This window comes from Pseudomonas guariconensis (assembly GCF_024127895.1).
GTDB lineage: Bacteria > Pseudomonadota > Gammaproteobacteria > Pseudomonadales > Pseudomonadaceae > Aquipseudomonas > Aquipseudomonas guariconensis_B.
Map to the genome: position 1 here is coordinate 1 of NZ_JAMYBK010000034.1, position 46466 is coordinate 46466.

The window sequence follows — 46466 nt, forward strand, 5'->3', positions numbered from 1 at the left end:
CAACACCGCCAACGCCCAGCAAGTGTTCAGCACCTGCGTCGCCCTCGGCGGCGGCAACTGGGACCACTCGGCGCTGATCAAAGGCCTGGAGCACATGGCCAACTTCTCGATCCGCGACGACAAGTGAGCTTCAAGCGGCAAGCTTCAAGCGGCAAGTAGAAGCAGCCCTGCGTTCTCTTGCGGCTTGTAGCTCGAAGCTTGCAGCTGGAAGACCGCCCCTGGTTCGGCCTGCACGGAGGCAGATCCGGGGGCGTTTTCGATTCTGCAGAACAACAATAATTTGGGAGCCTGCCATGTCGGTCGATCCGCAAAAACTACTCCGCGAGCTGTTCGACACAGCCATCGCCGCCGCCCACCCCCGCCAGGTCCTCGAACCCCACCTGCCCACCGACCGCACCGGCCGGGTCATCGTCATCGGTGCCGGCAAGGCCGCCGCGGCCATGGCCGAAGTAGTCGAGAAGAGCTGGCAAGGCGAAGTCTCCGGTCTGGTGGTGACCCGCTACGGCCATGGCGCCAACTGCCAGAAGATCGAGGTGGTCGAAGCCGCCCACCCCGTCCCCGATGCCGCCGGCCTGGCCGTGGCCAAGCGCGTGCTCGAACTGGTCAGCGACCTGAGCGAAGACGACCGGGTGATCTTCCTGCTCTCCGGCGGTGGCTCGGCCCTGCTGGCACTGCCCGCCGAAGGCCTGACCCTGGCCGACAAGCAACAGATCAACAAGGCCCTGCTCAAGTCCGGCGCCACCATCGGCGAGATGAACTGCGTGCGCAAGCACCTCTCGGCGATCAAGGGCGGGCGCCTGGCCAAGGCCTGCTGGCCGGCCACGGTCTACACCTATGCGATTTCCGATGTACCGGGCGACCTGGCCACGGTCATCGCCTCCGGCCCCACCGTGGCCGACCCGAGCACCCGCGCCGATGCCCTGGCCATCCTCAAGCGCTACGCCATCGACGCGCCCAAGGCGGTCATCGACTGGCTCAACGACCCGGCCTCGGAAACCGTCAAGGCCGACGACCCGGCCCTGGCGCGCAGCCACTTCCAACTGATCGCCAAGCCCCAGCAGTCGCTGGAGGCCGCGGCGGTCAAGGCGCGCCAGGCAGGTTTCAGCCCGCTGATCCTCGGCGACCTGGAAGGCGAGTCGCGCGAGGTGGCCAAGGTCCATGCCGGTATCGCCCGTCAGATCGTGCTGCATGGGCAGCCGCTCAAGGCACCGTGCATCATCCTCTCCGGCGGCGAGACCACCGTCACCGTGCGCGGCAACGGCCGCGGCGGGCGCAACGCCGAGTTCCTGCTCAGCCTGACCGAAAGCCTCAAGGGCCTGCCCGGCGTGTACGCCCTGGCCGGTGACACCGACGGCATCGACGGCTCCGAGGAGAACGCCGGCGCCATCATGACCCCGGACAGCTACGCCCGCGCCGAGGCCCTGGGCCTGTCGGCCGCCGACGAGCTGGACAACAACAACGGCTATGGCTACTTCGCGGCGCTGGAGGCGTTGATCGTCACCGAGCCGACCCGCACCAACGTCAACGACTTCCGCGCCATCCTGATCCTCGAGAGCCCGCAATCATGACGCCTGATAAGAAAGTCAAAATCCTCGCCACCCTCGGCCCTGCGATCAAAGGCGTCGACGACATCCGTCAACTGGTCGAGGCCGGGGTGAACATCTTCCGCCTCAACTTCAGCCACGGCGAACACGCCGACCATGCCCTGCGCTACCAGTGGATCCGCGAGGTGGAGCAGCAGCTGAACTACCCGTTGGGCATCCTCATGGACCTGCAAGGGCCGAAACTGCGCGTGGGCCGTTTCGCCGACGGCAAGGTCCAGCTGCAGCGTGGCCAGGCCCTGCGCCTGGACCTGGACACCACCCCGGGCGACAGCCGTCGGGTCAACCTGCCCCACCCGGAGATCATCGCGGCCCTGGAGCCGGGCATGGACCTGCTGCTCGACGACGGCAAGCTGCGCCTGCGGGTGACCGCCAAGCACCCTGATGCCATCGACACCGAGGTGCTGGCCGGCGGCGAGCTGTCCGATCGCAAGGGCGTCAACGTGCCCCAGGCGGTGCTCGACCTCTCCCCGCTGACCGAGAAGGACCGCCGCGACCTGGCCTTCGGCCTGGAGCTGGGTGTGGATTGGGTGGCGCTGTCGTTCGTGCAGCGCCCCGAGGACATCTCCGAGGCGCGCCAGTTGATCGGCGACCGTGCCTATCTGATGGCCAAGATCGAGAAGCCTTCGGCGGTGGCCCAATTGCAAGCGATCGCCGAGCGCTCCGACGCGATCATGGTGGCCCGTGGCGACCTGGGCGTGGAAGTGCCGGCCGAAAGCGTGCCGCAGATCCAGAAGCAGATCATCGGCACCTGCCGCCAGCTCGGCCGGCCGGTGGTGGTGGCCACGCAGATGCTCGAGTCCATGCGTTTCTCGCCGGCGCCGACCCGCGCCGAGGTCACCGACGTGGCCAACGCCGTGGCCGAGGGTGCCGACGCGGTGATGCTGTCGGCCGAGACCGCCTCGGGTGACTACCCGCTGGAAGCCGTGCAGATGATGAGCAAGATCATCCGCCAGGTGGAGAACGGCCCGGACTACCAGGCCCAGCTCGACGTCGGCCGTCCCAAGGCCGAGGCCACGGTGTCGGATGCCATCAGCTGCGCGATCCGCCGTATCAGCAGCATCCTGCCAGTGGCGGTGCTGGTCAACTACAGCGAGTCGGGCGCCTCGACCCTGCGCGCCGCCCGCGAGCGACCACGGGCGCCGATCCTCAACCTGACACCGAACCTGACCACCGCCCGCCGCCTGAGCGTGACCTGGGGCGTGCACTCGGTGGTCAACGATCGCCTGCGCCAGGTCGACGAGATCTGCTCGACCGCGCTGGAGATCGCCCAGGCGCAAGGCATGGCCAGCCGTGGCGACACGCTGCTGATCACCGCCGGTGTGCCGTTCGGCAAGCCGGGGACGACCAATACCCTGCGGATCGAAACCTTGGTCTGAGCCGGTCAGTACGTTCATCTGGGGCCGCTTCGCGCCCCATCGCCGGCAAGCCCGCTCCCACACGGCCCTGCAAGCCACATCATGTGTGATCGACTCGGACCCTGGGAGCCGGCTTGCCGGCGATGGGCTGCCAAGCAGCCCCAATGCGAGGACCTGGCAGCAACCACGAACAATGCGGAAAACCCGAGGCCCGACAGAGGCCCACCGCTTCCCATCCACCTCATCGACTGCCCATGTACACCAAGAATTTCGTCAACCCGTGCCCCGACTGGGCCACGGCCCTGCTCAATGGCTTCAGCCAGGTGCTGTTGCTACGTAACCCGCTGTGCGGCCTGTGCTGCCTGTTGGCGCTGCTGCTGACCGCCCCCGCGCTGGTCGGCGGTGCCCTGCTCGGCGCCCTGGCCGGCCTGCTCACCGCCCAACGCCGCGGCTACGACCGCACCGACCGTCAGGCTGGCCTGTACTGCTACAACGGCGTGCTGATCGGCATCCTGATCAGCGCGGTGCTGCCCTGGTCGGCTATCCTGCCGCCACTGATCATCGCCGCCGGTGGCCTGTCCAGTATCCTCACCCACCAGTGGCGCAAGCGCGGAGGCAAGCTGCTGATCGCCTATACCGCCCCCTTCGTGCTGCTGGGCTGGGGCACCCTGCTGCTGGCCAGCCCCTTGCTCAGTACCTACGTCGAGGCCAATCCGCTGTATGCCCTGCTCCGTGGCCTGGGCCAGATCTTCCTGCTGGACAACCCACTGGCCGGCCTGCTGATCGCCATCGGCCTGTTCATCGCCAACCCCTATGCGGCCGTCTGGGCCCTGCTCGGCTCGGCCATCGGCGGTGGCGCGGCATTGCTGGCCGGCGAAGCGCAATCCGCCTGGCAGGGGTTGTTCGGCTTCAATGCCGCGCTGGCTGCGCTGGCCTTCGGACGGGAGCGCACACCTCCCTGGCGACCACTGATGGCAATCATGCTGGCGATTGCGCTGCAGTACATCATGGTGATGTGCTCCATCCCTGGCCTCACCGCACCGTTCGTACTCGCCTGCTGGTGTTTGCATGGCGCGCGACTGGATGCCCGTGCCAACGAAACCTTGCCCGATGGCGGATCCTGATCGCCTGTACTTCCACAAGGTACATGCGCTGCCCTTGTGAGTATGCTCCCTGCACGACAGCATGGCGCCAGGGCGGGCGTGGGTGTCATACGAACGACCGAAGATGCCTGACCTCGGGAGGGCATCATTCGTCATGACTGACGTATGTTGGAAACAAGAGAATGTGCGCTTTCAATGATTGCGTTCTTACCCATGCCAGCAACGTCCCACCAACCTAGCGTCACTTCTGCTCCGGTGAAACTGAGCTTCGTCGTTCTCGCCCTTATGTGCTCATAGGAAAGGTCAAACTTCAATCCACTGGACGACCTGCCAGTGGCTGAATCAACTCCCACGTTCATGGCGTCCCTGAGAGTGTGTCTCCAGACGACTCCATCTTTATTGATCGTCATCGTAGAGCTCTGGATATTCTCAAACCCCACGTTCAGCGGAATGCTCACCCCCTCGCTCGATCGTTCAGCATTGACCACCATTCTTCCAACATCTCTAGCCTTCAGTTTTACCTGGATGCCAGTGCGCGTCATGCGAATCGTTGATTGAGGCCTGCTGACGGCGATCGGGTTTGGAGCCACGGATACCCGATTGCCCACTCTGTCCCTGAACATTAACCAAAAGGCGCTTCTACCCGTTGGATCCGTTCGATTCAAAGGATCTCCCTGACAGTAGGCATAGGCATTTCTTCCCCCACTACCGAAGGGGCTCAGGCTGTCCGGGCTGACGAAACGCATCAAGGCAGGCTTGTACAGGCGATGACCATTGCCCAGCAGGTAACCTGCCGTCGGGCAGTCGAGCCACTGTCCGTTGAACCCCATATGGCTCGCCTCGAACCTGCCGCGATGGCCGTAAGGGGTGTAGCGGGTCCAGAGAAGTTGCGAGGATCGCCAAAGGCCCAGTAACGACCGAGATGCATCGATGGCCAGCAATACTCGGTCCGAGTCTTTCGACTCCAGCGCCAACAACGCCTCGCCTGCCCATACCACCCGTACTGTGCCCTGCTCCCCCCACTCAACGGCCCTACCGTCTTTTTCGTAGAAGTATCGTGTTGACTCAGGAAATGATCGATCAGGCTGCTGGCTCCGAAGATGCATGACTTCTCTCCCTATCGTCGCTTCCAGGATTCTCCTGCCCCTTTTCAACACCTACAACTGGCATTTTTATCAGCCGTGCCGGTCCTTCACCCTTGCATACGGCCAGGCCTGGCTTCTAGTCTTGTACCGTTCCCATCAGCCCCCATCGACCTCATGTCTACCCCGCAAGCCTCGCAACCCTTACGAGAACGCCTCTACATCATCGTCTTCCAGACCGACACCGTCGCCGGCCGACGTTTCGACAAGATCCTTCTGTTGATCATCCTCGCCAGCCTGGTGACGGTGATCCTCGACAGTATCGACGAAGTCCACCGTGACTACGCAGGCCTGCTGGCCGGTATCGAATGGGCCTTCACCGGGATTTTCCTGATCGAGTACCTAACGCGCTTGCACTGCTCGCCCAAGCCCTTACGTTACGCCTTCAGCTTCTACGGCCTGGTCGATTTGCTGGCGATCGTCCCAGGGGTCATCGCACTTTATTACAGCGATGCCCAGTATCTGCTGATCGTTCGAGTCATCCGCATGCTGCGGATCTTCCGTGTGCTCAAGCTCAGCCCCTACCTGAAACAAGCTCACTATCTGCTGGCCGCGTTGCAGGGCAGCAAGCAGAAGATCATCGTGTTCTTGGTCAGCGTGTCGACCCTAGTGACTGTGTTCGGCACCCTGATGTATGTGATTGAAGGCCCTGAACACGGCTTCACCAGCATTCCCACGGGTATCTACTGGGCTATTGTCACCCTCACCACGGTAGGCTTCGGCGACATCGTGCCGAAGACACCATTGGGCCAGGTGCTGTCATCGCTGGTAATGATCACCGGTTACTCGATCATCGCCGTGCCGACTGGGATCTTCACTGCCGAGCTGGCCAACGCCCTGCGTGGCGAACATCTGCAGCACGACTGCCCTACTTGCACCAAGACGCACCATGAACATGGCGCCGCGTTCTGCTCGCGGTGCGGCAATGCGCTGTTCCCCAAACAATGACGGGCGAGGTGAACAGATCTAGGCCAGGAATGTATAAGCAAAGACCTTTTTAGTCTTTAAGCGCCAATCAACCACCCGCTATAGTCGCGGGCATATCGCCAACTCGTTGAACTAGAACAAGGAATGCCCTGTGAAAAAACTCTTCAGTGCCTCACTGCTCGCCGCAGGCCTGGCCCTCGGTAACCTGGCCCATGCCGCGCCGACACTGCTCAACGTGTCCTATGACGTGATGCGCGACTTCTACAAGGACTACAACCCGGCGTTCCAGAAGCACTGGGAGGCCGAGCACAACGAGAAGGTCAACGTGCAGATGTCCTTCGGCGGCTCGAGCAAGCAGGCACGGGCGGTGATCGATGGCCTGCCAGCCGATGTCATCACCATGAACATGGCCACCGACATCAACGCCCTGGCCGACAACGGCAAACTGGTACCGGACGACTGGGTGACCCGCCTGCCGAACAACAGCGCGCCGTTCACCTCGGCCACCGTGTTCATCGTGCGCAAGGGCAACCCCAAGGCGCTGAAGGACTGGCCCGACCTGCTCAAGGACGGCGTGCAGGTGATCGTGCCCAACCCCAAGACCTCGGGCAATGGCCGCTACACCTACCTCTCGGCCTGGGGCTATGTGCTCAAGCAAGGCGGTGACGAGAACAAGGCCCGCGAGTTCGTCGGCAAGCTGTTCAAGCAGGCGCCGGTACTCGACACCGGCGGCCGCGCCGCCACCACCACCTTCATGACCAACCAGATCGGCGACGTGCTGGTGACCTTCGAGAACGAGGCCGAGATGATCGCCCGTGAGTTCGGCCGCGAACAGTTCGAGGTGGTCTACCCGAGCGTATCGGCCGAGGCCGAGCCGCCGGTGAGCGTGGTCGACAAGGTGGTGGAGCGCAAGAAGTCCCGCGCCGTGGCCGAGGAATACCTCAAGTACCTGTGGTCGCCGGCGGCCCAGGAAATCGCCGCGCAGAACTACCTGCGCCCACGCGATGCCACCGTGCTGGCCAAGTACACCGACCGTTTCCCGAAAGTCGACTTCCTGTCGGTGGAGAAGACCTTCGGCGACTGGCGCACCGTGCAGAAGACCCACTTCAATGATGGTGGGGTGTTCGACCAGATCTATACCAGCAACTAAGGCCTGGCAGGGGCGCTGTGCGCCCCGCTTCAGCCTTGCTGGCGGAACACCAGCGCCTTCAACCCGCCCGCTGGATCCGCATCTGGAAACTCCGGCGGATTCTCCAACCGTTCCACGAACACCAGCGCCGGTGCATGCTCGGCCATGCCCTGGATGAGAAACGCCGGCCCGATGCCAGGGTCGTTCACGCAGGCCAGTACCGTACCACCCTCCGTCAGCAGCTCTGGCAAGCGCCGCAGGATCTTCGCGTAGTCCTGGGTCAGCACGAAGCTGCCTTTCTGGAAGGTCGGTGGGTCGATGATGATCAGGTCGTACGGCCCGTACTTGCGTACCTTGCCCCAGGACTTGAACAGCTCATGGCCCAAGTAGGCGACCCGGGAAGCGTCATGGCCGTTGAGCCGATGGTTTTCACGCCCTCGAGCCAACGCCGCCTTGGCCATGTCCAGGTTGACCACCTGCTCGGCCCCACCGGCAATCGCCGCCACCGAAAAGCCACAGGTGTAGGCGAACAGGTTGAGTACCCGCTTGCCTGCTGCCTGCTCACGCACCCAGCGCCGGCCGTAGCGCATGTCGAGGAACAGGCCGTTGTTCTGCCGCACGCCCAGGTCGAGCAGGTACTTCAGGCCATCTTCGGCCACTTCGTGCTGCTGGCAAGGCTCGCCCAGCAGCCACTGGCCGGGGCTGTCTGGCAGGTAGCGGTGCTGGATGAGGATCGCCTGACCGCTCCACTGCGGGCGCTCGGCGAGGGCGCGCAGCATGTGCTCCAGTTCCGCCAGCTGGCCCTCGGCCGGCTCACGGAACAACGCCACCGACAGCACACCCTGCAGCCAGTCGACGGTGATCTGCTCCAGGCCAGGCCAGCAGCGCCCGCGGCCATGGAACAGACGGCGGGTTTCCTGTGGCGCGGGGTCGAGGGCGGCGAGCAGGTGTTGCTCGAGGGTGTGGATCGGCGAGGTCATGGCAGGGTCGCAAGCAAAGAAAAGCCGGCATTCTAACCGGTTTCACAGGTGCTGACCCTGGAGGGCGCTACGCAGCCTCACTGGCCCTTCACTGCAGCCACCCTTGGCCTGAACCACCACCCCTGCTGCATCCCCGCCGCCGCCAGCAGGATTGCCGCCACACCCAGCCACTGCAACGGCGTCAGACGGTGCCCGAAGGCGAACCAGTCCACCAGGATCGCCGCGACCGGGTAGATGAACGACAGCGCGCCGGTCAACGCCGTGGGCAGGCGCTGGATGGCGCTGTACAACAGCACGTACATCAGACCCGTGTGGACGATACCCAGTGTCACCAGGCTGGCCTGCGCCGGCAACTCGCCCGGCAAACCGCCCAGCCCGACCCAGGGCGCCAGCAGCAACACGCCGGTGATGACCTGGACCAAAGCGATGAGGTGCGGCGGCGTATCGCTCAAGCGCTTGACGATCAGCGCCGCCACGGCATAGAGGAACGCCGCGCCCAAGGCCAGGGCGATGCCCAGCAGGTAGCTGCCGGCCCCGGCCTGGCCACTGCCATGGGCACTGACGATGGCCAGCATGCCGAGAAAGGCCAGGCTCAACCAGGTGACCTTGGGCACGGTGATCTTCTCGCCGAGAAAGATCGCCGCCAGCCCCACCAACATGAATGGCTGGACGTTGTACACCGCCGTGCCGATGGCGATCGACGCCCTCGAATAGGAGGCGAACAGCAATACCCAGTTGCCGACGATCGCCACGCCGCTGGCCAGCGCCATCAGGAAAGTCGCACGGGTCAGGATGCCGGGTTTGAGAAAGCCCATGGCAGCGCAGATCAGCAGCAAGGTGCCGGCACCGAACAGGCAGCGCCAGAACACCACCTCCAGCACCGGTTGCCCCGATACCAGCACGAACCAGCCAATGGTCCCGGAGATCAGCATGGCGACGATCATTTCCAGCGAGCCGCGACGCAATGAATTGTCCATCTCACACCTCCCGTCGAAGATGGCCTTAGTATGCGCAAGGCAAAAGGCGACCTTCCAGCGGATAACGAAGGTGTTAGCGCTGCCTCACCTTTACTATCAAGGTACATTCAACGAATCACCTGACGAGGCACTCATGACCGACGCCATCGACCAACTGTTGATCCATGCCCTGATGGAAGACTCCCGACGTTCGCTCAAGGCGCTGGCACAGATCAGCGGCCTGTCCGCGCCCAGCGTCAGCGAACGCCTGCGCCGCCTGGAAGAACGCGGCGTGCTGCGCGGCTACACCGTGGACGTGGACCCACGCAGCTTCGGCTACCAGCTCCAGGCCATCGTGCGCATCCACCCGCTGCCCGGCCAGTTGCAGGAGGTCGAACGGCAGATCATCGCGATCCCGGAGTTCACCGAATGCGACAAGGTGACTGGCGAAGATTGCTTCATCGCGCGTATGCATGTGCGCTCCATGGAGCAACTCGACACCCTGCTCGACCGCCTCAACCTGCTGGCCGAGACCAATACCGCGATCGTCAAGAAGACACCGGTGAAACGGCGGCTGCCGCCGATGGATTGAGCACGGCGATAGCCTCAGCAGCCCCATTCAAAGGATGAAACGGTCGGCGATTTTTTGTACACAACATTGTCACCATAAGTGCCATTTTTGTGTGCACTTTCTACGGTAACGCCCTATTAAGTTACACACTTCCCGCCTAAAAATTTGACCAAATGATCAAGTAATCATCTACATCAAAAATAAAACCTGTTCATTTGGTCAATTTATATTCCCCTTAATTCATCTACTTATCTTTCAACAAGATAGATTCAAAATAATGGCCACCGGACTGTTTGTTGTTCGCCTGGCATGGAACTCGCTTTTGTGTGTTCATGTTTTGTATACAACTTAAACAAAACATAAATACACAAGAACCCGCAGCGCCTGCCCTCACACAGGCCGTTGCGCCCAGAACCCAGTGATGCCAACGCTGCACCGACGAGATGGCGAGCCCGTGCGCATGCCCGCTCATCGCAGTCCACGCGCATCAGGAGCCTGCCGGAATGAGTACCAGCCTCGACCTTGCCCCTGAACTATCCGTTGCCAGCACCCACCCCACCCCACTCGCCGAGCGACTGCCAGAAGTTGAACTAAGCCCTCGCCTGCACAACCACGACCTCGCCCCGACCCGCCTCGAAGGCCGGCGCTGGGGGCGCTACAGCATCTTCGCCCTGTGGACCAACGATGTGCACAACATCGCCAACTATTCCTTCGCCATGGGGTTGTTCGCCCTCGGCCTGGGGGGCTGGCAGATCCTCCTGTCGCTGGCGATCGGCGCGGCGCTGGTGTACTTCTTCATGAACCTGTCCGGCTACATGGGGCAGAAGACCGGCGTGCCCTTCCCGGTCATCAGCCGTATCGCCTTCGGCATCCACGGCGCGCAGATCCCGGCGCTGATCCGTGCAGTGATCGCCATCGCCTGGTTCGGCATCCAGACCTACCTGGCCTCGGTGGTGCTGCGGGTCCTGCTCACTGCGGTCTGGCCACAGGTGGCCGCCTATGACCAGGACAGCCTGCTGGGGCTGTCGACCCTGGGCTGGGTGTGCTTCGTGGCGATCTGGATGGTCCAGCTGGTGATCCTCGCCTACGGCATGGAAATGGTGCGCCGCTACGAAGCCTTCGCCGGCCCGGTGATCCTGCTGACCGTGGCCAGCCTGGCGGTGTGGATGTACTTCCAGGCCGACGCGCGCATCGCCTGGTCGGTGGCCGACCCCCTGACCGGCTACGAGATGTGGCGCAACATCTTCGCCGGTGGCGCCCTGTGGCTGGCGATCTACGGCACCCTGGTGCTGAACTTCTGCGACTTCGCCCGCTCCTCGCCATGCCGCAAGACCATCCGCGTCGGCAACTTCTGGGGCCTGCCGGTGAACATCCTGGTCTTCGCCACCATCACCGTGGTGCTGTGCGGTGCGCAGTTCCAGATCAACGGCCAGGTGATCGACAGCCCGACCCAGATCGTCGCCACCATTCCCAACACGCCGTTCCTGGTGCTCGGCTGCCTGGCCTTCCTGATCGTCACCGTGGCGGTGAACATCATGGCCAACTTCGTCGCCCCGGCCTTCGTGCTCAGCAACCTGGCGCCACGCCATCTCAACTTCCGCCGCGCCGGGCTCATCAGCGCGACCCTGGCGGTGCTGATCCTGCCGTGGAACCTGTACAACAGCCCGCTGGTGATCGTGTACTTCCTCTCCGGCCTGGGCGCCCTGCTCGGCCCGCTGTACGGGGTGATCATGGCCGACTACTGGCTGCTGCGCAAAGGCCGCATCAACGTGCCGGAGCTGTACAGCGAGAACCCGGCCGGGGCCTATTTCTACAGCCGTGGCATCAACCTGCGGGCAGTGGCCGCCTTCATTCCCACCGCGCTGCTGGCCATCGTCCTGGCCCTGGTGCCCAACTTCCAGAGCGTCGCGCCGTTCTCCTGGCTGATCGGCGCCGGCACCGCCGCCGCCCTCTACCTGCTGCTCGCCCCACGCAACCGCCAATACCACGACGTCAGCGGCGAATGCATCGCCGTCGACTCCAGCAGCCACTGATCAAGGAGGACTGTCCATGCGTATTCTGATCGCCAACGTCAACACCACCGAAGCCATCACCGCAGCCATCGCCGAGCAGGCACGCAGCGTCGCGGCGCCCGGCACCGAGATCGTCGGCCTGACCCCCTGGTTCGGCGCCGAGTCGGTGGAGGGCAATTTCGAGAGCTACCTGGCAGCCATCGCCGTGATGGACCGGGTGCTGGCCTACGAGGAACCGTTCGATGCGGTGATCCAGGCCGGCTATGGCGAGCATGGCCGCGAAGGCCTGCAGGAGCTGCTCGACGTACCAGTGGTGGACATCACCGACGCCGCCGCCAGCACGGCCATGTACCTGGGCCACGCCTACTCGGTGGTGACCACCCTGGACCGCACGGTGCCGCTGATCGAGGACCGCCTCAAGCTCTCCGGCCTGTACGAGCGCTGCGCCTCGGTGCGCGCCAGCGGCCTGGCCGTGCTCGAGCTGGAGGCCGACCCGCGGCGTGCGGTGGAGGCCATCGTCGACCAGGCCGAACGGGCGGTGCGTGACGACAAGGCCGAGGTGATCTGCCTCGGCTGCGGCGGCATGGCCGGGCTCGACGAACAGATCCGCCAGCGCACCGGGGTACCGGTGGTGGATGGGGTGAGCGCGGCGGTGACCATCGCCGAGTCGCTGGTGCGGATGGGCTTGAGCACTTCCAAGGTGCGTACCTATGCCACGCCACGGGCGAAGAAGGTGGTGGGCTGGCCGATGCGCTTCGGGCGGTAGATCACACTGGGAGCCACGCCCACAGGCACGACGCTGAACGTCGGCATTGCGCGGTGTCTGTGGGAGCGGCCTTGCCAGGGCGCCGGACCGGTCGGAAAGGGCTGCAAAGCAGCCCCAATCGGCTCGATCACCCCAACATCCTGGCCAACCGCTCCCCACTGCCACAGGCCAGGGTGAAGCCCAGGGCCCCATGCCCCAGGTTCAGCCACACATTGCGATACGGCGTACCACCGATGATCGGCACCCCCGTAGGCGTCGCCGGTCGCATCCCCGCCCACTCCACCGCCCGCTCATAGTCCGCCGCCCTCGGCAAGGTCTCGCCTGCCAGCCGGTGCATGCTGCGCAACCGCCGCGCGTCTACCGACTCGTCGAAACCGATGATGTCCACCATCGCCGCCACCCGCAGTTGCTGGTCCAGGCGCGCATAGACGATCTTGCGTTCGTAGTCGGTGATGCTCACCTGCGGCGCCAGATGCTCCGCCGTGATCGGCGCGGTCAGGCTGTAGCCCTTCAGCGGATAGATCGGCAGCTTCATCCCCGGCAACGCCAGGCCTGGGCTGCGATAGCCGGCACACAGCACCACCCGCTCCACGTCCAGTTGCTCGCTACCCAGCTCCAGCGCGAGCACTTCGTCATCACGCCGTACCCAGCCCGTCACCGGCCGCCCCAGAAGCAACCGGCACAGCCCCGAGGCCTGCAACCGCTCGGCCAATCGCTGGCAGAAGCGGTGGCAGTCGGCGACCTCCTCATCCGGCGTGAACACGCCTCCAATGAAAGGCGCATCGGCCAATGCCGGTTCCAGCGCCTGCAACTCGGCCGCACCGAGCACCTGCTGGCTGTCCGGTTCGAGCAGATGCTCCCGCCCATGGGCAAAGGCCCGCGCCGTGCGAAAGGCGACCAGCTTGCCGTTACGCCGCCAGGCGAAGCCCTGCAGGCCATCGTCCTCGCGCCAGCGCGCCAGGGTGGCCTGGCTGTGCAAGGCCAGCTCCAACAGCCAAGCGGCATTGCGGCGGTTGACCGTGTGCCGGCACGCCATCACGAAGGCCGCCAGCCAGCGCCACTGGGCTGGGTCCAGGCGCATGCGCAAGCGCAGGGGCGACTCGCCCTGGAGCAACCAGCCAAGCGCCTGCCATGGCACGCCGGCATCGGCCAACGGCGCCACGTAGCGATACGAAAGCTGCCCGCCATTGGCGAAGCTGGTGGCGCTGGCCAAACTGCCGCGCGCCTCGACCAGGTCGACCGCCAGCCCCTCGCGCACCAGCGCGTAGGCCGTCGCCAGCCCGATCACCCCGCCACCGATCACCGTCACCCGCCGATTCATGCGCGCCTCCTGCGTCAGGCCTTGCAGCCTAGCAGGAAACCGTACGGATCAGCTCGGGCAGGTATGCACCCCATCGTCCAGCCCCTGGCGTACGTTACGGCTGAGCAGGCTCGCCTTGCCGTCGCGCCAGGTCAGGGTCAGCACGTACAGGGTGTCGAAATCATCACCGCTCCAGTCTTCGGTGATCACCCGCTCCTCGCCCAAGGCCTTGCCAGCCACGGCGTTGATCAGGTCGGGCAGGTAGCCATGCGACCAGGCGGTATAGACGGTGGCGTTGCGGTACTTGTCACGCATCAGCTCCTCGGCCAGGTCATCGGTGTCATTGGCACCGAAGTCGATGTTCACCGGCAGGCCCAGGCGGATGGCGCTGGGCGAGATGGTCATCAGCGGGCGAATGTAGCTGTAGCTGCGGTCTTGGCTGCCTTCCTCGACATGCCGCGAGGGGTTGGCGGCAAACACGTAGTCGGCCTCGCCGAAACGCTCAGGCAGCAGCGTGGCCAGGTCCAAAGCACGGTTCAGGCCCTGGCAGTTCAGTTGCCCCAGGCCTTCGCCGGGCTTTTCGGCATGGCGCAGGAACACCAGCGTCTGGGTACCGTCGACCGGTTCGGCCCGGCCTTCGATCGCTTCCAGCGCCAGCGGCACTCCAATGGCGGTGAGCATCACGCCCAGCAACAGGTGACGGCGGCGTCGTAGAAAGAGGGGCAACTTCATCAAAAAGGCAGGCTCTCGTGGCAGAAAGAATGGGGGTTTACCCGCCACGTCGCCCTGCGGCCGAAGCCGCAGGGCATCCCTGTCATGACATCCTTCCGTGGATAGCGGGTGAGGGTCAGAGCGCCCTCGGCCCGTTTGGTTCCTCCCTGGATGCACGTGCCGTTCCGTCGACAAGGCCCAGGTTAAAGGCTGCATGTTGCCGAATCATGTCCACGGACGGCGAATCTCAGTCGTCGCGGGTCAGCACTTCCAGCAACTCGATCTCGAACGTCAGGTCCGAGTTGGGCGGGATCGAACCCATGCTGCGCTCGCCGTACCCCAAGTGCGCCGGCACCTGCAGCCGACGCTTGCCGCCGACACGCATGCCCGTCAGGCCCTGGTCCCACCCCTTGATGACCCGCCCGGTACCGATCACGCACTGGAATGGCTTGCCACGCGACCAGGACGAGTCGAACTCGCTGCCGTCGGCCAGCCAGCCGGTGTACTGGGTGGTGATCAGGGCGCCCTTGACCACGGCCTTGCCGTCGCCTTCCTGGATATCGATGACCTGCAGTTCGCTGCTCATGCCTGTTTCCTCGAAGCGGTTTGCGTGGCCGCCCTTTTCTCAGGAATGCACGGGTTTGGCAAGTTCGCGCGGCGCTTCGTGCTGGCGCATCGACCAGAGCACGCCACCGATCACCAGGACGATCGCCGCGGCCTCCAGCACGCTCGGCCCGGTCTGCCGCCAGAGGAAGGCGTAGAGCAGCGCGAACAAGGTCTCGAAGACGATCAACTGCCCACTCAGGGTCAGCGGCAGGCGCTTGGACGCCGCATTCCACAAGGCCATGGCCAACCACGAACCGAGCACCGCGCAGCCCAGGCTGCACGCCCAGAACAACCACCAGCGCGACATCGGCGCCTCTACCTGCAATGACTGCGGCTGCCACAACGCCAGCGCCGCGACCATCACCAGGCTGGCCAGCCCTGTCACCACCCCGCACAGCACCGACCACTGGTGGCTGTCGAAATGCCCGCACTGCTTGAGATAGCGGCTGTTCTGCGCGGCGTACCAGGTCCAGCAGGCCAGCGCGGCCAGGGCGTAGAACAGGCCCATGAGCTTGTCGCCCACGTCGCCCGGGGCGAAGGCGAATGTCTCCAGGTTGATGCACAGCATGCCGGCAAGGATCAGCGCCAGTGGGCCGACCAGCCGTGCCAGCGGCACCGCGCCGCTGTCGTTGCGCCCGTACAGGGTGATGGTCAGGGGCAGCACGCCGACGATCAGCGAGGCCGGTGCCACGCCCAGGCGCTGGATCGCCGCCACCAGGCAGATGAAGTACACCAGGTTGCCGATCACCGCCAGGCGCAACAGCATCCATGCATCGCCCAGGGTCAGCTGGCGCAGTTGCCGGGCCATGGGCAGCGCCAGCAACAGCGAGATCACGCCCACCATCAGGTAGCGCACACTGCTCAGCAGCATCGGGTTGAACTCCGGCAACAGCTCCGGAACCATCAGCACCATGCCCCACAACGCGCCGGCCATGCCGGCATACATCACACCGCGTCTCACCTGTCTGCTCCTGTTCGAAGATGCGCGCAGGCTACCTGCCAGGCCGGCACCGGGCAAAAGATCATTCCTCATGCAGCCATTCCCTGGAGGAATGGCTCGCGGCGCCCTATGCTGAGCGCACCCTTTCGCCACGCGACTCCGACATGAGCCGATACAGCCGTCACCTGCCCCCGCTGGATACCTTGATCGCCTTCGAGGCCGTGGCCCGCACCGGCAGCTTCACCCGTGCCGCCGGCGAGCTGTACCTGACCCAGAGCGCGGTGAGCAAGCAGATCCGCCTGCTGGAGGATCACCTCGCCACCCAGCTGTTCGAACGGCGTGCCCGCGGTATCAGCCTGACCAGCGCCGGCGAGCATTTCCATGGCTTCGTCGAGCCCATGCTCGACAAGCTGCTGGCCAACGTGCAGCGCCTCAAGAGCGGCCATGGCGACCGCCATGTCAGTGTCATCTGCACCCATGCCGTGGCGCAGTACTGGTTGTTTCCACGGCTGCTGCGCTTCAACGAGCAGCATCCGGGGCTGACGGTGAACATCCATGCCAGCAACGACATCAACGAGAGCCTGATCGCCGACTACGACTTCGGCATTCTCTATGGGCATGGCCGCTGGCGCTCGTTGCAGGCGAGCAAGCTGTTCGACGAGGTGATCTTCCCCATCGCCAGCACCCGCCAGGACCTGGGCAGCATCGACAGCCTCGCCGACCTGCAGGCGCTGCCACTGATCCAGCTCGACGCCTCGGCCTGGAACTGCCTGGACTGGCACGACTGGTTCGGCCATTTCGGCGTGCGCTACCAGGCACCGGCCGATGCCCTGACCTTCAACCAGGTCAACCTGGTGTTCGATGCGGTGATGCAGGGCATGGGCGTGGGGCTGGGCTGGGAGTCGATGGCTCGCGAGCGCATCAACGCCGGCCTGATCCGGCCGGTGTCGGACTTCGTGGTGCGCACGGGCCAGGCCGACTACCTGGTGCACGACCGCCAGACACTGCCCTCGCCCGCCGCCCAGGTGTTCGCCGAATGGCTGCTGCAGGCCTGAAGCAGAACGCCTAGCCGAGCTGGTCGAAGGCTTGCTGCCCGGTCAGCTCCTGGGTCTGGTTGGCGAAGCAGTACCAGGCGGGTTTCTCCTCGACGAAGATCTGCAGGTCGAAGTCCCAGGCTTGCTCGCCGTCCAGCAAGCCGACCGGGACGGCATAGAAGTCGTTGGCCTTGAGGCGGTAGTACAGGTGCGTGCCGCACTGGCCGCAGAAGCCGCGCTGGGCCCAGTCGGAGGAGTCGTAGACGCTCGGGGCACGGCCTTGGATCGTCGGCGGCTGGCTGCAGTGCACCACCAGCAGGGGGCCGCCGGTCCACTTGCGGCACATGCTGCAGTGGCAGGCGCTGATGTGGGTGTTGTCCACGGTGACGCTCAGTTGGGTGGCGCCGCAAAGGCAGGTGCCTTGTTTTTCCAGAGGCATGGCGTGGGCTCCTGTGCGAGGGGTCAGGGATTGGCAAGTATAGCGGTGGCGGTGCCGCCCCCTTCGCGGCGGTCAGAGAAACACGGTCCCCCGCAGGTACAGCGCCCCACGCCCGCTGATGATCACCCGCCCATTGCCCGGCACCTCGCACTGCAACTGCCCCTTGCGTGCCCCGCCCTGCTCGCAGCTCAGGCTGCGCTTGCCCAGACGCTCGGCCCAGTAGGGCGCCAGCGAGGTGTGCGCCGATCCCGTCACCGGGTCTTCGTTCACGCCCACGCGCGGCCCGAACCAGCGGGTGACGAAGTCGAAGCCACGGCCCGGCGCGGTCACGGCGATGCCACGCACATCGAAGGCCGCCAGCGCGGCGAAGTCCGGCGCCAGGGTCTCGATCAACGCGGCGTCGTCGATCACCAGCACATAGTCGTCCGTACGGTACAGCGCGCGCGCCTCGCTCAGGCCCAGCGCCTCCAGCAGCTGGGCGGGGATGTCCACCGCCTGCGGTTGCTTGGCCGGGAAATCCATGGCCAGCAGGCCATCGGCACCACGGCTCACACGCAGCTCGCCACTGCGGGTATTGAAGCGCAGCACCTGGGCCTGCTCGCCCAGTTGCTCGAACAGTACCCAGGCCGCAGCCAGGGTGGCGTGGCCGCACAGGTCCACCTCCACCGCCGGCGTGAACCAGCGCAGGTCGAAGGTTTCACAATTGCGCACGATGTAGGCGGTTTCGGAAAGGTTGTTCTCTTCGGCGATGCGCTGCAGGAGCGCGTCCGGCAGCCAGCTTTGCAGCGGGATCACAGCGGCCGGGTTGCCGCCGAAGGGATTGGCCGAGAAGGCATCGACCTGGAACATCTCGAGTTGCATGCAAAAGCTCCTGATGCTGAAAGAGGGCTCAGTGACGCACGGGGGTCAAAACCGGCTCGCCGGCGAAGAACGCCTGCAGGTTGCGCAGAACCAAGGTCACGGTGTCGCGTGCCGCTTCTGGCGACTGGCCGGCCACATGCGGCGTGAGCACGGTGTTGCCGAGGGATTTCAACGCGTCGGGAACCGCAGGCTCGTCATCGAACACATCCAGCGCCGCCCCGGCGATCACCCCCTGGCGCAGCGCCTCGACCAAGGCCTGGGTATCGACCACGCTGGCCCGCGCGATATTGACCAGGTAGCCCTCGGCGCCCAGAGCCTCGAGCACCTGCCCATCGACCAGGTGGTGGGTGCCGGCACCGCCTGGCGTGGCCACCACCAGGATGTCCACGGCCTCGGCCAGGTGCAGCGCGGTGTCGTACCAGGTGTACGGGACATCCTGGCGCGGGGTGCGGCTGTGGTAGCTGACGTTCATGTCGAAGCCTTGGGCCGCCCGCTTGGCGATGGCCAGGCCGACCGCACCGAGACCGAGGATGCCCAGGCGCTTGCCGCTCACCGAGGGGCTGATGACCCGGTTCCACTCGCCCCGGCGGGTACTGGCATCGGCCCGCGGGATGTCGCGCAGCAGAGCCAGCAGGATGGCCATGGCGTGGTCGGCCACCGCCGGCGCGTTGGCACCGGCGCCGTTGGTCACCGTGATGCCACGGGCAGCGGCGGCAGCCAGGTCGACCTGCTCGTAGCCAGCACCGATCACGCAGATGATCTGCAACTTCGGCAAGGCCTCGATCTCGGCAGCGGTCAGGCCCAGCGGCCCACGGGTGAGCACGGCGTCGATCTCGCCGGCGTGGCGGACGATGGCGTCGGCGCGCAGTTGCGGTGAGGGTGCGCGGATCAGGCGATAACCGGCCTGCTCCAGCAGCGGTAGGTAGTCGTCGACGGTTTCCACCAGCACCAGGACGGTCTTGCTCATGCCACCTCCGGATCAATACGAAGGGGCATTATGCGCGGGCGCTGTGTTGGGGGCTAGTTGATCTGGGGCCGCTTCGCGGCCCCTGCGAAAGTGAAGCTGACGAGCCCTATTGCGCAAACGCTCGCCCAAGGCCGCCCGGCACGCCACTGCTGTCGGTCTCCTGCCAGGGCCCGTCCGGGCTCAGCGACCAGCTCCAGCCGTCGTTCCAGCGGTAGTAGGTACGCTGGCGGTAGAAGGTGTTGGGCTTCTTCTCCAGCACATAGACCCCCAGCCTTGGATCCCAGTGGCTGGCACCGCCCGGTGGCGGGGCGAAGCTGGCGGAGGTGCGCGGCATGGGCTTGGGAATGGCCGCCGGCTTGTCCGGCTGGGGCGCCGGTTGCCCGCCCGGCAGCGGCTTGACCACCGGCCCCTGGCGCGGCGGCACGGTCTCGATCGGGGGCGCCGGTCGCTCGACAGGCTCGCGCACCGTACACGCGGACAGCCCCAGGGCCAGGGTGATCAGGGTCAGGCGGACGGTGCTGTTCATGGATCGCTCTCTTACGAATCAGGGCTGTCGATGGTCAGGTGCTGGGCGGCCTGGGTACGGGTAGACAACGGCGCGCTCTGGCCGATCCACTCGCCCCGGGTCGGTTGGCCGGCGCGCGAGACGCGCGCCACCAGTTGGACTTCGGCGAAGTCCGACAGTTTCATCTGCGGCATCATCGCATCGGCATCGGAGAGTTCCACCTCGATCGGCAACTGGGCCACGGTCACCCGCTTGGCCGCCACCGGCATGGGCGGGCCGTTGCTGGCCCGCGCGAAGATGAACACCGTGTCGTCAGGCTTGACCTTGTCCTTGAGGGCCGCCGCCAGTTCCACCCGCACCTTCAGGCGTGCGACCACTGGCGCGGCGGAGGGCTTGCCAGCGGCGGCCTCGAGCCTCTCGGCGGCGCGGTCGATGCCCCCCTGCAGGGCGGCGCGCGAGGCATCGCCCTCGGGCAACTGGGCCAGCAGGCGCTGCCAGAAGTCGATCGCTTCCTGGTAGCGCTCCCCCTCGAAGGCAGCGATGCCGCGCAGGCCGAGGCTGGTGACCTCCTTGGGGTCGGCTGCGAGGGCTTCGTCGGTCAGCGCCTGCAACTGCGGGCTCCACTGCTTGCCGGCGGCGAAATACAGGGCCTGGGCCCACTGCCCGAGCAACTCGGGCTGGCGCCCGGCCAGGGCCACCGCACGCTCGAAGGCCTTGGCCGCGTCCGCCGGGCGCTGCTCGGACATATAGGCACGGCCTAGGAAGTACAGCCCCTCGGCCGAGTCCGGTTGGGCCTGGACGGCGCGCTCCAGGCGCGTGGTCATTTCTTCCATCGACTGCGGCGCCTGGGCGAACTCGCGGGTGAGCTCGACCTTGTCGGCGGCACCGAAGTGCAGGTACAGCCCCAGGGCCATGACTGGCACCAGCACCGCCGCCAGCAGCGGCAGGGTCTTGCCCAGGTGCCCCTGGCGCGGCGCCTCGGCACCCTCGGTATCGGCCAGCAGTTCGCGCGCCGCCTCGTCGCGGCCCTTGGCCAATTGCTCGGCATCCAGCACACCCGCTTCCTGCTGGGCGGTGAGCTCGGCGATGCGCTCCTGGTACAGAGCGACGTTGAGGGCGGTGCGGTCTTCTTCCTCCTGCTGGCGACGACGCCCGCGCAGGATAGGGATCAGCAAGAAACCGAGGGCAGCGAGCAGCAGCAGGCCCGCGCTAAGCCAGAAATCAATCATGGGTATTTTCTTTATCCAGCAATTTGGCGAGACGCTCGCGTTCTTCGGCAGACAGCTCCTCGGTGCCGCCCCCCCCCTGGGCGCGACGACGGCGCACGATCAGCGCCAGCACCACGAAACCACCGGCCAGCAGGATGCCCGGTCCGAACCACAGCAACCAGGTGCGCCCGCTGAGCGCCGGCTTGTAGCGCACGAAGTCACCGTAGCGGTCGACCATGAAATCGACGATCTGCTGGTTGCTCTTGCCTTCGCCGAGCATGCGGAAGATCTCCCGGCGCAGGTCGGCGGCGATCGGCGCGTTGGAGTCGGCGATGTCCTGGTTCTGGCACTTCGGGCAGCGCAGCTCCTTGGTCAGTTGCTGGTAGCGCTCGCGCTCGGCGTCGTCGCGGAACTGGTAGGTGTCGATGGCCGCCTGGGCCATGCCGGCCAGGCTCACGCCCAGCACGGCGGCTGCCAGCCAGCGCCTCATGGCCTGGCCTCGTCGACCAGCCCCTGGTACAGCGGCGCCAGTTGCTCGCGCCACACCGTGGCGTCGACGATACCCACGTGCTTGTAGCGGATGATGCCCTTGGCATCGATCAAGAAGGTCTCCGGCGCGCCGTACACGCCCAGGTCCACGCCCAGGGTGCCCTGCTCGTCGCGGATGTCCAACTGGTAGGGGTTGTGGAACTCGGCCAGCCATTTCAGCGCGGCGGCGTTGTCGTCCTTGTAGTTGACCCCATGGATCACCACGCCCTGCTCGGCCAACTGGTTCAGGTACGGGTGCTCGACCTTGCACGAAGGGCACCAGGTGCCCCAGACGTTGACCAGCGCCGGGCGGCCCAGCAGGTCGGCCTGGGTCAGGGTGCGGTCGCCCTGCACCGAAGCCAGGGAGAACGCCGGGAACGGCTTGCCGATCATCGCCGAGGGCAGCTCGTCGGGTTTGAGGAACAAGCCCTTGTAGAGAAACACCGCCACCAGCAGGAACAGCGCCAGCGGCAACACCATGATCCAACGCTTCATGCAGTCGCTCCAGACATGCCCAGGACATCACGTACCCGGGCCTTGACCTTGACGCGATAGCGCCGGTCGAAGGCCGCCAGGAAGCCGCCCAGCGCGGTCAGCAGACCGCCCAGCCAGATCCAGCGGACATAAGGCTTGATATGCACCCGTACCGCCCAGGCGCCGTTCTCCAGGGGCTCGCCCAGGGCGACGTAGAGATCGCGGGTGAAACCGGCATCGATGCCGGCCTCGGTCATCATCGATTGCTGCACGGTGTACAGGCGCTTCTCCGGGTGCAACGTGGTCACCTCGCGCCCCTCGCGGGAGACGACGATGGTGCCTTTGTCGGAGATGAAGTTGGGGCCCTCGAAGTGCTTGGCGCCTTCGAACAGGAAGTGGTACCCGCCCAGCTCCACGCTCTCGCCCGGGGCCATGCGCAGGTCGCGCTCGGCACTGTTGTTGCTCGACAGCACCACGCCCAGGGCGCATACCGCCAGGCCCAGGTGCGCCAGGTGCATGCCCCAGTAGCTGCGCGGCAGGCCATGCAAGCCCTTGGCCAGGCCCTTGTGGCGGGTCTTGTCGAGGATGTCGCGCAGGCCGCCGAACACCACCCAGGCGGCCAGGGCGAAGACCGTCAGGGCCGGCCAGTCGAAGTCGTCGACGATCAGCCCGGCGACTGGCGCCAGGATCGCGCTGCCGATCAGTACCGGGGTCAGCATGCCCAGCAGCCACTTGCCAGGGGTGTCCTTCCAGCGCACCAGCACGCCGATGCCCAGCACCACCATCAGCAGTGCCATCAGCGGCAGGAACAGGGCATCGAAGTAAGGCGGGCCGACCGACAGCTTGGCGCCGGTCAGGGCATCGAGCACCAGCGGGTAGAGGGTGCCCAGCAGGATCATCGAGGCGGCCACCACCAGCACCAGGTTGTTGGCCAGCAGCAGCGTCTCCCGCGACCACAGGGCGAAGCCCACCTGGCTCTTGACCACCGGTGCGCGCAGGGCGAACAGGGTCAGCGAACCGCCGACCACGAACAGCAGGAAGATCAGGATGAACACCCCGCGCGAGGGGTCGGAGGCAAAGGCATGCACCGAGGTCAGCACCCCGGAACGGACCAGGAAGGTGCCCAGCAGGCTCAGGGAGAACGCGGCGATGGCCAGCAGCACCGTCCAGCTCTTGAACACCCCGCGCTTCTCGGTGACCGCCAGCGAGTGGATCAGCGCCGTGCCCACCAGCCAGGGCATGAACGAGGCGTTCTCCACCGGGTCCCAGAACCACCAGCCTCCCCAGCCCAGCTCGTAGTAGGCCCACCAGGAGCCCAGGGTGATGCCCACGCCGAGGAAGGCCCAGGCGACGATGGTCCAGGGCCGCGACCAGCGTGCCCAGGCCGCGTCCAAACGCCCGCCCAGCAGCGCGGCGATGGCGAAGGCGAAGGCCACCGAGAAGCCCACGTAGCCCATGTACAGCATGGGCGGGTGGACGATCAGGCCGAAGTCCTGCAGCAATGGGTTGAGGTCGCGCCCATCGGTGGGCACCTGGGGCAGCAGGCGCGCGAAGGGGTTGGAGGTGATGATCAGGAACGACAGGAAGCCCACGCTGATCATGCCCATCACCGCCAGCACGCGGGCCAGCATCACCTGCGGCAACTGGCGCGAGAACACCGAGACGGCCAGGGTCCAGCCGCCGAGGATCAATGCCCAGAGCAGCAACGAGCCCTCGTGGGCGCCCCATACGGCGCTGAACTTGTAGTACCAGGGCAAGGCACTGTTGGAGTTGCTGGCGACGTAGTCGACCGAGAAGTTGTCGGTCAGGAAGGCGTGGGTCAGGCAGGCGAAGGCGAAGGCGAGGAAGGTGAACTGCCCCCACGCCGCCGGCCGCGCCAGGCCCATCCACAGGCGGTCGCCGCGCCAGGCGCCGAGCAGCGGCACGGACGCCTGGACCACGGCGAAGCAGATCGCCAGGATCAGCGCCAGCTGACCCAGTTCGGGAATCACCAGGGCCGCGTTCATGGCTTGGCCTCCCCACCGGCAGCGGCCTGGCCGCGTTCCTTCAGCGCCTTGGTGACCTCCGGCGGCATGTACTTCTCATCGTGCTTGGCCAGGACCTCATCGGCCACCACCACGCCGTCGGCGTTGAGCTTGCCCAGGGCGACGATGCCCTGCCCTTCGCGGAACAGGTCCGGCAGGATGCCACGGTAGGTGATCGGCACCGACTTGTTGAAGTCGGTGACCACGAAACGCACGTCCAGCGAGTCGGCCGAGCGCTGCACCGAGCCCTGCTCGACCATGCCGCCGGCGCGGATGCGGGTGTCCAGCGGCGCCTCGCCGTTGGCGATCTGGGTCGGGGTGTAGAACAGGTTGATGTTCTGCTGCAGGGCGCTCAGGGCGAAACCGACGGCGACGGCGACACCGACCATCAGGCCGAGGATGAGCAACAGGCGTTTCTTGCGCTGCGGATTCACTGGTTGTTCTCCCGGCGCAGACGGCGCGCCTCTTCTTGCAGGTAGCGACGGCGGGCCAGCAGGGGCGCGGCGACATTGAGCGCCAGCACCGCCAGGCAGATGCCATAGGCCGACCAGACGTACAGGCCATGGTGGCCCATGGCGAGAAAATCCCCGAAGGACGCGAAACTCATTGCGCGGCCCTCCGCCCCAGGCTGTTCAACACTTCCTCCCTGACCCAACTGGCGCGCGCCTCGCGCTTGAGCACCTCGAGGCGCATGCGCAGCAGCAGCACGGCACCGAAGAAGCAGTAGAAACCCAAGACCGTCAGCAACAGCGGCAGCCACATCTCGGCGGGCATGGCCGGCTTCTCGGTGAGGGTGAAGGTGGCACCCTGGTGCAGGGTGTTCCACCACTCCACCGAGTACTTGATGATCGGGATGTTCACCACGCCGACGATCGCCAGCACCGCACAGGCCTTGGCCGCGCTGTCGCGGTTGCTGATCGCCTGGCCCAGGGCGATGATGCCGAAGTACAGGAACAGCAGGATGAGCATGGAGGTCAGGCGGGCATCCCAGACCCACCAGCTGCCCCAGGTCGGCTTGCCCCAGATCGCCCCGGTGACCAGCGCCACCGCGGTCATCCAGGCGCCGATGGGCGCCGCGCATTGCAGGGCGACGTCGGCCAGTTTCATCTTCCACACCAGGCCGACGATGCCGGCCACCGCCAGCAGCACATAGCAGGATTGCGCCAGCATGGCCGCCGGCACATGGATGTAGATGATGCGGAAGCTGTTGCCCTGCTGGTAGTCCTGGGGCGCGAAGGCCAGCCCCCAGGCGATGCCGACCAGCAGCAGGACAATGGCGGAGACGGTCAGCCATGGCAGCATGCGGCCGCTGATGGCATAGAACCATTTGGGGGAACCCAGCTTGTGGAACCACGTCCAGCTTATTTTCATCAGGGTACATCCAGGGTATTTGCCGGGCTTGGAAGCCCGGGACTCGTTATTCGCCGACGCTGATCTTCAGGCCGGCCGCTATCGCAAAAGGTGCCAATGTCACCGCCAGGGCAGCCAGGCTGGCGAGCCAGAGCAGGTGGCCGGTGGCCGGCATATTCTGCAACGCCGCTTGCAAGGCGCCACTGCCCAGGATCAATACCGGGATATACAGCGGCAGGATCAGCAACGCCAGCAACAGGCCACCGCGCTTGAGGCCGACCGTCAGTGCCGCCCCTACCGCGCCCAACAGGCTCAGCACCGGCGTACCCAGCAGCAGCGAGCCCAGCAGCACCGGCAGGCAGTGGGCCGGCAGGCCGAGCATCAGCGCCAGCAGTGGTGCCAACAATACCAGCGCCAGCCCGGAAAAGATCCAGTGCGCCAGCACCTTGGCCAGCACCAGCAACGCCAGCGGGTGCGGCGACAGTACCCACTGCTCCAGCGAGCCGTCCTCGAAATCGCTGCGAAACAGGCCGTCCAGCGAGAGCAGCACGGCCAAGAGCGCCGCGACCCAGACCAGCCCCGGCGACAAGGTTTGCAACAATTGTGTCTCAGGACCGACCGCCAGTGGAAACAAGGCGACGACGATCGCGAAGAACACCAAGGGATTGGCCAGCTCCGCCGGCCGGCGACACAGCAGGCGCGCCTCGCGCCGCACCAACAAGACGAATACGCTCATGCCGCCCACTGCCCCAGGTTCAGTTCACGGTAACCCGATGGCTTGCACTCGAGGTGGTGATGGGTGGTCAGTACCACCGTCCCGCCCTGCTCGCAGTGAGCGGCCAGGTGCGCCTCGAGCTGGGCCACGCCTTGCTTGTCGAGGGCGGTGAAGGGTTCGTCGAGTATCCACAGCGGCGGGCTGTCCAGGTACAACCGGGCCAATGCCACGCGGCGCTGCTGCCCGGCGGACAGGGTATGGCACGGCACATCCTCGAAACCGCGCAAGCCCACGGCGGCGAGTGCCTGCCAGATGGCCCCGGCAGTCGCCGGCCGGTGCAAGGCGCACAGCCAAGCGAGGTTTTCCTCGGCGGTGAGCAGGTCCTTGATGCCGGCGGCGTGGCCGATCCACAGGAGGATGCTGGCCAGGGCATGGCGCTGTTCGGCCAGGGGCTGGCCACCGAGCAGGATCTGCCCGGCGGTGGGCTGCATCAGCCCGGCCAGCAGGCGCAGCAGGCTGGTCTTGCCGCTGCCGTTGGGGCCGCTGACCTGCAGCATGTCGCCGGGGCCCAGCTCGAAGTGCAGGTGCTCGAAGAGCAGGCGCCAGTCGCGCTCGCAGGCCAGGCCCGCGGCTTGGAGGTGAAGGGGCACGGTTTCGCCTTATTCAGTGTGGGGGCCATGATCGGTGTCGTCTGGCTTCGCGGACAAGCCCGCTCCCACAGGGTCTGCACTGTATCCTGTAGGAACGGGCTTGCCCGCCAAGCAGGCGGCACCGGCCGAAGCCTTTGTCTCAAGTCGCTTCTGGCCCTGCCGTTATAGTGGCAATGGCAGGCAGCGTGGCTGGCATTATTACATGCGATGTCCCGCTGCCAAGAGGGCCAGGCCCACAGGTTGTATACAATCATGACTGAAATCAATAGTCTCGGCGCACAAACAGCGGTAGGTCTGCAAGCAGGCAAAGCCGCCATGACCGGCGAACTGCTGCGCCTGCTGCAACCGCAGCCAGGCCTGCTGGCGCCAGGCGAGACCGCCAGGGCCGAGGTGATGGCCCTGCGCCAGGTGGGCCAGGACTTCCAACTGTTGCTGCGCCTGATCCAGGCCAATGGCAGCCAGGTGCAACTGCAAGCCACTGCCAGCCAGCCGCTGCCCCAGGGCAGCCTGGTGACCGTCAGCCAGACCGAGAGCAACCGCCTCGCCGTCATGGTGCAACAGGTCAATGCCAACAACGTCGCCACCCTCACCCGCCTGGATAACACCCAGGTCCCCGTCGGTACCCTGCTGCAAGGCAAGGTCCTGACCAGCCAGGCACTTGCGCAGCTCCCGGGCGAGGCCGCCAGCTTTCGCTCCCTGGTCACGTTGCTCAACAGCAGCCAGGCCGGCGCCACCCTGACCATCGACAGCCCACGCGCGTTGCCGGTGGGCAGCCTGCTTAGCGCCGTGGTACAGGGCGACCAGTCGCTGCGCTTCGTGCCTTTGAGCGGCCGCCAGGAGCAACTGAGCATCGCGCAGCAACTGATCAGCCAACAAGGCCGGCAAGCGTCGTTGCCGGGGCTGCTCAATGCCCTGCAACAGGTCGCCCTCGACCCAGGCGGCGTTGGAACGCTGCGCGCCACTGCCGAACAGCTGCTGGCCAGCCTGCCCGATGCGCGCCAACTCGGTGAAGCCAAGGCCGTTGCCCAGGCACTGAACAACAGTGGCGCCTTTCTCGAGGCCAAGCTGCTCGGCGGCCTCTCCACCGAACTGGCCACGGACCTGAAGGCGCAATTGCTCCGCTTGATGGCTCAAGCATCGGGGAATGGGCCCTTCCTCGCCTCGACGAGTGCCTCGACATTGACCCAAGTCATGCCCGCCATGGCCCGAGGCGCCCTGGGCATGCTCGAACGGGTCGGCCCAAGGCAGCAACCTGGGACGTTTCCGCTCCCTTCCCGGCTGTTGCAGGCCATGGAAAACGAAGGCGACCTGCAGCAGTTGCTGCGCCTGGCCGCCGCCGCTATCGCGCGCCTGCAGAGCCATGCCTTGAGCAGCCTGCAGCAAAGCGCAACCTTGGAAAACGGCAACCTGCAAACCACCTGGCAAACCGAAATCCCCATCCGCCATGGCCAGGAGTTCATCCCCTTGCAGGCCAAGTTGCAGCGCGAGGAAACGCCGCAACAACACGCCGACCGCCAGCGGGAGCCGCAGGATCCGCTGCAAGCGTTGTGGCGTATCGAACTGGCCTTCGACCTTGCCCTCTTGGGGCCCTTGCAGGTCCAGGCGCAACTGAGCCAAGGCCGGCTGTCTGGCCAGTTGTGGGCAGAACGCGAGCAGACCGCGAAGTTGATCGACAGCCAGCTCGGCGGACTGCGCGAACGCCTGCTGGCCCGCGGGCTGGATGTCGGCGACCTGGAATGCCACCCCGGCATCCCACCACAGGGGCCCCGTACACGGGTGGAACAACGCTGGGTGGACGAGACCGCATGAGCAGCACACAACCCCGTCAGGCCATCGCCCTGAGCTACGACGGCCAAGAAGCCCCGACCCTGAGCGCCAAGGGCGAGGACGAACTGGCCGAAGCCATCCTCGCCATCGCCCGCGAGCACGAAGTCCCCATCTACGAAAATGCCGAACTGGTACGCCTGCTGGCACGCCTGGAACTGGGCGAGCAGATCCCCGAGGCGCTGTACCTGACCATCGCCGAGATCATCGCCTTCGCCTGGCAGTTGCGGGGCAAGGTGCCGGACGGTTTCAGCGACCAGGCGCCCTCGCCCCGTGACGTGACGCCGCCAACGCTGACACTGCCAGTTGATTGAAGCTGCATCCGCAAGAACAACCTCGATCACAGGCACTGCCCGTCATCGATCGAACCGGGCGACATAGGTAATTACCGCCCCACCCTCCTGCTACCGGGACATGCTCGCGCCTCCTTGACCCACACAGGTGCTCCCCATGTCCCTACCTTACGTAAATGCCAGCGGCGTCCAGTTCGTGCGCAACCACCTGCAACACATCCCAAGGCCCGATCGGCACGCGGCCGAGGCGATCCGTGACTGGGCATCCCAACAGGGCTTCCCACTCGATCCGGACCAGACAGAGGTGGTAACCCTGCACTACCGTGGCCAGCAGGCCGTGATCATCGACCGTCAGCCCCTCACCCACGCGGTGCTCTCGAACTGGCAGGGCGAAACCAGCAAGGACCTGGTCGGGCAACTGTTGCCAGGGCACTGGGCAGGTACCTTGCCCCAAGGCCCATTGCAACTGGTCGATGAGTTACCCAAGCCTGGCCCGCTGGACAACAGTGCGCCCTACAGCGTGTTCAACGGCTTGTTTCGCGTGACCTCCCCCGCTCGCTATGACGCCACCACCCACCTGCCAGTCGACGTAGAGGCCATGCAGAAGTTCATCTGGTCGTTGGACTTCCATGCTCGCTACAAATCGATGCTGGACGATTACTGGACGCATGCCCTGAAGAGCCACCAGGTCGCGGCACGCATCAACTTCATCGCGGCCTGCAACAAACAGGTGCTGCAGGGCTCCTTGAGCGAAGCCGGGCGCAAGCTGGCCTGGCAGGCGGCCGACCTGATGCCACGCACGCCTGGGTTACGCGTCCGACCGCTGAATGTGTATGGCTACACCGCCACCGACATACTCTGCATCACCGACAGGGCCAGCCCTGAAGCCCTGCTGTACCTGCCAGGCAACGCCTTCCCGCTGCATGAATTCAGCACCCGGGCCGCCCTGCAAGACTGGTTCGGCCGACAATGCCAGAGCGACGAGAAACGCCAGATACTGCGCCAGCACTTCGCCCTGGCCGATACACCAGACGGGTTGGACTTCAGCGGCCTGGACACCGCATTGGCGGGCCTGGGAGCGTACCCCGCGCTTCATTGGCGCTCACCCAATCGTCCAGGCTTCACCACCGATGGCCCCTGGTCGCCTGGTGACTTCGTCAATTACCGAGCGACCAAATACAGCCCTCCGATCAAGGGCGACCTGTTCGAAGCGCTCACTGAACGCCAGCGCCAGCGCAGCTATGCCGATGCCGACTTCATCATCACCAGCGACAGCGAGGTGACCAAGGCCAAGTGGCGAGGCTACCTGACCACCTCGATCAATCTGCTGGCGCCCTTGGCGCTGGTGGTACCGGAACTGGCCCCCCTGTTCGCCTTGGGTGGGGTTGCCCAGTTCGGCCTGGGGCTCGACCAGGCCATCCATGGCAAATCGCTCGCGGACAAGGCCGATGGCGTGCAGAACATCGAGTTTGGCCTGATGAACGCAGCGCCGCTGGTTCTCACTGGCCTTTCCAAGGCCCAGCAGCTCTACCCACCCAAGGGCGACGGTTTTGTATTCCCCACGCGGGTCAACGGGCAACTGGGCTACCCCTTGAGCCCCATGATGCCGCCACACCTGCCCGAACCGTCCCTGCAATTCTTCGAACCGACGGTGGAGCCGCTGCCTGATGGCGATCCGGTCACTGCACGCTGGGTGGTCAGGCTCCCCTTGGCCGAGGACAGCCCGGCACAATTGCAAAGCATGCTCGGCAACTACAACACGAATGTGCTCTACAGCGCCGAGTACGATGCGTTCATTTCCGACATGGATGTCAATGAGGTGGACCCCACCTATTACCAGGTGTCCGATAGCCATCGCGGGTTGGTGCGGATCGACATCGGAGAACGGCCGGTAACCGACCAGATGCGCATGCGCAGCCTGCGGGCCATGGGCGTGGATCTGCAGTTACCGATCGCGCTGCCCCGAGTCGAGGCGCAGATGCTGCAGCCGATCCCGAAACAGATCCTCAGTATCTGGGTGGGCGACAAGGTGATCCCTTCCGATCTGCTCGCTACGCTGGCCAGCAACAGCCGCCGCCTGACATCCAGCCAGTACCAGTTGAAGCTGTTCCTGTCGAACGCAAGCCCGGCCGCCTTCGAGAAGAATCTGCAACTGCTGGGCGCACAGGCACCGAACATCCGTGTCCTGCCCCTGGAGGAGCAGCCGTTCTACCGCGCTTTCAGCGAAGGCCCGAATTTCGCTCAATACCAACACGCGCTCAACGGCAACGGCGCCAACTTCGCCTCGGCCTCGGATGTGTTGCGCTATCCGCTGCTCGAGCATGAAGGCGGCCTGTACCTGGACGTCGACGACCTTCTACTACCAGCACCTGATGTCCCTGAACAAGCCGCCCTCGACAACCTGACATTGGCCACGTCCCCCGACGGCGTGCTGCTCGGCGCACCGGTGAGCAACGAGGCACTGGGTATGCACTGCCAGTACAACACCAACATGCTCGGCAGCCATCCCAACAACCCGACACTGCGCGCCATTTCGCAGGAGATGCACGCACGCTACCAGGCCGATCGAACCTTCTACGACAGCAAGCCCCAGGCAGGCGACGCCGCCTTCGACCGCTATGCCCTGCGCCTGAGCAACCTGACCGGGCCTGGCCTGGTCAACCGCGTGCTCGACCAGCACCTGCCCCGGCTGCGCATGATCCGCCAGATCGCTAACTTGCGTACCCTGCCCCAGAGCGACCCGAACTACCTGCTGCTGAATGTCGATGCCGACCTTCGCCAGGCGATGATCAGCGACCTGCCACTGACCGGTGTCGCGCAGATCGGCAACTATCATTCCTGGAGCCGCCCCTGATACGCCGAGGGCGACTTTCGTCGCCCTCGATCCTCTCATTCGCCGCGATGCAACTTGCTCATCAGCTCCGCCTCGGCCTGGGTCAGGCCGCAGCTCTGGGTCAGCTCCTCGACGCTGGCCCCCATCCCCACCAGCTTGGCCGCCTGGGTGAAGGTCACGCTGCTGGGGTCGCGCTGCTCCAGTTGCTGGAGCCTGTCGGGCAAGGGCGCGACCACCGCGCGCAGCTCATGGATGGCCTCGCCCATGCGCACGCTGCCGTTCTGGTAGTCGTCCAGGCGCTTGGCCAGGTCCTTGATGCGCTGGTCGCGCAGCGCATCGCCCTGGGCCTGCTGGGCGGCCAGCTCGCGCTGGCGCTTGCTGTAGTTGAGGAAGAACCACAGGCTCAGCGCCCAGAGCAGCGCCAGGAAGATGACAGCAACCTCGAAGATCAACTCAGATGTTCTCCAGCTCGGACCACTCTTCCTCGGTCATCATCTTGTCGAGCTCGACCAGGATCAGCAGTTCGCCGTTCTTGTTGCACACGCCCTGGATGAACTTGGCCGATTCCTCGTTGCCAACGTTGGGCGCGGTCTCGATCTCCGACTGACGCAGGTAGACCACCTCGGCCACGCTGTCGACCAGGATGCCGACCACCTGCTTGTCTGCCTCGATGATCACGATGCGGGTGTTGTCGGTGACCTCGGTCGGCATCAGGCCGAAACGCTGGCGGGTGTCGATCACCGTGACCACGTTGCCACGCAGGTTGATGATGCCCAGCACGTAGCTCGGCGCGCCCGGCACCGGGGCGATCTCGGTGTAGCGCAGGACTTCCTGCACCTGCATGACGTTGATGCCATAGGACTCGTTGTCCAGGCGGAAGGTTACCCACTGCAGGATCGGATCTTCGGAACCTTGTGCAGACGACTTTTTCATTCCCCTACCCCTCAAAATCCGCCATCGGCGGTGTGCTCGGTATCGCCGCGGCAGTGGCGGCGTTCATTCATTGCGGTTTGGCATGCAACTGCTTGACGGCGCCGCTGGCGATCAGCTCGGCCAGTTCGGCGACGTCGAGCAAGGCGCACATGTGTTCGATCACCGTGCCGGCCAGCCACGGGCGCTGGCCACGCTGGCTGCGCCACTTGATCTCGGCCGGGTCCAGGCGCAGGGAGCGGCTGACCTGGTGCACGGCCAACCCCCATTCATAGCCCTGGACGGAAATCACGTACTGCAAGCCCTGACGGAAGTCTTCGCGATAGCGCTCGGGCATGACCCAGCGTGCGGTGTCCAGGACCTTGAGGTTGCCCGCCTGGCAACTGAGGATGCCGAGGAACCAGTCCGGCTGGCCGAACAACGGTGTCAGCTCCTGGCCGGCCAGACTGTAGATCGAGCCCAGGCACACCAGCGGCACCGCCAGGGTCAGGCCGGCGACATCGAACAGCAGGCATTCGAACGGCTCCGCCGCCCAGGCTGGGCGGCCATCCACGGTGGCCGGCGGGCGTGGCGCGCCCGGCGCAGGCAGGTGCACATCGACCAGTGGCGCTACCGGCTCGGCAGCCGGGGCCTGGGGCACTATCGGAGGGCTGGCCGGGGCCATCGCCTCGGACATGACAACGCTGAGTACCGGCTGCGGGGCGGGCGCCGCCTGTTGTCGCTGGGCGTCACGGGCCTGTTCCTCGCGCACCGCCGCGGCGAACCCGTCGTCGGTGGCGGCCGGCTCGTCGACCGGTGCTGGTGCGGCCTCGACGGCCTCGAACGTTTCGGTGGCCTCCTGCAACAGGCCATCGAGATAGGACTGCAGGGCCAGTTGCGGCTTGCTGGTAATCGGCCGGGCTGGGTTCATCAGGCCACCTGCAACGCGGATGTGGAGGTCAGCAGGTGCTTGAGCAGCGCCCGGTAAGCAGTCACCCCACGGCTCTTGCCGTCGAACTGCGAGGGCGTGACGCCGGCCCGGCTGGCATCGCGCAGGCGCGTGTCGACTGGGATGTAACCCTGCCAGACCTGTTCGCCATAGCTGTCGCGCAGCACCTTGAGGGTGCCCAGGGAGGCCTGGGTGCGGCGGTCGAACAGGGTCGGCACGATCACGTACGGCAGCGCCTGGCGCCGCGAGCGGTTGACCATCGCCAGGGTCCCGACCATGCGCTCCAGGCCCTTGACCGCGAGGAACTCAGTCTGCACAGGGATCACCAGTTGCTGGCTGGCGGCCAGGGCATTGACCATCAGCACACCGAGCAGCGGTGGGCTGTCGATCAGGGCGAAGTCGAAATCCTGCCACAGCTGCGCCAGACTCTTGGCGATCACCAGGCCCAGCCCGCTCTGCCCTGGCGACTGGCGCTCCAGCACCGCCAAGGCAGTGCTCGAAGGCAGCAGGGAGATGCGTTGGTCGCTGGTGGGCAGCAGCAATTGCCCGGGCAGCCCCTCGGGTACCACGCCCTTGTGCAGGAACAGGTCGTAGCAGCTGTGCTCCAGGGCATCGGGATCGTGCCCGAAGTAGCTGGTCATCGAGCCGTGCGGGTCGAGGTCGACCACGACCACGCGCTTGCCCGCCTGGGCCAGCAGGCCGGCCAGGGCGATGGTGGTGGTGGTCTTGCCGACACCACCTTTTTGATTGGCTACTGCCCAGACTCTCATCGTGCGTCGCTTCCTCCCGGTGTGGCCGCCTGCCCTGCCGGGAACGGTGTGAAAAATCGGTGACGGGGAATTGACGGGATCATCCCCCCGCCGTCGCTGCAGGCGTTGTCGGTGCACTTTGTGTGCCAGCCCGCCGCAAGGCCGCGTCCGGCGTGGCATTGGCGCTGCCGGAGCCGGTCAGGCTGCGGCGTACTTCGAGGTTGCGGGAAATCACCAGCACCACCCGGCGGTTGCGCGCCCGGCCCTCGGCGCTGTCGTTGCTCGCCACCGGCTGGTACTCGCCATAGCCCACCGAGGCCATGCGCGCCGGGTCGACCCCGTTCATCGCCAGCAGGCGCACGATGCTCGCCGCCCGCGCCGACGACAGCTCCCAGTTGGTCGGGTACTGGGCGGTGCGGATCGGCAGGTTGTCGGTGAAGCCCTCCACGTGCACCGGGTTGGCGAACGGCTTGAGGATCTTCGCCACCTTCTCGACGATCTCGAAGGCGACATCGCTGGGCATGGCATCGCCGCTGCCGAACAGCAGCGCCGAGTTGAGCTCGATCTCCACCCACAGCTCGTTACCGCGCACGGTCATCTGGTCGGACTTGATCAGATCGCCAAAGGCATCGCGGACATCCTCAGAGATACTCTGCAACGGATCGACGCTGCTCTGCGCCAGGCCCGCGTCGGTTTGCTCGCTGTCCTTGACCAGCGGCTCGGCCGGCCTGACGCTGAGCGGGCGCTCCTCGCCGATAGGGATCGGCTTCATGCTCCGCTCGGGGTCGTTGAACACCCCGAGCAGGGCCTGGGAGATCACCTTGTACTTGCCCTCGTTGATCGAGGAGATCGAATACATGACCACGAAGAAGGCGAACAGCAGGGTGATGAAGTCGGCGTACGACACCAACCAACGTTCGTGGTTCTCGTGTTCCTCGGTATGGCGACGGCGCGGCATGGCTTACTCCATGAAGCCTTGCAGCTTCAGCTCGATCGAGCGTGGGTTCTCCCCTTCGGCGATCGACAGCAGGCCTTCCAGGAGCATCTCCCGGTAGCGCGACTGGCGCAGGACGATGGCCTTGAGCTTGTTGGCGACCGGCAGCAGGATCAGGTTGGCGCTGGCCACGCCGTAGATGGTGGCGACGAACGCCACGGCGATGCCGTTGCCCAGTTGCGAAGGGTCGGCCAGGTTGCCCATCACGTGGATCAGGCCCATCACCGCACCGATGATACCGATGGTCGGCGCATAGCCGCCCATGCTCTCGAACACCTTGGCGGCCTGGATGTCGCGGCTCTCCTGGGTCAGGAAGTCGACCTCGAGGATGCTGCGGATGGACTCGGGCTCAGCGCCGTCGACCAGCAGTTGCAGGCCCTTGCGCGCATACGGGTCCGGCTCGGCATCGGCCACCCCCTCCAGGCCCAGCAGGCCTTCCTTGCGCGCGGTCAGGCTCCAGTTGACCACCCGGTCGATACCGCTGGCCAGGTCCACCCGCGGCGGAAAGAAGATCCAGCGAATGATCTGCAGGGAGCGCTTGAACGCCGACAGCGGCGACTGTAACAGCGCTGCCGCCAGGGTGCCGCCCAGCACGATCAGGGCCGCCGGGCCATTGACCAGCGCCCCGACGTGGCCGCCCTCGAGCAGGTTGCCGCCGACGATGGCGACGAAGGCGAGGATCAGACCGATCAGGCTCAGGACATCCATCAGACGCAGGCCTCGACCAGGTGCTTGCCGATCTCGTCCAGGCTGTACACCGCATCGGCCAGGTTGGCCTTGACGATGGCCATGGGCATGCCATAGATCACGCAACTGGCTTCATCCTGGGCCCACACGGTGCTGCCGCCCTGCTTGAGCAGGCGCGCGCCCTCGCGCCCATCGGCACCCATGCCGGTGAGCACCACCGAGAGCACCTTGTCGCCATAGGACTTGGCGGCCGAACCGAAGGTGATGTCCACGCACGGCTTGTAGTTCAGGCGCTCGTCCCCCGGTAGGATCTTCACCGTGCCACGGCCATCGATCATCATCTGCTTGCCACCAGGGGCCAGCAGGGCCAGGCCGGGGCGCAGCACGTCGCCATCCTCGGCTTCCTTGACGCTGATCCTGCACAGTTTGTCCAGGCGTTCGGCGAATGCCTTGGTGAAGGCCGCGGGCATGTGCTGGACCAGCACGATCGGCGCCGGGAAGCTGGCGGGCAGTTGGGTCAGCACCCGTTGCAGCGCCACCGGGCCGCCGGTGGAGGTGCCGATGGCCACCAGCTTGTAGGGCTTGCGCTTGGGCGCTGGCGCATGGGAAGCGGCTGCGGCGGCAGGACGGCTGGCCGGCGTCGGGGCAGCCGCGCGGGCCGGCGCAGGGCTTGCCGGGCTGCCGAGCGGCACATGGCTGGTCGGTGCCACGGCGGCTGCCGGCGTGGCAAAGCCGCCGAAACGACGGTTGCTGCGCGACAGGGTGTGGACCTTCTCGCACAGCAGTTGCTTGACCTTCTCCGGATTGCGCGAGATGTCCTCGAAGTTCTTCGGCAGGTAGTCCACCGCACCGGCATCCAGGGCGTCGAGGGTGACGCGGGCGCCTTCGTGGGTCAGCGAGGAGAACATCAGTACCGGCGTCGGGCAGCGCTGCATGATGTGCCGCACGGCGGTGATGCCATCCATCATGGGCATCTCGTAGTCCATGGTGATGACATCGGGCTTGAGCGCCAGCGCCTGGTCGATCGCTTCCTTGCCGTTGGTCGCGGTACCCACGACCTGGATCGTCGAGTCTGCCGAGAGAATTTCCGAGACACGGCGGCGGAAGAAACCGGAATCATCCACCACCAGGACCTTGACTGCCATAAACACTCCATTAGGCGGCGCAACCGCCAGGGCGCGCCGCCGAAATCAAATACGCCGGGCGGCGTAACGCTTGAGCATGCTCGGTACGTCGAGGATCAGCGCGATGCGACCGTCGCCGGTGATGGTGGCGCCGGACATGCCCGGGGTGCCCTGGAGCATCTTGCCCAGCGGCTTGATCACCACCTCCTCCTGGCCCACCAGCTGGTCGACCACGAAGCCGATGCGCTGGGTGCCGACCGAAAGAATCACCACATGCCCCTCGCGCTGCTCCTCGTGCACCTGGCCCTGGACCAGCCAGCGCTTGAGGTAGAACAGCGGCAGCGCCTTGTCGCGGACGATCACCACCTCCTGGCCGTCGACCACGTTGGTGCGCGACAGGTCCAGGTGGAAGATCTCGTTGACGTTGACCAGCGGGAAGGCGAACGCCTGGTTGCCCAGCATCACCATCAAAGTCGGCATGATCGCCAGGGTCAGCGGCACCTTGATGACGATCTTCGAGCCCTGGCCCTTGGCCGAGAAGATGTTGATCGAGCCGTTGAGCTGGGAAATCTTGGTCTTCACCACGTCCATGCCCACACCACGGCCGGAGACGTCGGAAATCTCGGTCTTGGTCGAGAAGCCCGGGGCGAAGATCAGGTTGTAGCAGTCCGACTCGCTCAGGCGCTCGGCGGCGTCCCTGTCCATCAAGCCCTTCTCCACGGCCTTGGCACGCAGGACGTTGGGGTCCATGCCCTTGCCGTCGTCGGAGATCGACAACAGGATGTGGTCGCCCTCCTGCTCGGCCGACAGCACCACCCGGCCGGTGCGCGCCTTGCCGGCGGCCTCGCGTTCGTCGGGCATCTCCACGCCATGGTCGACGGCGTTGCGCACCAGGTGCACCAGCGGGTCGGCCAGGGCTTCGACGAGGTTCTTGTCCAGGTCGGTCTCTTCGCCGACCAGCTCCAGGTTGATCTCCTTCTTGAGCTGGCGGGCCAGGTCGCGAACCAGGCGCGGGAAGCGGCCGAAGACCTTCTTGATCGGCTGCATGCGGGTCTTCATGACCGCGGTCTGCAGGTCGGCGGTGACCACGTCGAGGTTGGACACGGCCTTGGACATGGCCTCGTCACCGCTGTTCAGGCCCAAGCGGACCAGGCGGTTACGCACCAGCACCAGCTCGCCGACCATGTTCATGATCTCGTCCAGGCGGGCGGTATCGACCCGCACGGTGGTTTCCGCCTCGCTGACCGCGTGCTTGTCGGCAGCCGGCGCCGGGGCACGGGCCGGGGCCGCAGGCTTGTTGGCAGCAGGCGCGGCGGCGGCAGGCTTGACGGCCGGTGCCGACTTGGCAGCGGGCTTGCTTTCGGCCTTGGGCGCACTGGTCGCCGGCGCAGCCGCCACGGCGGCAGGTGCCTCGCCAGCCACTGCGTCGCTGGAGAACTTGCCCTTGCCATGCAACTGGTCGAGCAACGCTTCGAATTCGTGCTCGGAAATGTGCTCGCCGTCGCCCGCCGCCGGGGCAGCGCTGGCCACGGGCGCAGCGGCGCCAGGCAGCGCATCGGCGGCGAAGGTGCCCTTGCCGTGCAACTGGTCGAGCAGCGCCTCGAACTCGGCGTCGGTGATCTCGTCGCCCGCCGGTGCCGCGGCAGAGTCCTGCGGCGCAGTGGCGACGGCTTCCGGGGAGAACTGCCCCTTGCCGTGCAACTGGTCCAGCAGCGACTCGAACTCGGCATCGGTGATCTCGTCGCCTTCGCCGCCGACCGCCTCGCCCTGCCTCTGCTCGGCAGCCTCGGCCTGGGCCTTGACCGCGTCGAGGGAGTCGAGCAGTTGTTCGAATTCGCTATCGGTGATGTCCGCCTCGGCAGCCGGCGCTTCGGCGACCGCTGCCGGCGCCTGCTCAGGGGCCGGCGCCTCGGCCTCGGCTGCGGCAGGCTCTGCCAGGCGCGACAGGGCCGCCAGCAGCTCGGGCGTGGCCGGGGTGACGTCGCTGCGCTCACGCACCTGGCCGAACATGCCATTGACCGTGTCCAGCGCCTCGAGGACCACGTCCATCAGCTCTGCGTCGACCCGGCGCTCCCCTTTGCGCAAGACGTCGAACACGTTCTCGGCGATATGGCAGCACTCCACCAGCTCGTTGAGCTGGAGGAAGCCGGCGCCCCCTTTAACAGTGTGAAAACCGCGAAAGATCGCATTGAGCAGGTCCGCGTCGTCGGGCCGGCTTTCCAGCTCGACCAGTTGCTCGGACAGTTGCTCGAGAATTTCGCCGGCTTCTACCAGGAAATCCTGGAGGATTTCTTCATCGGCGCCGAAGCTCATTGAACGTGCTCCCTAAAAACCCAGGCTGGACAGCAGATCGTCGACATCGTCCTGACCGGACACGACGTCTTCACGCTTATCGGCATGAATCTGCGGACCTTCACCCCGGGCCGGATGTTTTTCTTGATCTTTTTCAGCGCGCAGCTGCTGGTGGTCATGTTCGATACCGGCAAAACGGTCGACCTGGCTTGCCATCAGCACGAGCTTGAGCAGATTGCTTTCGACTTCGGTGACCAACGCGGTCACGCGCTTGATCACCTGGCCGGTCAGGTCTTGATAGTCCTGGGCCAGGAGAATGTCGTTGAGATGGCCTGCGACCTTGCGGTTGCCCTCGACGCTGTGCGTCAGGAAACTGTCGACGCGCTTGACCAGCTCGCGAAACTCCGGCGCGGCGACCTCGCGGCGCATGAAGCGCTGCCAGTCGGCACTCAGGTTCTGGGCTTCGGCGGCCAGGTCGTTGAGCACCGGGGTGCCCGCTTCCACCAGGTCCATGGTGCGGTTGGCGGCGCCCTCGGTGAGCTTGACCACATAGGCCAGGCGCTCGGTGGCGTCGGTGATCTGCGACATTTCCTCGGCCTGCGGCATGCGCGGGTCGATCTGGAAACTGACGATCGCGCTGTGCAACTCGCGGGTGAGCTTGCCGACTTCCTGGTACAGGCCGCGGTCGCGGGTCTGGTTCAGTTGGTGGATCAACTGCACCGCCTCGCCGAACCGGCCGTGCTCGAGGCTCTCGACCAGTTCCTGGGCATGTTTCTTCAGGGTCGATTCGAACTCACCCAGCGACGTGTTTTTCTGCTCCATGGCGCCCCCTGACGTGACTCAACCGTTGACGCGTTCGAAGATCTTCTCGATCTTCTCCTTGAGCACCTGGGCGGTAAAAGGCTTGACCACATAGCCGTTGACCCCGGCCTGGGCCGCTTCGATGATCTGGTCGCGCTTGGCCTCGGCAGTCACCATCAGCACCGGCATGTGTTTGAGGCGGTCATGGGCGCGGACCTTGCGCAGCAGGTCGATGCCGGACATGCCGGGCATGTTCCAGTCGGTCACCAGGAAATCGTAATGGCCGTTTTCCAGCATCGGCAGCGCCGTGGTGCCGTCGTCGGCCTCGTCGGTGTTGGTGAAGCCCAGGTCACGCAACAGGTTCTTGATGATCCGCCGCATCGTCGAAAAGTCGTCAACGATGAGGATTTTCATGTCTTTGTTCAATTAGACCTCCAAGCAGTCCTAGACGCGCTCGGCCCCGAGCACGCATTCAATCAATTGGGCATCATTTACAACGACTGCGGCGAACCTGGCTTCAGCGCGCCCGCCATTCCCCCAGGCGGCTGCGCAGGCGCGCCGCGCACTGGCTGTGCAACTGGCTGACACGCGACTCGCTGACCCCCAGTACCTCACCGATCTCCTTGAGGTTCAGCTCTTCGTCGTAGTACAGCGCCAGTACCAGGCGCTCACGCTCCGGCAGGTTGGCGATCGCATCGGCCAGCGCGGCCTGGAAGCGCTCGTCCTCCAGGTCGCGCGAGGGCTCCAGCTGGCCACTGGCGCCATCCTCGTGGAGCCCTTCGTGCTCGCCGTCCTGCAACAGGTCGTCGAAGCTGAACAGGCGGCTGCCCAAGGTATCGTTCAGGATCCCGTAGTAATCATCGAGACTCAATTGGAGTTCGGCAGCAACTTCATGATCTTTAGCGTCACGGCCGGTACGCGCCTCGACGGCACGTATCGCGTCACTGACCATACGGGTGTTGCGGTGCACCGAGCGCGGCGCCCAGTCGCCCTTGCGGACCTCGTCGAGCATGGCGCCACGGATGCGGATACCAGCGTAGGTCTCGAAGCTGGCGCCCTTGCTGGCATCGTACTTGTTGGCCACTTCCAGCAGGCCGATCATGCCGGACTGGATCAGATCCTCGACCTGCACGCTGGCCGGCAGGCGCGCCAGCAGGTGATAGGCGATGCGCTTGACCAGCGGGGCGTAGCGTTCGACCAGTTCGTACTGGGCATCGCGCGACGCCTTGCTGTACATCTTGAAACCGCTCGCGTTCATAGCACCGGCCCTGCGCTGGTGGGCTGCACCAGGCGCTCGACGAAAAACTCCAGGTGCCCGCGCGGGTTGGCCGGCAACGGCCAGCTGTCGACCTTCTGCGCGATGGCCTTGAACGCCAGCGCACACTTGGACCGCGGGAAAGCCTCGTAGACCGCCCGCTGCTTCTGCACCGCCTTGCGCACGCATTCGTCGTAGGGCACGGCACCGACATACTGCAGCGCGACATCGAGGAAACGATCGGTGACCTTGGTCAACTTGGCGAACAGGTTGCGGCCCTCCTGCGGGCTCTGCGCCATGTTGGCCAGCACGCGAAAACGGTTCATGCCGTAGTCGCGGTTGAGCAGCTTGATCAGGGCGTAGGCGTCGGTGATCGAGGTCGGCTCGTCGCACACCACCAGCAGCACTTCCTGGGCCGCGCGGACGAAGCTGACCACCGAGTCGCCGATGCCGGCGGCGGTGTCGATCACCAGCACGTCGAGGTTGTCGCCGATCTCGCTGAACGCCTGGATCAGGCCGGCATGCTGGGCAGGCGCCAGGTGCACCATGCTCTGGGTGCCAGAGGCGGCCGGGACGATGCGCACGCCACCGGGCCCCTGCAACAGCACGTCGCGCAGTTCGCAGCGGCCTTCGATGACATCGGCCAGGGTGTGCTTGGGCGTGAGGCCCAGCAGGACGTCGACGTTCGCCAGGCCCAGGTCGGCGTCCAGCAGCATGACCCGCCGGCCCAGCTCGGCCAGTGCCAGGGACAGGTTCACTGAAACGTTAGTCTTGCCGACGCCACCTTTGCCACCGGTTACGGCGATCACCTGTACGGGATGCATGCTACCCATGTTCGTTCTTTACCTTGTCTCGCTTGGACCCAGGCCACATGAGGGGCTGAACTCGACCCCCTGATGTAGGTACTTTGCGCTGCACATTCATCAACCCGCGCGCTTGCCAGGGTTGTGATAGAGATCAGCGAACATGTCGGCCATCGCCTCTTCGCTGGGCTCGTCCTGCATTTGCACACTGACTGCGCGGCTGACCAACTGGTGCTTGCGCGGCAGGTGCAGGTCGTCGGGAATGCGCGGCCCATCGGTAAGATAGGCCACCGGCAATTCATGACTGATGGCCAGGCTCAGCACTTCACCGAGGCTGGCCGTTTCATCGAGCTTGGTCAGGATACATCCGGCCAGGCCACAGCGCTTGTAGCTGTGGTAGGCGGCGGTCAGCACCTGCTTCTGGCTGGTGGTTGCCAGCACCAGGTAATTCTTGGCGGCAATGCCGCGCCCGGCAAGGGTTTCCAGTTGCATGCGCAGGGCCGGGTCGCTGGCTTGCAGGCCAGCGGTATCGATCAGCACCACGCGCTTGCGCAGCAACGGCTCCAGCGCCTGGGCCAAGGACTGGCCCGGATCGACGTAGGTCACCGGTACGTTGAGGATGCGCCCCAGTGTCTTGAGCTGCTCCTGGGCACCGATACGGAAGCTGTCCATGCTCACCAGCGCCAGGTTATGCGCGCCGTACTTGAGCACGTAGCGCGCCGCCAGCTTGGCCAGGGTGGTGGTCTTGCCCATGCCGGCCGGGCCGACCATGGCGATCACCCCGCCCTCCTCGATCGGCTCCACCTCTGGAACCTCGATCATCCGCGCCAGGTGCGCCAGGACCATGCGCCAGGCATGCCGTGGTTCGCCGATCTCGGCGGTCAGGTCGAGCAGTTCGCGGGCGATCGGGCCGGACAGGCCGATGCGCTGCAGGCGGCGCCAGAGGTTGGCCTGCTGCGGCTTGCTGCCCTGCAACTGGCTCCAGGCCAGGGAGCCGAGCTGCACTTCGAGCAGCTCGCGCAGCCCCGACAGCTCCGAGCGCATGGCATCGAACAGACGCGGGTCGACGGCAGCCGGAGCCTGCGCGGCGGCAGGCGGCGGCAGGTCGACATGGGGCTCGACCAACGGCTCCGAGGCGGTCAGCGGCAGGCCGGCGAACAATTGGCGGTTACCTTCGTCGGTGTCGTTGCGGCTGCCCAGCTCGGCCTGGGCGGTGGCGATGCGCGACTGGGTCTTGCGCAGTTCGTCCTCGAGCTCGGCATTGGGCACACGTGGGGCCAGGGCGGACAGCTTGTAGTCCAGCGCGGCCGTCAACTCGACACCGCCGGCGATGCGCCGGTTGCCGATGATGGCGGCATCGGCGCCCAGCTCATCGCGGACCAGCTTCATGGCCTGGCGCATATCGGCGGCGAAAAAACGCTTAACTTGCATAACCCACTACCTCAGCCATTGGGGCCCACGGTGGCAACGATGGTGACTTGCTTGTTGTCAGGTATTTCCTGATACGCCAGAACATGCAAATTCGGTACAGCCAGGCGGCCGAATCGCGACAGCATCGCGCGGATCGGGCCCGCTACCAGCAGGATAGCCGGATGGCCCTGCATTTCCTGGCGCTGGGCCGCCTCGATCAACGAACGTTGCAGCTTCTCGGCCATGCTCGGCTCCAGGAGAACACCGTCTTCCTGGCCTTGCCCGGCCCTTTGCAGACTATTGAGCAAAATCTGTTCCAACCTGGGCTCCAGGGTGATCACAGGCAGCTCGGACTCAGTGCCGACAATGCTTTGCACGATAGCGCGACACAATCCGACGCGCACCGCCGCCACCAGCGCGGCGGTATCTTGACTCTTGCCCGCATTGTTGGCGATCGCCTCGGCAATGCTGCGGATATCGCGCACCGGTACCTGCTCGGCGAGCAGGGCCTGCAAGACCTTGAGCAACCCCGACAAGGAAATGACGCCCGGCACCAGCTCCTCGGCCAGCTTGGGCGATGCCTTGGACAGGACCTGCAGCAACTGCTGGACCTCTTCGTGGCCGATCAGTTCGTGGCAGTGCTTCTGCAGGATCTGGTTGAGGTGGGTGGCGACCACGGTGCTGGCGTCCACCACGGTGTAGCCCAGCGACTGGGCCTGGGCGCGCTGGCCGACATCGATCCACACCGCCTCCAGGCCAAAGGCCGGGTCGCGCGCGGCGATGCCGTTGAGCGTACCGAAGACCTGGCCGGGGTTGATCGCCAGTTCCCGGTCTGGGTAGATCTCCGCCTCGGCCAGGATCACCCCCATCAGGGTCAGGCGGTAGGCGCTGGGCTGCAGGTCGAGGTTGTCGCGGATGTGCACGGTAGGCATGAGAAAGCCCAGGTCCTGGGACAGCTTCTTGCGCACCCCCTTGATCCGCGCCAGCAGTTGACCACCCTGGTTGCGGTCGACCAGCGGGATCAGGCGGTAGCCGACCTCCAGGCCGATCATGTCGATCGGTGTCACGTCGTCCCAGCCCAGTTCCTTGGTTTCCAGGGCACGCTGGGGCGATGGCAGCAGATCCTGCTGGCGCTGCGCCTCTTCCTGGGCCTTGACCTTGGCCTGTTGCTGCTTGCGCCAGACCAGGTAGGCTGCGCCCGCAGCCAGCCCGCCCAGGCCGAGGAAGGCAACGTGGGGCATGCCCGGGACCAGGCCGATGACGATCATCAGCGCAGCGGACACCGCCAGGGCCTTGGGCGAATCGAACATCTGCCGGTTGATCAGCTTGCCCATGTCCTCGGAGCTGGAGGCCCGGGTGACCATGATCGCCGCGGCGGTGGAGAGCAGCAGCGACGGCAACTGCGCCACCAATCCGTCACCGATGGTCAGCAGCGCGTAGACCTTGCCCGCCTCGCCGAACGGCATGCCGTGCTGGAGCATGCCGATCAGCATGCCGCCGATCAGGTTGATGAACAGGATCAGCAGGCCGGCGATGGCATCGCCCCGCACGAACTTGCTGGCACCGTCCATCGAGCCGTAGAACTCGGCCTCCTGGGCCACCTCGGCACGGCGCGCCTTGGCCTGGGCCTGGTCGATCAATCCCGCGTTGAGGTCGGCGTCGATGGCCATCTGCTTGCCGGGCATGGCGTCCAGGGTGAAACGCGCGCTCACCTCGGAGATACGCCCGGCCCCCTTGGTCACCACCACGAAGTTGATGATCATGAGGATGGCGAAGACCACCGCGCCGACCACGTAGTTGCCGCCGATCACCACTTCGCCGAAGGCCTGGATCACCTTGCCCGCGGCCTCGTGCCCCTCATGGCCGTGGAGCATCACCACACGGGTCGAGGCGACGTTCAGCGCCAGGCGCAGCAGCGTGGCCACCAGCAGGATGGTGGGAAAGGCGGCGAAGTCCAGCGGGCGCAAGGCATACACGCAGACCAGCAGGACCACGATCGACAGGGCGATGTTGAAGGTGAAGAACACATCGAGCAGGAACGGCGGGATCGGCAACATCATCATTGCCATCATCACCAGCAACAGCAGCGGCACGCCGAGGTTGCCCCGACCGAGGCCGGCCAGGTTGTGTCGGGCGCTGTTGATTAACTGAGTGCGATCCACCGCGAGTCCTCTTCAAGCAAAAACTTTGACGCCTGGAGGGCGCCTGGCGCTGCCTCTGCAAGAAGCTTTCCAACTTTGATAAGTCCCAGGAACGACTACATCAAAGCAGGCCAGATCGCGTAAAGACATAGCCCCGTAGCCAAGCGACAACGCTAAGGCGGGCAACGCCCCAAGACACCTTCAGAGACCAGAGACCAGAGACCAGAGACCAGAGACCAGAGACCAGAGACCAGAGACCAGAGACCAGAGACCAGAGACCAGAGACCAGAGACCAGAGACCAGAGACCAGATTTTACCTCTGCATCAAATGCTCAAAGCGTTCACACGCGAATTGCTAGCAGATAAGGAGTATTGCTCGCAAATATTTGGTGCTACGCGCTACAGATTCTGAATCACCCCGGGTTTCGTGGAGACCGTTTCGTTTAAGTCAGGCCGCCACGGCCTGATCTGTTTGCTGCTGGTGGAAGTTTGCCTCAGCCTCCGCAGGCGGGATATAGCCGATTGAGCTCAGCAGGCGTTGGTGG

General features: G+C 65.4%; 46 protein-coding genes and 1 pseudogene. 13 read left to right on the forward strand and 34 right to left on the reverse strand.

Annotated features, from left to right (window positions below):
* The 4 genes and pseudogenes from NJF35_RS22635 to NJF35_RS22650 form a co-directional block, all read left to right on the forward strand.
* Window positions 1–127 (forward strand): annotated as a pseudogene (locus tag NJF35_RS22635) (2-hydroxy-3-oxopropionate reductase); the annotation flags it as partial.
* 166 nt (window positions 128–293) lie between these two features.
* Window positions 294–1568, forward strand: a complete 1275-nt coding sequence (locus NJF35_RS22640) for a glycerate kinase (protein ID WP_253081461.1) — start codon at window positions 294–296, stop codon at window positions 1566–1568.
* Entirely contained in the window at window positions 1565–2980 is a 1416-nt protein-coding gene (pyk, locus tag NJF35_RS22645; protein WP_225789247.1) for a pyruvate kinase, read from the forward strand. The genes NJF35_RS22640 and pyk overlap by 4 nt, the downstream gene beginning before the upstream one ends.
* A gap of 233 nt (window positions 2981–3213) precedes the next feature.
* Window positions 3214–4083 (forward strand): urea transporter, encoded by an 870-nt coding sequence (locus tag NJF35_RS22650; protein WP_225789248.1) that lies wholly within the window; start codon window positions 3214–3216, stop codon window positions 4081–4083.
* A gap of 131 nt (window positions 4084–4214) precedes the next feature.
* Here the strand turns inward: NJF35_RS22650 and NJF35_RS22655 are convergent, their stop codons facing one another.
* Window positions 4215–5168, reverse strand: a complete 954-nt coding sequence (locus tag NJF35_RS22655) for an RHS repeat-associated core domain-containing protein (protein ID WP_225789249.1) — start codon at window positions 5166–5168, stop codon at window positions 4215–4217.
* 153 nt (window positions 5169–5321) lie between these two features.
* Here NJF35_RS22655 and NJF35_RS22660 point away from each other — a divergent pair, with 153 nt between their 5' ends.
* Both NJF35_RS22660 and NJF35_RS22665 read left to right on the forward strand, forming a co-directional pair.
* The gene (locus NJF35_RS22660; protein ID WP_225789250.1) at window positions 5322–6152 is read left to right on the forward strand and encodes an ion transporter; all 831 of its coding nucleotides are present in this window, start codon (window positions 5322–5324) and stop codon (window positions 6150–6152) included.
* 130 nt (window positions 6153–6282) lie between these two features.
* Window positions 6283–7281, forward strand: coding sequence for a sulfate ABC transporter substrate-binding protein (locus tag NJF35_RS22665; protein ID WP_225789251.1), 999 nt, complete (start codon window positions 6283–6285; stop codon window positions 7279–7281).
* A gap of 29 nt (window positions 7282–7310) precedes the next feature.
* Here NJF35_RS22665 and NJF35_RS22670 read toward each other — a convergent pair whose 3' ends face one another.
* Entirely contained in the window at window positions 7311–8240 is a 930-nt protein-coding gene (locus NJF35_RS22670) for a class I SAM-dependent methyltransferase (RefSeq protein ID WP_225789252.1), read from the reverse strand.
* 77 nt (window positions 8241–8317) lie between these two features.
* Window positions 8318–9217, reverse strand: coding sequence for a DMT family transporter (locus NJF35_RS22675; RefSeq protein ID WP_225789253.1), 900 nt, complete (start codon window positions 9215–9217; stop codon window positions 8318–8320).
* Between the two features lie 133 nt (window positions 9218–9350).
* Between NJF35_RS22675 and NJF35_RS22680 the strand changes: the two genes are divergently transcribed.
* The 3 genes from NJF35_RS22680 to NJF35_RS22690 all read left to right on the forward strand — a co-directional run bounded on the left by NJF35_RS22680 (window position 9351) and on the right by NJF35_RS22690 (window position 12545).
* Entirely contained in the window at window positions 9351–9788 is a 438-nt protein-coding gene (locus NJF35_RS22680) for an Lrp/AsnC family transcriptional regulator (RefSeq protein WP_225789254.1), read from the forward strand.
* Between the two features lie 482 nt (window positions 9789–10270).
* Complete coding sequence (locus NJF35_RS22685; protein ID WP_225789255.1) at window positions 10271–11800, forward strand: NCS1 family nucleobase:cation symporter-1; 1530 nt, start codon at window positions 10271–10273, stop codon at window positions 11798–11800.
* A 16-nt stretch (window positions 11801–11816) separates the two neighbouring features.
* Window positions 11817–12545: an aspartate/glutamate racemase family protein gene (locus tag NJF35_RS22690; RefSeq protein ID WP_225789256.1), complete on the forward strand. Its 729-nt coding sequence runs from the start codon at window positions 11817–11819 to the stop codon at window positions 12543–12545.
* A gap of 127 nt (window positions 12546–12672) precedes the next feature.
* On the opposite strand, the gene NJF35_RS22695 is transcribed toward NJF35_RS22690, so the two are convergent.
* The 4 genes from NJF35_RS22695 to NJF35_RS22710 all read right to left on the reverse strand — a co-directional run bounded on the left by NJF35_RS22695 (window position 12673) and on the right by NJF35_RS22710 (window position 16123).
* Entirely contained in the window at window positions 12673–13866 is a 1194-nt protein-coding gene (locus tag NJF35_RS22695; protein WP_225789257.1) for a D-amino acid dehydrogenase, read from the reverse strand.
* A gap of 48 nt (window positions 13867–13914) precedes the next feature.
* A complete protein-coding gene (locus NJF35_RS22700) occupies window positions 13915–14577 on the reverse strand; it encodes a histidine phosphatase family protein (RefSeq protein WP_225789258.1) in 663 nt (220 codons plus the stop codon).
* 226 nt (window positions 14578–14803) lie between these two features.
* On the reverse strand, window positions 14804–15142 hold the full coding sequence (locus NJF35_RS22705) for an FKBP-type peptidyl-prolyl cis-trans isomerase (protein WP_225789259.1): 339 nt from the start codon (window positions 15140–15142) through the stop codon (window positions 14804–14806).
* Between the two features lie 39 nt (window positions 15143–15181).
* On the reverse strand, window positions 15182–16123 hold the full coding sequence (locus NJF35_RS22710) for a DMT family transporter (protein WP_225789260.1): 942 nt from the start codon (window positions 16121–16123) through the stop codon (window positions 15182–15184).
* Between the two features lie 143 nt (window positions 16124–16266).
* Between NJF35_RS22710 and NJF35_RS22715 the strand changes: the two genes are divergently transcribed.
* On the forward strand, window positions 16267–17157 hold the full coding sequence (locus NJF35_RS22715) for a LysR substrate-binding domain-containing protein (RefSeq protein ID WP_225789261.1): 891 nt from the start codon (window positions 16267–16269) through the stop codon (window positions 17155–17157).
* Window positions 17158–17167: 10 nt separating this feature from the next.
* Here the strand turns inward: NJF35_RS22715 and NJF35_RS22720 are convergent, their stop codons facing one another.
* The 13 genes from NJF35_RS22720 to ccmA all read right to left on the reverse strand — a co-directional run bounded on the left by NJF35_RS22720 (window position 17168) and on the right by ccmA (window position 26857).
* On the reverse strand, window positions 17168–17575 hold the full coding sequence (locus NJF35_RS22720; RefSeq protein ID WP_253081454.1) for a GFA family protein: 408 nt from the start codon (window positions 17573–17575) through the stop codon (window positions 17168–17170).
* Window positions 17576–17647: 72 nt separating this feature from the next.
* Complete coding sequence (locus NJF35_RS22725) at window positions 17648–18436, reverse strand: PhzF family phenazine biosynthesis protein (protein ID WP_253091501.1); 789 nt, start codon at window positions 18434–18436, stop codon at window positions 17648–17650.
* Window positions 18437–18464: 28 nt separating this feature from the next.
* Complete coding sequence (locus tag NJF35_RS22730) at window positions 18465–19403, reverse strand: 2-hydroxyacid dehydrogenase (protein ID WP_253081453.1); 939 nt, start codon at window positions 19401–19403, stop codon at window positions 18465–18467.
* Window positions 19404–19509: 106 nt separating this feature from the next.
* Window positions 19510–19929: a hypothetical protein gene (locus NJF35_RS22735; protein ID WP_225789265.1), complete on the reverse strand. Its 420-nt coding sequence runs from the start codon at window positions 19927–19929 to the stop codon at window positions 19510–19512.
* An 11-nt stretch (window positions 19930–19940) separates the two neighbouring features.
* On the reverse strand, window positions 19941–21137 hold the full coding sequence (gene ccmI, locus NJF35_RS22740) for a c-type cytochrome biogenesis protein CcmI (protein ID WP_225789266.1): 1197 nt from the start codon (window positions 21135–21137) through the stop codon (window positions 19941–19943).
* Entirely contained in the window at window positions 21130–21606 is a 477-nt protein-coding gene (locus NJF35_RS22745; protein ID WP_225789267.1) for a cytochrome c-type biogenesis protein, read from the reverse strand. The genes ccmI and NJF35_RS22745 overlap by 8 nt, the downstream gene beginning before the upstream one ends.
* A complete protein-coding gene (locus NJF35_RS22750) occupies window positions 21603–22139 on the reverse strand; it encodes a DsbE family thiol:disulfide interchange protein (protein WP_225789268.1) in 537 nt (178 codons plus the stop codon). The genes NJF35_RS22745 and NJF35_RS22750 overlap by 4 nt, the downstream gene beginning before the upstream one ends.
* A complete protein-coding gene (locus NJF35_RS22755; protein ID WP_253091506.1) occupies window positions 22136–24109 on the reverse strand; it encodes a heme lyase CcmF/NrfE family subunit in 1974 nt (657 codons plus the stop codon). The genes NJF35_RS22750 and NJF35_RS22755 overlap by 4 nt, the downstream gene beginning before the upstream one ends.
* Before the next feature lie 11 nt (window positions 24110–24120).
* Window positions 24121–24576 (reverse strand): cytochrome c maturation protein CcmE, encoded by a 456-nt coding sequence (gene ccmE, locus NJF35_RS22760; protein WP_253091502.1) that lies wholly within the window; start codon window positions 24574–24576, stop codon window positions 24121–24123.
* On the reverse strand, window positions 24573–24749 hold the full coding sequence (gene ccmD / locus NJF35_RS22765; RefSeq protein ID WP_084858204.1) for a heme exporter protein CcmD: 177 nt from the start codon (window positions 24747–24749) through the stop codon (window positions 24573–24575). Before ccmD ends, ccmE begins: the two co-directional genes overlap by 4 nt.
* The gene (locus NJF35_RS22770) at window positions 24746–25513 is read right to left on the reverse strand and encodes a heme ABC transporter permease (protein WP_225789271.1); all 768 of its coding nucleotides are present in this window, start codon (window positions 25511–25513) and stop codon (window positions 24746–24748) included. The genes ccmD and NJF35_RS22770 overlap by 4 nt, the downstream gene beginning before the upstream one ends.
* 46 nt (window positions 25514–25559) lie before the next feature.
* Window positions 25560–26228, reverse strand: a complete 669-nt coding sequence (ccmB, locus tag NJF35_RS22775) for a heme exporter protein CcmB (RefSeq protein ID WP_225789272.1) — start codon at window positions 26226–26228, stop codon at window positions 25560–25562.
* Window positions 26225–26857 (reverse strand): cytochrome c biogenesis heme-transporting ATPase CcmA, encoded by a 633-nt coding sequence (ccmA, locus tag NJF35_RS22780; RefSeq protein ID WP_253091503.1) that lies wholly within the window; start codon window positions 26855–26857, stop codon window positions 26225–26227. Before ccmA ends, ccmB begins: the two co-directional genes overlap by 4 nt.
* A 252-nt stretch (window positions 26858–27109) precedes the next feature.
* On the opposite strand from ccmA, the gene NJF35_RS22785 reads away from it, so the two are divergent.
* From NJF35_RS22785 to NJF35_RS22795, 3 genes are all read left to right on the forward strand, one after another.
* Window positions 27110–28666 (forward strand): flagellar hook-length control protein FliK, encoded by a 1557-nt coding sequence (locus NJF35_RS22785; RefSeq protein WP_225789274.1) that lies wholly within the window; start codon window positions 27110–27112, stop codon window positions 28664–28666.
* Entirely contained in the window at window positions 28663–28995 is a 333-nt protein-coding gene (locus NJF35_RS22790) for an EscU/YscU/HrcU family type III secretion system export apparatus switch protein (RefSeq protein ID WP_225789275.1), read from the forward strand. The genes NJF35_RS22785 and NJF35_RS22790 overlap by 4 nt, the downstream gene beginning before the upstream one ends.
* Before the next feature lie 136 nt (window positions 28996–29131).
* Window positions 29132–31828, forward strand: coding sequence for a dermonecrotic toxin domain-containing protein (locus NJF35_RS22795; protein WP_253091504.1), 2697 nt, complete (start codon window positions 29132–29134; stop codon window positions 31826–31828).
* 35 nt (window positions 31829–31863) lie between these two features.
* Here the strand turns inward: NJF35_RS22795 and NJF35_RS22800 are convergent, their stop codons facing one another.
* The 14 genes from NJF35_RS22800 to flhA form a co-directional block, all read right to left on the reverse strand.
* Window positions 31864–32259: a DUF2802 domain-containing protein gene (locus NJF35_RS22800; protein ID WP_225789277.1), complete on the reverse strand. Its 396-nt coding sequence runs from the start codon at window positions 32257–32259 to the stop codon at window positions 31864–31866.
* Window position 32260: 1 nt separating this feature from the next.
* The gene (locus NJF35_RS22805) at window positions 32261–32740 is read right to left on the reverse strand and encodes a chemotaxis protein CheW (protein WP_003254393.1); all 480 of its coding nucleotides are present in this window, start codon (window positions 32738–32740) and stop codon (window positions 32261–32263) included.
* Between the two features lie 67 nt (window positions 32741–32807).
* A complete protein-coding gene (locus NJF35_RS22810) occupies window positions 32808–33647 on the reverse strand; it encodes a CheW domain-containing protein (protein WP_225789278.1) in 840 nt (279 codons plus the stop codon).
* Window positions 33647–34435 carry a ParA family protein gene (locus tag NJF35_RS22815; RefSeq protein WP_225789279.1) on the reverse strand — a complete coding sequence of 263 codons (789 nt, stop codon included), beginning with the start codon at window positions 34433–34435 and terminating at the stop codon, window positions 33647–33649. Before NJF35_RS22815 ends, NJF35_RS22810 begins: the two co-directional genes overlap by 1 nt.
* 79 nt (window positions 34436–34514) lie before the next feature.
* Window positions 34515–35372 (reverse strand): flagellar motor protein MotD, encoded by an 858-nt coding sequence (motD, locus tag NJF35_RS22820; RefSeq protein ID WP_225789280.1) that lies wholly within the window; start codon window positions 35370–35372, stop codon window positions 34515–34517.
* Window positions 35373–35375: 3 nt separating this feature from the next.
* Window positions 35376–36116, reverse strand: a complete 741-nt coding sequence (locus NJF35_RS22825; protein WP_225789281.1) for a flagellar motor protein — start codon at window positions 36114–36116, stop codon at window positions 35376–35378.
* Complete coding sequence (locus NJF35_RS22830; RefSeq protein ID WP_225789282.1) at window positions 36116–37240, reverse strand: chemotaxis response regulator protein-glutamate methylesterase; 1125 nt, start codon at window positions 37238–37240, stop codon at window positions 36116–36118. The genes NJF35_RS22825 and NJF35_RS22830 overlap by 1 nt, the downstream gene beginning before the upstream one ends.
* Before the next feature lie 45 nt (window positions 37241–37285).
* Entirely contained in the window at window positions 37286–39532 is a 2247-nt protein-coding gene (locus NJF35_RS22835; protein WP_253091505.1) for a chemotaxis protein CheA, read from the reverse strand.
* Window positions 39533–39544: 12 nt separating this feature from the next.
* The gene (locus NJF35_RS22840; protein WP_225789284.1) at window positions 39545–40333 is read right to left on the reverse strand and encodes a protein phosphatase CheZ; all 789 of its coding nucleotides are present in this window, start codon (window positions 40331–40333) and stop codon (window positions 39545–39547) included.
* Between the two features lie 18 nt (window positions 40334–40351).
* Entirely contained in the window at window positions 40352–40726 is a 375-nt protein-coding gene (locus tag NJF35_RS22845) for a chemotaxis response regulator CheY (RefSeq protein ID WP_225789285.1), read from the reverse strand.
* Window positions 40727–40829: 103 nt separating this feature from the next.
* A complete protein-coding gene (gene fliA / locus NJF35_RS22850; protein ID WP_225789286.1) occupies window positions 40830–41570 on the reverse strand; it encodes an RNA polymerase sigma factor FliA in 741 nt (246 codons plus the stop codon).
* Window positions 41567–42400, reverse strand: coding sequence for a flagellar synthesis regulator FleN (fleN, locus tag NJF35_RS22855; protein WP_011534890.1), 834 nt, complete (start codon window positions 42398–42400; stop codon window positions 41567–41569). The genes fliA and fleN overlap by 4 nt, the downstream gene beginning before the upstream one ends.
* 90 nt (window positions 42401–42490) lie before the next feature.
* A complete protein-coding gene (flhF, locus tag NJF35_RS22860; RefSeq protein ID WP_225789287.1) occupies window positions 42491–43801 on the reverse strand; it encodes a flagellar biosynthesis protein FlhF in 1311 nt (436 codons plus the stop codon).
* Window positions 43802–43812: 11 nt separating this feature from the next.
* Window positions 43813–45942 (reverse strand): flagellar biosynthesis protein FlhA, encoded by a 2130-nt coding sequence (flhA, locus tag NJF35_RS22865; RefSeq protein WP_225789288.1) that lies wholly within the window; start codon window positions 45940–45942, stop codon window positions 43813–43815.
* Window positions 45943–46466: the final 524 nt, after the last annotated feature.

Bases quoted from the DNA above. Each gene is read 5' to 3' on its own strand.
- NJF35_RS22640 (WP_253081461.1), top strand. From the start codon at position 294: ATGTCGGTCGATCCGCAAAAACTACTCCGCGAGCTGTTCGACACAGCC.
- pyk (WP_225789247.1), top strand. From the start codon at position 1,565: ATGACGCCTGATAAGAAAGTCAAAATCCTCGCCACCCTCGGCCCTGCG.
- NJF35_RS22650 (WP_225789248.1), top strand. From the start codon at position 3,214: ATGTACACCAAGAATTTCGTCAACCCGTGCCCCGACTGGGCCACGGCC.
- NJF35_RS22655 (WP_225789249.1), bottom strand. From the start codon at position 5,168: ATGCATCTTCGGAGCCAGCAGCCTGATCGATCATTTCCTGAGTCAACA.
- NJF35_RS22660 (WP_225789250.1), top strand. From the start codon at position 5,322: ATGTCTACCCCGCAAGCCTCGCAACCCTTACGAGAACGCCTCTACATC.
- NJF35_RS22670 (WP_225789252.1), bottom strand. From the start codon at position 8,240: ATGACCTCGCCGATCCACACCCTCGAGCAACACCTGCTCGCCGCCCTC.
- NJF35_RS22675 (WP_225789253.1), bottom strand. From the start codon at position 9,217: ATGGACAATTCATTGCGTCGCGGCTCGCTGGAAATGATCGTCGCCATG.
- NJF35_RS22680 (WP_225789254.1), top strand. From the start codon at position 9,351: ATGACCGACGCCATCGACCAACTGTTGATCCATGCCCTGATGGAAGAC.
- NJF35_RS22685 (WP_225789255.1), top strand. From the start codon at position 10,271: ATGAGTACCAGCCTCGACCTTGCCCCTGAACTATCCGTTGCCAGCACC.
- NJF35_RS22690 (WP_225789256.1), top strand. From the start codon at position 11,817: ATGCGTATTCTGATCGCCAACGTCAACACCACCGAAGCCATCACCGCA.
- NJF35_RS22695 (WP_225789257.1), bottom strand. From the start codon at position 13,866: ATGAATCGGCGGGTGACGGTGATCGGTGGCGGGGTGATCGGGCTGGCG.
- NJF35_RS22700 (WP_225789258.1), bottom strand. From the start codon at position 14,577: ATGAAGTTGCCCCTCTTTCTACGACGCCGCCGTCACCTGTTGCTGGGC.
- NJF35_RS22705 (WP_225789259.1), bottom strand. From the start codon at position 15,142: ATGAGCAGCGAACTGCAGGTCATCGATATCCAGGAAGGCGACGGCAAG.
- NJF35_RS22715 (WP_225789261.1), top strand. From the start codon at position 16,267: ATGAGCCGATACAGCCGTCACCTGCCCCCGCTGGATACCTTGATCGCC.
- NJF35_RS22720 (WP_253081454.1), bottom strand. From the start codon at position 17,575: ATGCCTCTGGAAAAACAAGGCACCTGCCTTTGCGGCGCCACCCAACTG.
- NJF35_RS22725 (WP_253091501.1), bottom strand. From the start codon at position 18,436: ATGCAACTCGAGATGTTCCAGGTCGATGCCTTCTCGGCCAATCCCTTC.
- NJF35_RS22730 (WP_253081453.1), bottom strand. From the start codon at position 19,403: ATGAGCAAGACCGTCCTGGTGCTGGTGGAAACCGTCGACGACTACCTA.
- NJF35_RS22735 (WP_225789265.1), bottom strand. From the start codon at position 19,929: ATGAACAGCACCGTCCGCCTGACCCTGATCACCCTGGCCCTGGGGCTG.
- ccmI (WP_225789266.1), bottom strand. From the start codon at position 21,137: ATGATTGATTTCTGGCTTAGCGCGGGCCTGCTGCTGCTCGCTGCCCTC.
- NJF35_RS22745 (WP_225789267.1), bottom strand. From the start codon at position 21,606: ATGAGGCGCTGGCTGGCAGCCGCCGTGCTGGGCGTGAGCCTGGCCGGC.
- NJF35_RS22750 (WP_225789268.1), bottom strand. From the start codon at position 22,139: ATGAAGCGTTGGATCATGGTGTTGCCGCTGGCGCTGTTCCTGCTGGTG.
- ccmD (WP_084858204.1), bottom strand. From the start codon at position 24,749: ATGAGTTTCGCGTCCTTCGGGGATTTTCTCGCCATGGGCCACCATGGC.
- NJF35_RS22770 (WP_225789271.1), bottom strand. From the start codon at position 25,513: ATGAAAATAAGCTGGACGTGGTTCCACAAGCTGGGTTCCCCCAAATGG.
- ccmB (WP_225789272.1), bottom strand. From the start codon at position 26,228: ATGAGCGTATTCGTCTTGTTGGTGCGGCGCGAGGCGCGCCTGCTGTGT.
- NJF35_RS22785 (WP_225789274.1), top strand. From the start codon at position 27,110: ATGACTGAAATCAATAGTCTCGGCGCACAAACAGCGGTAGGTCTGCAA.
- NJF35_RS22790 (WP_225789275.1), top strand. From the start codon at position 28,663: ATGAGCAGCACACAACCCCGTCAGGCCATCGCCCTGAGCTACGACGGC.
- NJF35_RS22795 (WP_253091504.1), top strand. From the start codon at position 29,132: ATGTCCCTACCTTACGTAAATGCCAGCGGCGTCCAGTTCGTGCGCAAC.
- NJF35_RS22805 (WP_003254393.1), bottom strand. From the start codon at position 32,740: ATGAAAAAGTCGTCTGCACAAGGTTCCGAAGATCCGATCCTGCAGTGG.
- NJF35_RS22810 (WP_225789278.1), bottom strand. From the start codon at position 33,647: ATGAACCCAGCCCGGCCGATTACCAGCAAGCCGCAACTGGCCCTGCAG.
- NJF35_RS22815 (WP_225789279.1), bottom strand. From the start codon at position 34,435: ATGAGAGTCTGGGCAGTAGCCAATCAAAAAGGTGGTGTCGGCAAGACC.
- motD (WP_225789280.1), bottom strand. From the start codon at position 35,372: ATGCCGCGCCGTCGCCATACCGAGGAACACGAGAACCACGAACGTTGG.
- NJF35_RS22825 (WP_225789281.1), bottom strand. From the start codon at position 36,116: ATGGATGTCCTGAGCCTGATCGGTCTGATCCTCGCCTTCGTCGCCATC.
- NJF35_RS22830 (WP_225789282.1), bottom strand. From the start codon at position 37,240: ATGGCAGTCAAGGTCCTGGTGGTGGATGATTCCGGTTTCTTCCGCCGC.
- NJF35_RS22835 (WP_253091505.1), bottom strand. From the start codon at position 39,532: ATGAGCTTCGGCGCCGATGAAGAAATCCTCCAGGATTTCCTGGTAGAA.
- NJF35_RS22840 (WP_225789284.1), bottom strand. From the start codon at position 40,333: ATGGAGCAGAAAAACACGTCGCTGGGTGAGTTCGAATCGACCCTGAAG.
- NJF35_RS22845 (WP_225789285.1), bottom strand. From the start codon at position 40,726: ATGAAAATCCTCATCGTTGACGACTTTTCGACGATGCGGCGGATCATC.
- fliA (WP_225789286.1), bottom strand. From the start codon at position 41,570: ATGAACGCGAGCGGTTTCAAGATGTACAGCAAGGCGTCGCGCGATGCC.
- fleN (WP_011534890.1), bottom strand. From the start codon at position 42,400: ATGGGTAGCATGCATCCCGTACAGGTGATCGCCGTAACCGGTGGCAAA.
- flhF (WP_225789287.1), bottom strand. From the start codon at position 43,801: ATGCAAGTTAAGCGTTTTTTCGCCGCCGATATGCGCCAGGCCATGAAG.